Annotated in this window: 61 protein-coding genes, 1 tRNA gene and 1 pseudogene (1 of these 63 running past the window's edge); 56 read left to right on the forward strand and 7 right to left on the reverse strand. The window is 47.8% G+C overall.

Annotation, left to right across the window (positions count from 1 at the left end; all coding sequences use genetic code 11):
* From KU855_RS03545 to KU855_RS03590, 10 genes and pseudogenes are all read left to right on the forward strand, one after another.
* Positions 1-401 (forward strand): annotated as a pseudogene (locus KU855_RS03545) (transposase); the annotation flags it as partial.
* Between the two features lie 570 nt (positions 402-971).
* On the forward strand, positions 972-2,258 hold the full coding sequence (locus KU855_RS03550) for a site-specific integrase (protein WP_218528981.1): 1,287 nt from the start codon (positions 972-974) through the stop codon (positions 2,256-2,258).
* A 1-nt stretch (position 2,259) separates the two neighbouring features.
* The gene (locus KU855_RS03555; protein WP_218528982.1) at positions 2,260-2,874 is read left to right on the forward strand and encodes a hypothetical protein; all 615 of its coding nucleotides are present in this window, start codon (positions 2,260-2,262) and stop codon (positions 2,872-2,874) included.
* Positions 2,875-2,967: 93 nt separating this feature from the next.
* Positions 2,968-3,162: a helix-turn-helix domain-containing protein gene (locus tag KU855_RS03560; protein WP_218528983.1), complete on the forward strand. Its 195-nt coding sequence runs from the start codon at positions 2,968-2,970 to the stop codon at positions 3,160-3,162.
* Positions 3,163-3,452: 290 nt separating this feature from the next.
* Positions 3,453-3,857 (forward strand): hypothetical protein, encoded by a 405-nt coding sequence (locus KU855_RS03565; RefSeq protein ID WP_218528984.1) that lies wholly within the window; start codon positions 3,453-3,455, stop codon positions 3,855-3,857.
* A gap of 86 nt (positions 3,858-3,943) precedes the next feature.
* On the forward strand, positions 3,944-4,783 hold the full coding sequence (locus KU855_RS03570) for a helix-turn-helix domain-containing protein (protein WP_218528985.1): 840 nt from the start codon (positions 3,944-3,946) through the stop codon (positions 4,781-4,783).
* 529 nt (positions 4,784-5,312) lie between these two features.
* The gene (locus KU855_RS03575; RefSeq protein WP_218528986.1) at positions 5,313-5,984 is read left to right on the forward strand and encodes a hypothetical protein; all 672 of its coding nucleotides are present in this window, start codon (positions 5,313-5,315) and stop codon (positions 5,982-5,984) included.
* Between the two features lie 23 nt (positions 5,985-6,007).
* Positions 6,008-6,298 carry a hypothetical protein gene (locus KU855_RS03580; RefSeq protein ID WP_218528987.1) on the forward strand — a complete coding sequence of 97 codons (291 nt, stop codon included), beginning with the start codon at positions 6,008-6,010 and terminating at the stop codon, positions 6,296-6,298.
* A complete protein-coding gene (locus KU855_RS03585; RefSeq protein WP_218528988.1) occupies positions 6,285-6,539 on the forward strand; it encodes a hypothetical protein in 255 nt (84 codons plus the stop codon). The genes KU855_RS03580 and KU855_RS03585 overlap by 14 nt, the downstream gene beginning before the upstream one ends.
* A gap of 194 nt (positions 6,540-6,733) precedes the next feature.
* The gene (locus KU855_RS03590) at positions 6,734-6,991 is read left to right on the forward strand and encodes a hypothetical protein (RefSeq protein WP_218528989.1); all 258 of its coding nucleotides are present in this window, start codon (positions 6,734-6,736) and stop codon (positions 6,989-6,991) included.
* A 168-nt stretch (positions 6,992-7,159) separates the two neighbouring features.
* On the opposite strand, the gene KU855_RS03595 is transcribed toward KU855_RS03590, so the two are convergent.
* The 4 genes from KU855_RS03595 to KU855_RS03610 form a co-directional block, all read right to left on the reverse strand.
* Positions 7,160-7,235: transfer RNA gene (locus KU855_RS03595), tRNA-Arg, on the reverse strand.
* Positions 7,236-7,317: 82 nt separating this feature from the next.
* A complete protein-coding gene (locus KU855_RS03600; RefSeq protein ID WP_218528990.1) occupies positions 7,318-7,608 on the reverse strand; it encodes a hypothetical protein in 291 nt (96 codons plus the stop codon).
* The gene (locus tag KU855_RS03605; RefSeq protein WP_218528991.1) at positions 7,598-8,977 is read right to left on the reverse strand and encodes a 6-hydroxymethylpterin diphosphokinase MptE-like protein; all 1,380 of its coding nucleotides are present in this window, start codon (positions 8,975-8,977) and stop codon (positions 7,598-7,600) included. Before KU855_RS03605 ends, KU855_RS03600 begins: the two co-directional genes overlap by 11 nt.
* A gap of 78 nt (positions 8,978-9,055) precedes the next feature.
* Complete coding sequence (locus tag KU855_RS03610; protein WP_218528992.1) at positions 9,056-10,225, reverse strand: flagellar assembly protein T N-terminal domain-containing protein; 1,170 nt, start codon at positions 10,223-10,225, stop codon at positions 9,056-9,058.
* Between the two features lie 489 nt (positions 10,226-10,714).
* On the opposite strand from KU855_RS03610, the gene KU855_RS03615 reads away from it, so the two are divergent.
* A complete protein-coding gene (locus KU855_RS03615; RefSeq protein ID WP_218528993.1) occupies positions 10,715-11,365 on the forward strand; it encodes a FlgO family outer membrane protein in 651 nt (216 codons plus the stop codon).
* Entirely contained in the window at positions 11,362-11,835 is a 474-nt protein-coding gene (locus KU855_RS03620) for an LPP20 family lipoprotein (protein WP_218528994.1), read from the forward strand. Before KU855_RS03615 ends, KU855_RS03620 begins: the two co-directional genes overlap by 4 nt.
* Before the next feature lie 565 nt (positions 11,836-12,400).
* Here KU855_RS03620 and KU855_RS03625 read toward each other — a convergent pair.
* From KU855_RS03625 to flgA, 3 genes are all read right to left on the reverse strand, one after another.
* Positions 12,401-12,838 carry a flagella synthesis protein FlgN gene (locus KU855_RS03625; protein ID WP_218528995.1) on the reverse strand — a complete coding sequence of 146 codons (438 nt, stop codon included), beginning with the start codon at positions 12,836-12,838 and terminating at the stop codon, positions 12,401-12,403.
* Positions 12,828-13,157 (reverse strand): flagellar biosynthesis anti-sigma factor FlgM, encoded by a 330-nt coding sequence (flgM, locus tag KU855_RS03630; protein ID WP_218528996.1) that lies wholly within the window; start codon positions 13,155-13,157, stop codon positions 12,828-12,830. The genes KU855_RS03625 and flgM overlap by 11 nt, the downstream gene beginning before the upstream one ends.
* 107 nt (positions 13,158-13,264) lie before the next feature.
* The gene (gene flgA / locus KU855_RS03635) at positions 13,265-13,990 is read right to left on the reverse strand and encodes a flagellar basal body P-ring formation chaperone FlgA (RefSeq protein WP_218528997.1); all 726 of its coding nucleotides are present in this window, start codon (positions 13,988-13,990) and stop codon (positions 13,265-13,267) included.
* 197 nt (positions 13,991-14,187) lie between these two features.
* Here flgA and KU855_RS03640 point away from each other — a divergent pair, with 197 nt between their 5' ends.
* From KU855_RS03640 to KU855_RS03855, 44 genes are all read left to right on the forward strand, one after another.
* Positions 14,188-15,123: a chemotaxis protein CheV gene (locus KU855_RS03640; protein ID WP_218528998.1), complete on the forward strand. Its 936-nt coding sequence runs from the start codon at positions 14,188-14,190 to the stop codon at positions 15,121-15,123.
* 54 nt (positions 15,124-15,177) lie between these two features.
* On the forward strand, positions 15,178-16,008 hold the full coding sequence (locus KU855_RS03645; protein WP_218528999.1) for a protein-glutamate O-methyltransferase CheR: 831 nt from the start codon (positions 15,178-15,180) through the stop codon (positions 16,006-16,008).
* A gap of 148 nt (positions 16,009-16,156) precedes the next feature.
* Positions 16,157-16,555, forward strand: a complete 399-nt coding sequence (flgB, locus tag KU855_RS03650) for a flagellar basal body rod protein FlgB (RefSeq protein WP_218529000.1) — start codon at positions 16,157-16,159, stop codon at positions 16,553-16,555.
* A 2-nt stretch (positions 16,556-16,557) separates the two neighbouring features.
* The gene (flgC, locus tag KU855_RS03655; protein WP_218529001.1) at positions 16,558-16,974 is read left to right on the forward strand and encodes a flagellar basal body rod protein FlgC; all 417 of its coding nucleotides are present in this window, start codon (positions 16,558-16,560) and stop codon (positions 16,972-16,974) included.
* A 13-nt stretch (positions 16,975-16,987) separates the two neighbouring features.
* On the forward strand, positions 16,988-17,755 hold the full coding sequence (gene flgD, locus KU855_RS03660) for a flagellar hook assembly protein FlgD (protein ID WP_371316318.1): 768 nt from the start codon (positions 16,988-16,990) through the stop codon (positions 17,753-17,755).
* A gap of 54 nt (positions 17,756-17,809) precedes the next feature.
* Entirely contained in the window at positions 17,810-19,171 is a 1,362-nt protein-coding gene (gene flgE / locus KU855_RS03665) for a flagellar hook protein FlgE (RefSeq protein WP_218529002.1), read from the forward strand.
* A gap of 191 nt (positions 19,172-19,362) precedes the next feature.
* Positions 19,363-20,106 carry a flagellar basal-body rod protein FlgF gene (gene flgF / locus KU855_RS03670; RefSeq protein WP_218529003.1) on the forward strand — a complete coding sequence of 248 codons (744 nt, stop codon included), beginning with the start codon at positions 19,363-19,365 and terminating at the stop codon, positions 20,104-20,106.
* An 11-nt stretch (positions 20,107-20,117) separates the two neighbouring features.
* Entirely contained in the window at positions 20,118-20,906 is a 789-nt protein-coding gene (gene flgG, locus KU855_RS03675; RefSeq protein ID WP_218529004.1) for a flagellar basal-body rod protein FlgG, read from the forward strand.
* A gap of 9 nt (positions 20,907-20,915) precedes the next feature.
* Positions 20,916-21,590 carry a flagellar basal body L-ring protein FlgH gene (gene flgH / locus KU855_RS03680; RefSeq protein ID WP_218529005.1) on the forward strand — a complete coding sequence of 225 codons (675 nt, stop codon included), beginning with the start codon at positions 20,916-20,918 and terminating at the stop codon, positions 21,588-21,590.
* Between the two features lie 10 nt (positions 21,591-21,600).
* The gene (locus KU855_RS03685; protein ID WP_218529006.1) at positions 21,601-22,692 is read left to right on the forward strand and encodes a flagellar basal body P-ring protein FlgI; all 1,092 of its coding nucleotides are present in this window, start codon (positions 21,601-21,603) and stop codon (positions 22,690-22,692) included.
* Positions 22,693-22,710: 18 nt separating this feature from the next.
* Positions 22,711-23,655 (forward strand): flagellar assembly peptidoglycan hydrolase FlgJ, encoded by a 945-nt coding sequence (gene flgJ, locus KU855_RS03690; protein WP_218529007.1) that lies wholly within the window; start codon positions 22,711-22,713, stop codon positions 23,653-23,655.
* Between the two features lie 29 nt (positions 23,656-23,684).
* Positions 23,685-25,598, forward strand: a complete 1,914-nt coding sequence (gene flgK / locus KU855_RS03695) for a flagellar hook-associated protein FlgK (RefSeq protein ID WP_218529008.1) — start codon at positions 23,685-23,687, stop codon at positions 25,596-25,598.
* A gap of 9 nt (positions 25,599-25,607) precedes the next feature.
* A complete protein-coding gene (gene flgL, locus KU855_RS03700; protein ID WP_218529009.1) occupies positions 25,608-26,807 on the forward strand; it encodes a flagellar hook-associated protein FlgL in 1,200 nt (399 codons plus the stop codon).
* Between the two features lie 92 nt (positions 26,808-26,899).
* Positions 26,900-27,721 (forward strand): flagellin, encoded by an 822-nt coding sequence (locus KU855_RS03705; protein WP_218529010.1) that lies wholly within the window; start codon positions 26,900-26,902, stop codon positions 27,719-27,721.
* 207 nt (positions 27,722-27,928) lie between these two features.
* The gene (locus KU855_RS03710) at positions 27,929-28,747 is read left to right on the forward strand and encodes a flagellin (protein ID WP_218529011.1); all 819 of its coding nucleotides are present in this window, start codon (positions 27,929-27,931) and stop codon (positions 28,745-28,747) included.
* A gap of 115 nt (positions 28,748-28,862) precedes the next feature.
* Positions 28,863-29,267, forward strand: coding sequence for a flagellar protein FlaG (locus KU855_RS03715; protein ID WP_218529012.1), 405 nt, complete (start codon positions 28,863-28,865; stop codon positions 29,265-29,267).
* A 35-nt stretch (positions 29,268-29,302) separates the two neighbouring features.
* Entirely contained in the window at positions 29,303-30,673 is a 1,371-nt protein-coding gene (gene fliD, locus KU855_RS03720) for a flagellar filament capping protein FliD (protein ID WP_218529013.1), read from the forward strand.
* Positions 30,674-30,752: 79 nt separating this feature from the next.
* Positions 30,753-31,079 (forward strand): flagella biosynthesis chaperone for FliD, FliT, encoded by a 327-nt coding sequence (locus KU855_RS03725; RefSeq protein ID WP_256260864.1) that lies wholly within the window; start codon positions 30,753-30,755, stop codon positions 31,077-31,079.
* A gap of 6 nt (positions 31,080-31,085) precedes the next feature.
* Positions 31,086-31,496 (forward strand): flagellar export chaperone FliS, encoded by a 411-nt coding sequence (gene fliS, locus KU855_RS03730; protein WP_218529014.1) that lies wholly within the window; start codon positions 31,086-31,088, stop codon positions 31,494-31,496.
* A gap of 263 nt (positions 31,497-31,759) precedes the next feature.
* Positions 31,760-33,199 carry a sigma-54-dependent Fis family transcriptional regulator gene (locus KU855_RS03735; RefSeq protein ID WP_305729015.1) on the forward strand — a complete coding sequence of 480 codons (1,440 nt, stop codon included), beginning with the start codon at positions 31,760-31,762 and terminating at the stop codon, positions 33,197-33,199.
* Positions 33,200-33,324: 125 nt separating this feature from the next.
* The gene (locus KU855_RS03740) at positions 33,325-34,401 is read left to right on the forward strand and encodes a PAS domain-containing sensor histidine kinase (RefSeq protein WP_218529015.1); all 1,077 of its coding nucleotides are present in this window, start codon (positions 33,325-33,327) and stop codon (positions 34,399-34,401) included.
* Positions 34,402-34,409: 8 nt separating this feature from the next.
* Complete coding sequence (locus KU855_RS03745; RefSeq protein WP_218529016.1) at positions 34,410-35,741, forward strand: sigma-54 dependent transcriptional regulator; 1,332 nt, start codon at positions 34,410-34,412, stop codon at positions 35,739-35,741.
* A 190-nt stretch (positions 35,742-35,931) separates the two neighbouring features.
* Positions 35,932-36,267: a flagellar hook-basal body complex protein FliE gene (fliE, locus tag KU855_RS03750; protein WP_218529017.1), complete on the forward strand. Its 336-nt coding sequence runs from the start codon at positions 35,932-35,934 to the stop codon at positions 36,265-36,267.
* A gap of 54 nt (positions 36,268-36,321) precedes the next feature.
* Positions 36,322-38,028, forward strand: a complete 1,707-nt coding sequence (gene fliF / locus KU855_RS03755; RefSeq protein ID WP_371316319.1) for a flagellar basal-body MS-ring/collar protein FliF — start codon at positions 36,322-36,324, stop codon at positions 38,026-38,028.
* Positions 38,015-39,055 carry a flagellar motor switch protein FliG gene (fliG, locus tag KU855_RS03760; RefSeq protein ID WP_218529018.1) on the forward strand — a complete coding sequence of 347 codons (1,041 nt, stop codon included), beginning with the start codon at positions 38,015-38,017 and terminating at the stop codon, positions 39,053-39,055. The genes fliF and fliG overlap by 14 nt, the downstream gene beginning before the upstream one ends.
* Complete coding sequence (fliH, locus tag KU855_RS03765; RefSeq protein WP_218529019.1) at positions 39,055-40,017, forward strand: flagellar assembly protein FliH; 963 nt, start codon at positions 39,055-39,057, stop codon at positions 40,015-40,017. The genes fliG and fliH overlap by 1 nt, the downstream gene beginning before the upstream one ends.
* Positions 39,998-41,341: a flagellar protein export ATPase FliI gene (gene fliI, locus KU855_RS03770; protein WP_218529020.1), complete on the forward strand. Its 1,344-nt coding sequence runs from the start codon at positions 39,998-40,000 to the stop codon at positions 41,339-41,341. The genes fliH and fliI overlap by 20 nt, the downstream gene beginning before the upstream one ends.
* An 8-nt stretch (positions 41,342-41,349) precedes the next feature.
* Positions 41,350-41,796 (forward strand): flagellar export protein FliJ, encoded by a 447-nt coding sequence (gene fliJ / locus KU855_RS03775; protein ID WP_218529021.1) that lies wholly within the window; start codon positions 41,350-41,352, stop codon positions 41,794-41,796.
* A 190-nt stretch (positions 41,797-41,986) separates the two neighbouring features.
* Positions 41,987-43,663, forward strand: coding sequence for a flagellar hook-length control protein FliK (locus KU855_RS03780; protein ID WP_218529022.1), 1,677 nt, complete (start codon positions 41,987-41,989; stop codon positions 43,661-43,663).
* A gap of 88 nt (positions 43,664-43,751) precedes the next feature.
* Positions 43,752-44,273 carry a flagellar basal body-associated protein FliL gene (gene fliL / locus KU855_RS03785; RefSeq protein WP_218529023.1) on the forward strand — a complete coding sequence of 174 codons (522 nt, stop codon included), beginning with the start codon at positions 43,752-43,754 and terminating at the stop codon, positions 44,271-44,273.
* An 18-nt stretch (positions 44,274-44,291) separates the two neighbouring features.
* Positions 44,292-45,332, forward strand: coding sequence for a flagellar motor switch protein FliM (gene fliM / locus KU855_RS03790; protein ID WP_218529024.1), 1,041 nt, complete (start codon positions 44,292-44,294; stop codon positions 45,330-45,332).
* Complete coding sequence (gene fliN / locus KU855_RS03795) at positions 45,329-45,706, forward strand: flagellar motor switch protein FliN (protein WP_218529025.1); 378 nt, start codon at positions 45,329-45,331, stop codon at positions 45,704-45,706. The genes fliM and fliN overlap by 4 nt, the downstream gene beginning before the upstream one ends.
* Before the next feature lie 8 nt (positions 45,707-45,714).
* Positions 45,715-46,128 (forward strand): flagellar biosynthetic protein FliO, encoded by a 414-nt coding sequence (fliO, locus tag KU855_RS03800; RefSeq protein WP_218529026.1) that lies wholly within the window; start codon positions 45,715-45,717, stop codon positions 46,126-46,128.
* Complete coding sequence (gene fliP / locus KU855_RS03805) at positions 46,125-46,874, forward strand: flagellar type III secretion system pore protein FliP (RefSeq protein ID WP_218529027.1); 750 nt, start codon at positions 46,125-46,127, stop codon at positions 46,872-46,874. Before fliO ends, fliP begins: the two co-directional genes overlap by 4 nt.
* 37 nt (positions 46,875-46,911) lie before the next feature.
* The gene (fliQ, locus tag KU855_RS03810) at positions 46,912-47,181 is read left to right on the forward strand and encodes a flagellar biosynthesis protein FliQ (RefSeq protein WP_218529028.1); all 270 of its coding nucleotides are present in this window, start codon (positions 46,912-46,914) and stop codon (positions 47,179-47,181) included.
* A 2-nt stretch (positions 47,182-47,183) separates the two neighbouring features.
* Positions 47,184-47,981 (forward strand): flagellar biosynthetic protein FliR, encoded by a 798-nt coding sequence (fliR, locus tag KU855_RS03815; RefSeq protein WP_218529029.1) that lies wholly within the window; start codon positions 47,184-47,186, stop codon positions 47,979-47,981.
* A gap of 114 nt (positions 47,982-48,095) precedes the next feature.
* Positions 48,096-49,226 (forward strand): flagellar biosynthesis protein FlhB, encoded by a 1,131-nt coding sequence (gene flhB, locus KU855_RS03820; protein ID WP_218529030.1) that lies wholly within the window; start codon positions 48,096-48,098, stop codon positions 49,224-49,226.
* Positions 49,227-49,367: 141 nt separating this feature from the next.
* Positions 49,368-51,467: a flagellar biosynthesis protein FlhA gene (flhA, locus tag KU855_RS03825; protein WP_218529031.1), complete on the forward strand. Its 2,100-nt coding sequence runs from the start codon at positions 49,368-49,370 to the stop codon at positions 51,465-51,467.
* 11 nt (positions 51,468-51,478) lie between these two features.
* Positions 51,479-52,936, forward strand: a complete 1,458-nt coding sequence (gene flhF / locus KU855_RS03830) for a flagellar biosynthesis protein FlhF (RefSeq protein ID WP_218529032.1) — start codon at positions 51,479-51,481, stop codon at positions 52,934-52,936.
* Between the two features lie 4 nt (positions 52,937-52,940).
* Positions 52,941-53,822: a MinD/ParA family protein gene (locus KU855_RS03835; protein ID WP_218529033.1), complete on the forward strand. Its 882-nt coding sequence runs from the start codon at positions 52,941-52,943 to the stop codon at positions 53,820-53,822.
* A complete protein-coding gene (locus KU855_RS03840) occupies positions 53,815-54,534 on the forward strand; it encodes an RNA polymerase sigma factor FliA (RefSeq protein WP_218529034.1) in 720 nt (239 codons plus the stop codon). Before KU855_RS03835 ends, KU855_RS03840 begins: the two co-directional genes overlap by 8 nt.
* A 35-nt stretch (positions 54,535-54,569) precedes the next feature.
* A complete protein-coding gene (cheY, locus tag KU855_RS03845; protein ID WP_218529035.1) occupies positions 54,570-54,953 on the forward strand; it encodes a chemotaxis response regulator CheY in 384 nt (127 codons plus the stop codon).
* Between the two features lie 13 nt (positions 54,954-54,966).
* Positions 54,967-55,704, forward strand: coding sequence for a protein phosphatase CheZ (locus tag KU855_RS03850; protein ID WP_218529036.1), 738 nt, complete (start codon positions 54,967-54,969; stop codon positions 55,702-55,704).
* Positions 55,705-55,719: 15 nt separating this feature from the next.
* Positions 55,720-57,671, forward strand: the 5' portion of a protein-coding gene (locus KU855_RS03855) for a chemotaxis protein CheA (RefSeq protein WP_218529037.1). The gene runs 178 nt beyond the window's last position; 1,952 of the gene's 2,130 nt are visible here — the first part of the coding sequence; it begins with the start codon at positions 55,720-55,722; its stop codon lies off the right edge, out of view.

Raw genomic sequence — 57,671 nt, forward strand, 5'->3', positions numbered from 1 at the left:
AAGCGCCAACCCTTGAGCAATCACATTACACCAGTATTCAATTACGCCTCCAAGCAGCACTAAGCGGCCAACAACCGGCATCGCTCATGCAGTTTACTGGCAATGAGTGTGACAACCAGCCTAATGGTCTTCACTTTGACGTTAAAGATTACCTCGAATTGATAGAAGACACCGGCCGGATAGTCCGCAATGACAAGCGAGGCAGTATAAATAACGGCAGCAGCCGGGTGCTTGAGCGCTTGAATATATCGCCAGAGAATTGGCTTAAACTTGCCACTGAATTTGGCCAGTTATTCCATGGGCCGGCAGGAAATACGCAAGAGCTGGATAAATTTTGTGAGCATTTACAAAAACGACGACGGCACTTTGTCAAGAGTTGTCAGTATTTGAATACCCACTGACAGATAGCCACTGAACTCCCCCTTTTCCCCTAAAAATTAACTCATTGTCCATGAGTCGATTTAGCCTGCCCGAATCACAGTGATGACCTGCAAATAAGCGCCATATCTTTCAACTAAACACAAGGTGAGAGTCTAACAGGGCCGTTGAAACGTTATGACCTCGTTAAGCGTGAGATGATTGCTGACATAGCGCGAGGATGCGGGTTAAATCATTGTTTTATTGTGGGTGGCTTCTTAATTACTTTATTGTGGGTGGCGTCTTAATTACTTCTTAATTAGCTTTAGCAAATGCCGTTTTGCAATGAGACGAATCGTGCAGCGTATTGAGATGAGCAATCTAGATTAGGAATAGTGAGTCTAAGCAGAGGTCGCCGGAGATGGCCCTTGCTTATGGTCTCCCCACAGGGGATAAACCCGCCTAATACACCCACTTTAACCAACCTTAACAACCGCAAATATTGATATATAAAATCAACCACTTATTTTAAAATCACATTAATGGATATATATTAAATTTAATGTATATTTACCTTTAGCGGGAGATTGGTGGGAGATAAGTGGGAGATCAATATGACTAAAAAAGAAAGGTTCAAGTTTACTAAAACGCTAATAAAGCAACTCAGAGAGAGACGCGAAAACACTTATTATGGTGATACTGAAGTCCCACCTCTACATTTAAAAACTAATACTAACGGCAATGGTTATTTTTACTTAATAAAGCGTGTTCAAGGTAAAAAGGTTTTTGTTAGCTACGGTAGTTCTGACGAAATGACTGTGGAACAAGCCCGAAAAGCAGCGCTTGATGATATAGAATTGATGCGCCAAGGGATAAACCCTAATGAGGAAAAAGCCGCGATAAGAGAGCGCAGACTTAACAGCTTTACTTATGCTGATTTGTTTGCAGCCTATAAGGCTGATTTCCAAGTCAGAATAAAAGCTGGTGAGCGTAGACCTAAATCGCTTGAGGATGCTCAATCCCTTTTCAAACTTCACACTAAGCCCTTTTTTAAAAACAAAGACGTTCGAGACCTCACTAATGATGATGCTCGAAAAATTATTTCAGATCTAAAAACGGCAAAGAGCCCTGCAATTAGTAACAAGTGCCTCACTCAAATCAAATCAATCTTTAACTACGCAAAGAAAGAAGGTCTTATTTCTGACAATCATTTTGCCGTAGCTAAAAAATTTGCAGAGCAGCCAAGAGAGCGAGTATTGACTCAAGAGGAAGAAATCAGACTTTTGGCAGCACTGGACGAAGAACCACAAATTTATAAAGACATTGTATTAATCGCTTTGCTGACAGGACAGCGTAAAAGCTGCGTTTTGTCTTTGAGATGGGAAGAAATAGACCCGCAACAAAGAATTTGGACGATACCAGCAAGTAAGGCTAAATCTAAAAAAGGCTTAGTTGTGCCACTTATCCCCGCAGCAATGGAAATCTTAAACCGAAGAAGCCAAGAGGCTGAACAAGGCGAGGTTTTTGTATTCCCTAATAAGCGCAGCAAACTAGGTCATGTTGTTGAAAAAACAGGACAAGGAAGCTTTTGGAGACGCGTAACAAAGCGTGCAGGACTTTATTCAGACGACAAAGCACAAAGATTAACCTTTCACGATTTAAGGCGTTCTACAGCCACCAGAATGGCGAGAGCAGGCATAGAGTTAGCCATCATTCAAAAGGCGTTAGGTCATAGCTCAATAGCGATTACACAGCGCACCTACGCACACCATGATTTAACTCAGGTTAGGGCAGGATTAGAGCATATCAGAAACGAGCCACAAACAGCCGTAGAGCTATTAAAAGAACAGCTAAAGGCACTTACACCAGAACAACGAAAAGAATTGCTAGGGGGGCTTTAGGGTGAACATTGACAATCCTGATGATATAGATGGTTACGGATGGGATTTGTATCATGTTTTTGTAGATGAACTCATTTCAGGTGGGTGTCCTGATCATTCGCTTTTATTGACAAATCTAACCAATCTTCTTTCCATGTGGAAAGCAACTGATGATCCCGGTTATTTGGATATCCTCTTACTAAATGCTGTGCAATATAGGCTTAGTTTGGGGCGCGCTATTACTTGGGAGCTGGCGAAAGCTGCGAATATTCGATTGTCGGGTAAAACAGCAGAGAGATCTGGAATAAAGGCGCAAGCAGCAAAGGTTTACATTATCAGAGTAAATGCCTGTAGTTGGATTTATCGGCTAAGAACATATTGCGGTATGAATGCAGATGACGCCAAACATAAAGCCGCAGCGAGGCTTTATGAGGAAAATAAAAATAGTGATATCAAAGTTGAAATGAAACCAGATACGTTAGGTAAATTGTATAACTTACTGTATCCAGAAGTGCGCATTGAGAAAATGAAAAACAATCCAATTGATCTTGAGTGGGCAAAAAATAATGCTGAAGCATTCGAAAGCGAGTTTACTCATGTTTTACCCGTTCATTTAGAGCCAAATAGCAGGGATTAATTTCGGGAATTTTTTTGCCAGATAAATTCCTTCAGTGTTTATTCCGTATATATAAAAATATCACCTAGTTAATCAAACTAAATGGTGATAAATATGCAAAACAATCAATCTTTACTCAACAATTCTGAAGCAGCAGCTTATTTAGGCGTAACAGAGGGAACTCTAACAGTCTGGAGAAGCTGCGGCAGATACAACCTCCCCTTTGTAAAAGTTGGTCGCTTAGTCCGCTACAGGCTAACCGATTTAAACGCATTCCTAGATAGCAGAACGCAAACCAAAACCGCCTAGGCTTATCCCTTGTAAGGAGAAAACTTACCTCATAAGCGTTTAATTTTATTCAATTAAAAATATTTTAGAAATAAATTCTACCAATTTACTACCGATTTTAAGGAGTTTTATGAAAATTACTATCGAATAAATGAAAGCTGATTATCCACTAGCCTATATGGAATTGATGAAAATGAATGTTGGATTAATGATGCTGCTTAACTGCTTTACCACCAGCATTGTTAGTCGATTAATCCGCTATAAACTCAGCGAGTTAAACACATTCCCAGACTTAACTAGAGAGGTCATAAATGAGTAAACGATCTTATGGAGTTTCAATAGTATTAGGTCGCCTTCTAAATGGAGAGCGCCTAACAGCAGAGCAAATAACTTTTTTAACTAATGGGGAGCAACAAAGCCGGGTAATGGATGAATTAAGAAAATCGTTCATCCCTTGGGACTGTGACGAATCGGCAAAAGATACAGTATGGTTTATCCCGCCTTCTGAAATTCATCGTTATTTCAATTGCAGAGATGAGCAGATAGAAGCCGAAAAATCACATTATTACGCAAAAAAAACCATGAAGCTTGATCGAATATTGAGGGATGCTATCAGGTGGCGCGGTGTGAATTGGCTTATCAACCGAATCAATGAGCAGGCGGCAAATGATTCAATCTATAACGCTGAAAAGCAAGAAGGCTCTGAGAAAAAGTAATCTCAAAGCCCTCCAATAAAAACATGGTTAGCGGTGTTAGTTTGGCGACATAAGCCGCTAACCATATTTGATAGAGTAATACTTCAATGGCTGAAAGTAAAACTGAAAAAGGTTCATGGCTTCCAGAATCAATCGAACAGGCAGTAATCCAAAGCGAGTTAGATTTGCACCATACATGGATTATCTGCAAGGCAATTTCTTTCTATAAAGCAAACCGCGATTTTTACGCGTCTAATGATCACCTAGCTAAGAGCCTAGGTAAAAGCACGAGACAAATACAAAGATACGTTAAAGACCTTGAGCGCTTCGGCTGGCTTTATGTGAACCAATCAAAGTCGGTTAATGGTTCAAGTAGAAAGCTATTACCTACCCCAAACACATTAGCAATTTTGAGGGGTGACATAGATGTCATGCCTAGGGGTGACGTAGATGTCATGGGAGGGGTGACGCCAGTGTCACCCAATAATAAAGACCATAACAAAGTTATTAATAATAAAGTTTTAACTACAACATCATTTGAAAATGATGCCGATGTTTTTTACAAGAATCATCTAAGGGAGTTAATAGCACAAGACTTAGGCATTGAACCTAATGATATGGTTTTCGAGTTTTATGAAGCTGCAAGGCAGTGGGCAGAGCTTGTTACGAATGTGGAGATACCTGAACATCCTAATACCTCAATAATTCAGCTATTGTTAAGCAATGATACATTGGCAGGCTTTGCTAACAGAAATCAGGTTATAGAGTTCCTTGATGGGCGCTACCAAGAAAGAAACGTATTCAAAAGAGACAAACCAGTAAACCTTAGCTGGCTAATGTGTGCAGAGATGGAGGACTTAGCAAGAGATGGGATTCTTAGTAGTGAAGGCTTTGCAGAGCAATGGAGTAACAACGCTGTAAAGCTTTTAGCAGAAACATTAGTTTGAGTAGAATTTAGTTGCACCTAAGTTGTTTTAGTCGAGTTCAGAAGAAAACTGATAACTCAATAGACTGATTTAATGAGATTTAAATTTAAACAATCATATTTTTCTCCCACCAATCTCCCCCCACATAGGGGAATAGGCTATTTTAATTGCACCGATAAGTGCCTTTGAAATGCCCAGAAATGGGCGAACCTAAACAACAGGGAAACCTACCTTTAAACCTAGTCTAAACCTACCCTACAAATCCCTAATAAAACCCCAAGGTCGCACAAAGGTTTTTAATTCCTAAACATTCTTATTAATTAAGACCGGTTTAATAAATTGGCCCTTTTTAGATTGACGACATTTCACCAACCAGCACGAACGCCCGCAAACATTCTCAGATTTCACATAGAAACGCCTAAGTTCCCCATAACGCATTAAGAAAAGCACCATAACGGCAGCTTTAACCATGTTTAACTGATAAAAACGATTAATAAATTCACTTTTAATCGAATAAATCTTTCGGAATAATCCTTGGGTGGTATAATTAATGAACAGGCATCAAGCCATTCAAAACGGGGTTAATTTTATGCAAACAATTTCAGATTTAGTTGGTCAAACAAAGGTAGCAAGTCGCCTACACAATACGTTGATGTTCAAGGGCATCGAACAAGCAGCAGAACGCTATGAGACCGTGATTAACAAGCTTGGGTCGCTTGATATGGGTAAGCTTGCTGCATCGGATAAGCAGGCTATTTACAAGCGCATTGAATCAGCAAATGAAAGTGTTTTACGAGAAATGCAGCAGCTAAGCAACAAGCTGTTGAGCAACCTTGCAGCCGCACAGGATAAGTTTGAGACCAATTCTAGACCAAGCCACACAGACTATCAGTTAGTCGGTTTAATGGCTGACAAACCGCCTCAAGAGTTATTGAGCATTGCTTTCAACTCAAAAGCAGCAGCTAAGTTGTTATATGGAACGGATGCAGGAGTTATTGCAGGCTTGTCACCTGACCAAATCAAAGGGCTTGCTAAATATGCTGCACCAGCCGAACACGCAGAAATCGAAGCGGTAGAGAAATCGCTAAACACTGTTATTAAATTTAAAGATGTTTTGGACAAGGCTCACTTTGCACATACTGCCAACTTTGCAGCGTCAGGAAATGACCAGAAAGTCCTAAGCATTCTTGATGATGAAACAGCCGAGCAAGAAACCGAATAATAAAATAACGGGATTTTTATTGCATGGCTGAATTTGAAACAGGAAATAAAAAAGGGGCGGGACGGCCAAAGGGCGCATTAAATAAGCGTTCTTTGTTGCCTAAATCCCTAAGTAAAGAAGCAATCAAACAGCTTGAAGGGAAGGTATTAGAGGGCGACATGGTAGCTATTAAGTTTGTTCTTGATAGGTTCTATCCTGCCCTTAAGCCGATTACGCCAGAAAACAGCATTGATCACCAGTTGATTGATGTTCGCATCAAAGAGGCGTACGAGTTTGAACAACGTCTAAAGGTTTTGGAAGATGCCCAGAAATAAATCATTGCTTAACCGTATCGAACAGCTAGAAAACCGCGGCAGTGTGATCATTGATTATTTCGATTGGGAAGATCATGAGCCCTCAGACGAAGAACTGTTCAATCAAGAGCATTATCACTTGATAAGCTCGGGGCAAATGAGCTGGGAGCAATATTGGCACTTTCAGCGAGAGCATGGGCTTCACAGTGAATTTGAAACCTATGCCGAGTACCGCAAAGACTTGCTAGAAAATGGATGGTAGCCAATGAAACCAAGCTATTTAAAGCGATTAGAAAGCCTGAAAAGCAATGAAAAGCAATGAAAAGATTGTTTACCCGTACAGATACCAGTTCACTGATGAAGCCGATTACATTCGATGGATGGACGAACACAATCCTGGTACTGACTGGCGGAAGAACTACAGACCATTAGACAGCTTTTACTAAGGGGTTAACCATGCAATTTGATGATAGTCAGGGCTTTGAAATAGACTTTTATTGCCGAGCAATTGCAGAAAGCTACCGTATGCAGCCTTACCGGTGGCTATCCCGATTCGGTGATCTCAGGCATTCAGGAACAATCCCACCACAGCACAAACACTTAAAAAGTGAGTATCGAGAAATCTTGCTTGATATGCGCTCAAAGGTTAAGACCGTTTACGACTCAGGCGTAAAGCCAGAATTTAAATTGAACACAGTGCAGCATTTTTCCTAACAAGTAGGAAATTAGATATAAATCCATCAACACAAAAGAGCCTAGCTTGAACACAAGGCTTTAACTTTTTGCAATATATTTTCTAATGAATCAGGCGGGAGAATAGCGGGAGAACGCCGAACCAATAACAACCCAAGCTATTGTTTTATATGATTTTTTATATTGAAATGGTCTCCCCACAGGGACTCGAACCCCGATCGGCCGCTTAGGAGGCGGCTGCTCTATCCTGTTGAGCTATAAGGAGACCCTGTGATTATACTGTTTTTATGGGCTATGGAAAGCCAAAAATTCTAATTGACTGTTTATTAAGCGCTATTTAGTGGTTTCTATGGCTCGGTTGCATGACTTGATGCTGGCGCATCGGTATTAGTTGGCAGCACTAAAAAACTGAGCAATTCATATTCTAAGGTATCAGCCATGCCGAGCCAGTCTTGGCGCTCTTGGGCTTCAAGTAAATAGCGCATAATGGCCAATAACTCATCCCCAGGCTGGGCTTGATAGTAGGCTTGGATAACATCAAGGCAAGCTAAGTAGTGAACGTTAGCAAATCCTTCGTTACCGCAGCGGTAGTCATTGGCGCATTGACGGATAAGCGCTTGCGCTTCGTTATTCAGCATGAGATCTCCTGAGCTGTGACTGTGCTTGCCATTGGCGTAATAGCGCCTTGGGATCTTGGTAGGCACAACCGCGAATGGCGGCGCCGGCTTGGCTTAAGCGTTGGAATTGGCAATGTGGTTGTTTGGCAATAAATAGCTCCAATGCCCGCAGATACGAAATAAAGTTGAGGTTGGTGCTAATCAGCTTTCCTTCACCGTTTTTAATGCTGTGTTTGGCGAAACTGACTTTGGGTCCAAGCGCTCCATCCTCCCATGCAGCATGGGTTCTGCCATCGACAAAGCCAAAATCGGCCCCAATTAAATAGGTCTGCTTGATCCCTAACTGGCACGCTAGATCAACGGCGGGATGCAATACACTGCCATTGGCAAATAGGCGGCAGTGTTGGGCGCGCTGACATAGCGAGTCAAAGATGGGTTGAGTGCTGTAGGCGGCGTAGCGTTTGCCTGGCCAGCTAGCCAGTAAATCGGGGCGACTCTTAGGAAAGTACACTAAGGCGGGGGGGGATTGATGCTGAGCATGCTGCGCCACCAGTTGCGGCGCTTGGATCATCGCTGGCGTGATGAGCTCATCGATGCTAACCACAATATCACAACCTATTTGCTGGCTCATCAGGCCTTTTAAGGCAGTATCGACAGCAATTATCAGCGGCCGCTGAGATTGCGGCAGGGCATACACTTGCTGCAACCATGCATAGTGACTGGCTAAACTCGGCCCTGAGGCAATCACCAAGGCGGCTTGTTTATCGGCGTATATTTGGCGCAATTGTAAAGCGTCTTCATCATGCTGCCAGAAGGGTTGATTGTCTTCAAAACGCTGTAAATGGAGCGCGCGATTGGCTTCGTGGCGGCGATTAGCAAAACCAACATTTTTCTCATGCAAGATTATATCACGTTGATATTGATAGGGTTCGTCGCAAAATCCAAGGTCGGCGGTACAGGCGAGCCAAAGGCGTCCTAATCCCATGTGGGCCGGAGTAGTTAAGAGCGTTAACTGTGGGTGGCTCAACCATTGGCTTTGGTCGGTATAGGTGAGCAACAGTTTTAGCAGGCTGAGGTTAAGGCAATGCACCCTTAACGATTGCACTTGCTTCTCATGCAATAAATACCAAGGGACATCGCCCATGCCAATACCATAACAATCAATTTCTGTGGCGGCTGTGGGAATGGCTTGGCACAGTAGACTGGCTTCGGCGATGCGATTATGGCGGCTACTGAGTTGAATGCCATTAACACTAATGGTTTGTTCGAGTCCCTGTTCAAGTTGCGCATTGATGCCATCAATATCGATGCGGGTTAGTTGCGCGGCGATGGCGGGCCAACGCGAGGCAATTAGCTTGAGATTGGTGTCGATTAATTGCGGTTGTGACATGCCATTTCCATTGGGTTGGGGTCAAACGACCTTTGCATGAGTGCGAGTCGCACTGGCCAGATCGCGCCGAGGTTACGTTTATTGTTTTATCACCAAATCGTTGACCTGAATTCCGGTAGCTCCAACGGATTGTTGTAACACGCCGCTGGCACTCAGCTCGCTGATGTGGTCGAGTTTAAAGCTTAATTGGCTGGGGGCGGCTAAGGCTCGTAGCCCATTGAGGCGGTCGGGCATATCTTGCTTGAGCACAATCTTGAGCTGGTCGCTTACCTGCAAGCCATGACGACGACCGAGGTTGATCATTAAGCGGTTGCCATCCACGGCCACTATTTGCCCGAGTGTGGGGCGACACAATAGCTGATTATCTAATTCTTTAATGCCATCTTTAAGCAGTTTGTCTATGGCTTGGCCATAACTGGATTGCCAAAATTCGGCACTGTTGGGCATGACTTGTTGATGCCTATCGAAGGTCCAAGGCGCTTGGCTGCTTAAGGTTTGTTGCCATATGCGCTCGCCACTGATGGTGTGGTAGAGCTTGAATTTGGCAATAAATTGCCGCACTGGGTCGTTGTTCATTAAACCAAAGAGGCTACTGGTGGCAGGCAGGAGCGACATATCATCAATATCAATCTGTAATATGTATTGGCTGTCGGTGGTGATACCGAGCCATTCTGGGAAACGATACCCGCGGGTGAGGGCCAAACGGTTATCAATATCGAGGCGGTCTTGGCTGTGTAATTGCGCAAAGGTTTTGAGGCTATGCTGATCCATCTGCCGCGCTAAACGCTTGGATAGCTCGCTTTCAAAATTGACTAACTGGCCATAATTAAGCTGACTACGATCGGCGATTTGCGCTTGCGGAATTAATATCGCCGACGACAAGGCCGCCGCACTACAATTGGCCGCAGCTTGGTTGTCATCGTCAAGCAATAAGGCGATGGTGACCTGAAGTTGATTGCCGACCAGTTGTTCTGAGATCAGTTTCATCGATTGGGTCTGCAGCTGTTGCTGGAGGCTAACCCGATTGTCAGACAGTTGGCCTTGAGATACCGTGGTTTGACTGCTCATGGTAAAGCCATGGCTTAAGCTGGCATAGGTAATCGCTTGTTTGATGGCCTCTTGGCGAGCGCTGTCGATATCCGTTTGGATCTCGGCCTGGCCACTGGCATTAACCCAGCGTTCGGCTGCTGCACTAAATCCCCAACATGCGCAGCAAAGCCCTAGTATCAGTATTGGCGTTATATGCACTCGCAAATCTCCTCGGTTCGGCGTCAAGTGCTTGACAGCCTCGGCCGCTCTCACGGTTATGGTGGGGGTATTTCAGCTTGGTCGCCGCGGTTTTGACGCGCCATTGGCCTTGATGATGACCCCCCATCGAATAGTCATACCCAAGCAAGAAGTGTGCCTGTGTGAATTTATGGGATAAATCTAAGGGGTTAACTTTAGTTTCTGTTGCCCGTGCCGATAACTACAACACAGTCATTGATTGGTGCTTAAGCCCTTGACCGCTCATGATGACCGATGATGTGAGTCAATGCTGATAATGTGGTATTGGCTTTGCATAGCTTAAGCTCGCGAGTGGTTATGATTGCGACTGGCAGCGCTGCACGAGTCTGACAGTTAAGCGTGCGGATTAGCTGAGATTAATCATTGGTAAGTGCAGAGATGTTAAGGGCATATTTTATAGCAAGCTCATGATAGTTAATATGATTTTTGATGCTGGCAAAGGATAAATGAATGAAGATGAATACCTTGCTGAACGTAACACTCTGTTGCGCCAGTGTAACCTTAGCGTCTGGTTGTATGCACTCGCATCAACCCAGTTTGCCGCAGGCGCATCTACAAGACGGCTATGGTTTGCCGCCTACCTCGGCGATGGATCACTTGGCTGGCCGCATTGTGAATGACTTGGTTCGCCATCATAAGGGGTTAAATCTTAACAAGGTGGTGCTCGTGGCGACCCCAGTGTCAGTGGCACAGTTTTCAGATAGCGGCGATATGGCCAAGCAATTACAGCAAAGTTTAATGAGCTCGCTGCAACAGCAACAGTTTAATTTGGTTGACATAAATTTAGCCCAAAGCATGCGCATCACCTCGCAAGGCGACCAAATTTTGAGTCGTGATTGGCAGCAGTTACGCAGCGATGCCTTGGTGGATTATGTGTTAGTGACCAGTTACTCCTTTAATCGCGAAGGCATGCAAGTCAATAGCAAGATTTTAGATCTCGCCGATCAGCAAGTGATATCAGCGTCGGCCGCCTTTGCCTCTGTGGCTGAGTTGCCTGCATATTTGGCGCCATCTGAGCGCTCGGTCTCTGACAATGGCATCTTGTATCGCTACAGCCAGCCGGGTGAAGCAAAGGTTAGAGTATTAGGAGATGGCCGATGAAACGAGTTCAGATAAGCTACGCACTCAAGTTGCTATTACTCAGCGGTGTGATGGTGCTCAGTGGTTGTGCTAACAACGACAGATACGTGCAATGGGAAACCGAAGCGCCGCCGAGTTTTCCGGTGCTGACCGCCACAGGCTATGCGCCCTTGGCACAAACCGGCAGCAAAAATTCGGCGGAGCAAATGTTGATGGCGATGCAAGCGTCTAAAATTGCCGCTTATCGCGAATTAGCCGAGCAAGTCTATGGTCAGCAACTTCAAGCCAATAGTCAGGTGTCCGATTGGATGTTGGCGCAAGATGATGTGAAAGTCTCGGTTGAAGGCATGATTCGCGGTGCTAAAGTAGTGCGCAGTTATCCGGCGGGTGAGCATTATGTGACCGAGGTTGAAATGGATTTTGCCATGGTGTGGCAGCTCTACCAGCAACAAAACCGGCCGCAACGGGTTAAATCAGTGACCTATTTTTAGCGCTTAGCCAGTTTCCCCGTGAGTATTAGCCTTAAGGCCGGTATCGCGGGGAGCCAAGCGCTGCGCTCGCTCTCCCTCAAGCTGTCACCTTCTCAAGTTTTAATCTTCAGGCCGTAGCACTCTCAAGTGGCTAACACATACTGCACGTCACAATGCGTGTCGTGCTTGCCCGTCTTCTCCCTAGGTGCAATAGGGCGTTTGTCACTGATACGCGGGTATCACTCAGCCGCTGCCATTGCGGGCGCAAATTCCTAGGTAAACATATGCGTAAACCTTGAAGGCTAAGTCTTTGGCTCAATAAATGGCTAAGCAAATGCCTAAGTAAATAGCCAGGTTAATGGCCAAGTTAATGGCGAGGCTTTGCCATGGGCTGTCAGTGTTAACACCTGGGTGTTGCAGTGGCCGCTCGCAGCGCATTAGCGTGGGATAGGGCGCATAGGGATTGGGCGAAAGGGGATGGCATCACAAGGCGTGGGGCGTTGAGCATCCATTGCTCGCGCCGCGCGCGTCAAGTGCAGGCAAGGGAGTCACCGCCTAAGCACTTAGCCTAATAGGTTCGTGCGGCTTACACCTTAAGGTTATTACCTAAGGTTGAAATCGTATTGGTTTTGCCTTTGCCATCATAAGTCATGCTATTGGCGTTGCGGCTGGCTTGCAGCGCCTGTGCCAGACGATTTAGGCTGGCGATATTGAGCTCAATTAAGCTGGCATTGCGTTGGTTTAACTCTTGGCAGCGTTGCAGCGCTTCTCGGCAAAGGGCGACTTTGGCCGCAAGGCTTGGCTCTGTGGTTAGCGCAGCTTGCTCTGGGTGCAATGATAGGGCTCTATCCGTTTGCCCTAAGCGGTCGAGCAGGGTATTTTTCTCGGCGGCTAAGGTGAGTAGGGCCTCGGCTTGTTTAGCGGCCAATGCCTCGGATTCTTGCACGATCACTTGCTCTAGTCGCTCAAGGCAATCTTGTTGCGCCGTTAATAACTCAGTGAGCGCTGGGAGTTCAATAGTCATTGAGATCCTGCATTTGTTTTTCAAATTCAACGATGTTAGCCGCTAAACGTTCAGGGTCAATTTTGTAATTGCCTTCGGCAATGGCCAGTTTAATTTGATCAATTTTTTTCTGATCAACATCGGGTAAGGCGTTCATTTTTGCGGCCGCCCCTTGTAGTTGTTGTGCCTGAGGGGTCAGCATGACCGAATCCGTTTTTACGGTGGCCGCTGATTGCGCCGCAACTTGACTGGTGCCTTGTTGAGGCTGAGAACCTTGCTGAGTTTTACTGCGTACTTGCGTATTGGCAGCAGAATTCAGTTTTGAAATATCAATCGCCATAAGTGGCTCCGCGTTAATTCGTTTTCAGTGTATCTTAGTTATCGACCACTTAAGCTAAGACTTAACTTTTTTTTCAATAAAAATGTTAGGCCAATCGTTAACCTGGCTTACATCCTGATTTCAACTGTCCCCACGCCAGTGACCACGGCGGATAACATTTTGTGTGAATTAGCATTTTTTATTCTGATATGCTCACCAGGAATGCCATCACTTTGGGCATAGCCATGGGTACGAATGGTAAAATTCTGGCTCTTGGCAATAATAGTGACACTATCACCCTCACAAACAAAGCATAAGTTATCAATAAATACTGGGCTACCTTGGCCTAAGCGGCGTTTGGAGCGACTGCCGAGCAAAGACTCAATCTCACTGCTTTGCTCACCTCGCAGTTGTGTTTGCTCGATCAGCGCGATATCGAGCATATCGGCGGTCAGTAATTCGCCGACATTGATTGGGCGCTTGGCAATGACCACCGGAAAATTAACCTCGACTTTTACCGCCATAAAAATTTGCCAAGGATAATCAAGCTCGGGGCTATCGCAACTGACTTTGACGGTATTGTTGCGACCGATGGCACGATCAGACGCTACTTCGGCCTGAACTTCGCCGCGGCACAAGGGCACATTAATCCGATCGCTCAAGGGGTGCGGTTCAATATTCACTTGGGAACCTGCCACCGGAATGATTTTTTGTTGCACCGCGCTAATCGCGAGTTGATAAATGTCAGCCAGCGTCGGCCTCACCGTGATGGCGGCAGGCGTTTGCGCATTGGCGATGCCTAATAAGACTAGGTTAAAACCAAACACTAGCCCTATAATAATGATTTTGTGCATTTTCATGACGTTGAAACTGGCTTGTTTATCAAGATTCCACCTATACTTTGTTTCATGTACTAAGTTTGGGTTGTGAATAGTCAGTTTTTTAGTGTCATAATTTCGACGCTAACTCACAAGTCAGTTAAGTAAAGCAAGTTATGTGCCTATACTCATAATGAGTAGGAAGGGAATTAAATAGTAACAAAGGCAATGTTATGGCAAATATTCTTGAGTCAGTGAATCAGCGTACTCAGCTGGTGGGTCAAAATCGGTTAGAGTTGTTGCTATTTAAGCTCAGTGGCAAACAAAGATTTGGCATTAATGTGTTTAAAGTCAAAGAAGTACTGCAGTGCCCGCCGTTAACCAATCTTCCCAAATTAAGCCCTTTGGTGCGTGGTGTCGCGCATATCCGTGGTCAAACGATATCGGTGATCGATTTAAGTGCGGCGACCGGCGGTCCTCGCATCGAAAATGTGGATAATTGCTTCATTATTATTTCGGAATACAACCGCAGTATCCAAGGGTTCTTGGTCAATTCGGTCGAACGGATTATTAATATGAACTGGGGCGATATTATGCCGCCCCCCGATGGCACAGGCCGCTATTCCTATTTAACGGCAGTGACTGAAATCGAAGGTGAGCTGGTTGAAATTTTAGATGTTGAAAAAATCCTCGATCAAATATCACCAGTCAAAACCGAGATCAGCCAAGAAACCGCCGAATTACTTAATATTGACCGCGAGCAAAACTATCACATTATGGTGATCGACGATTCAGCGGTAGCGCGTAAGCAAATTATTCGCTCATTAAATTCACTTGAGTTAGAAATTGATACCGCTAAAGATGGCCGTGAAGCCTTAGAAATGCTCAAAGCGCGTGCGGAGACATGCGAAGATGTGTCACAGCAAATCCCATTGATCATTTCTGATATTGAAATGCCCGAAATGGATGGATATACCTTAACCGCTGAAATTCGTGGTAACCCCAAGTTGAAAAATATTAAAATAGTACTCCATACTTCCTTGAGTGGGGTATTTAATCAGGCCATGGTTGAAAAAGTCGGTGCCGATGACTTTATCGCCAAATTTAACCCTGATGAATTGGCTCAAGCAGTCAATAAACACCTCAGTTTGGAATTAACCACTGAGTAAATTTGGATTTTAGGTGCATTGTTAATTCATGCGACGTATTTATAGGGACATGCCTTGCCAAACAAGACGCTAGCTGATACCGAGTACAATCAGTTTAAACATTTTTTAGAGCAACAAAGTGGCATAGTATTAGGGGATAACAAGCAGTATTTAGTCAGAAGCCGCTTGAGTCCATTAATGGCTAAGTTTAACTGTGACACCATGACACAGTTAGTGAAGCTGGCGATGGGTTCATCGGATAGGCAGCTTCGGGTTGAAGTCATCGATGCTATGACCACCAATGAAACGCTCTGGTTTAGGGATAAATTTCCATTTGAATTAATGGCGAATATCATATTACCTGAATATGCTGCGGTCGGCCGCCCGATCAAAATTTGGTCTGCGGCCTGTTCCTCTGGGCAAGAGCCTTATTCGTTAGCGATGACCCTACTCGAATTTCAACAAAAACGTCCCAACAGTTTGGCGGGCACCAGTATTGTGGCCACGGATCTGTCGCCAACCATGCTGGAGCGTTGTCGTGTGGCGGAATATGATCCTCTCGCCTTAGCTCGCGGCTTAACCGAGGAGCATAAGCGTCAATTTTTTGAGCCGGTTGCTAACCAAAAAAGCATGAAGGTTAAAGATAACGTGAAACGGTTAGTCACCTTTAAACCGCTCAATTTATTAGAGAGTTATGCCAGCCTTGGTAAGTTCGATGTGATTTTTTGCCGCAATGTGCTGATCTATTTTGCGCCGGAGGCAAAGTCGAAAATTTTGCGGCAATTTGCTGCCGCTCTTAATCCTAATGGGGTGCTATTTCTCGGCGCCTCGGAGTCATTGGCTGGGCTGTCTGATGATTTTGATATGATACGCTGCAATCCAGGTATCTACTACCGCAAACGCTAAGCCCAATTGAGTAAAAAACCACAGCCGCGGCTGTGGTTTTTTGTGCCTGGGCATTTTTGTTACTCATTTCAGCACCAATTGTTCGCGTTCTCTACTTTTTGGCACATCAATTGCTTTATTTTTGCTGACACAATCGGGAGGCAAAATTATGGCGATCAGTTTTGATAAAGCATTAGGCGTTCATCAGCACACTTTGGGGGTGCGAGCTCAACGTGCTGAAGTAATCGCAAGCAACATAGCAAACGCTGATACGCCAGGCTATAAGGCGAAAGATGTGGATTTTTCCATGGCCATGCAATCAGCCATGGGTAAACAATCTGGCCTCAGTATGAGCCAAAGCCATGAAAAACACTTTGATCTGCAAGCTAAAATGGCCCCCGAAGTAAAGTTTCGAGTTCCAAATCAAGCCGATACTGGCGATGGTAATACCGTTGATATTCAACAAGAGCAGACGGCATTTATGCAAAACGCCCTCGAGTATCAAATGTCCCTCGGTTTTTTAGACAGTAAGTTTGCTGGCCTAAAGAAAGCATTGAAAGGTAATTAATCATGAGCTTATTTAATATTTTTGATGTTTCTGGCAGTGGCATGTCGGCTCAATCCATTCGTATGAATACCACCGCCAGTAACATTGCCAATGCTGATGCGGTATCCAGTAGCCAAGATAAAACCTATCGCGCTCGATATCCGGTGTTTGAAGCCGAAATGGCCAAGGCCAGCCACCAACAGCAACACGGCCAGAGTGTGTTGGTCAAGGGCATTGTTGAAAGTGATGCCCCGCTGCAAAAAGAATACTCACCATCGCACCCGATGGCGGATAACGATGGCTTTATTTACAAACCTAATGTCAACGTGATGGAGCAAATGGCCGACATGATCTCCTCATCACGTTCTTATCAAATGAATGTCCAAGTGGCTGATGCAGCAAAGTCGATGCTGCAACAGACCTTGCGTATTGGCAAATAAAAGGAGGTAACTTGTGAGCCTCATTAATCCTCTGGGCACCGGCCCATTACCCGCTAACAGCCAAGCTAGTAGTCCGGGTATTAGTAAAAATACTGCGGGCCAGTCTGCCAACCCGTTTCTTGAAGGCATCCGCTTGCCGGAAGAGTCAAACATTCCTGAAGCTAAGGCGCAGGAATTAACCCAAGAAGATTTTTTCTCGCTCTTGAGCCAACAGTTGTCGATGCAAGATCCGTTTAAACCGGTAGAGAATGATCAGATGATTGCCCAAATGGCGTCGTTTTCTACCGTAGATGGTATCGCTAAGCTCAACGAAGAAATTGTCAATCTAAACAGTGTGATGACCTCGAGTCAGGCGTTACAAGCGTCAGGGCTTGTCGGGCAAAAAGTGCTGATCCCATCATCGAGCACCCATGTCAGTGTCGAAGAGCCTGATGTCAAAGCGGTGGTGACCACGCCATCGGCAATTAAAGACATTGTGGTGCGCGTCGAAGATGACAAAGGCCAGTTGGTGACGAGCTTTAATGTCGACGGCAGTGCCGGTGGCAATATTGATTTTGGCTGGGACGGCAAAAACAGTAAAGGCGAATTAGTGGCGGCAGGCAACTATGTGTTTAAAGCCAGCGGCAAGGTTGACGGTAAGTCGCAAGAGTTACCTGTTTCTAGTTATGCCCATGTGACCAGTGTGTCACTTGGCAATGCGACCACAGGCGCCATTCTCAACTTGAAGGGAATTGGTGGCGTGAAACTTGGCGACGTACTTGCGGTTGCTGAAAATAAATAATGGCTAGGGCGGCAACGAATTGCCGTCTTGCCCCCCAGTAAATTGAGGTGAATTATGTCTTTTAATATTGCACTCAGTGGTATCGCTGCCGCCCAGAAAGATCTCAACACCACAGCGAATAACGTGGCTAACGTCAACACCGTCGGCTTTAAAGAGTCCCGGGCGGAGTTTGCCGATGTCTATGCTAATTCGATTTTCTCGAACGGTAAGACCGCCGTCGGTGGTGGGGTGACTACCACGCAGGTGGCCCAGCAATTCCATCAAGGCAGTTTAAAGTTCACCAGCAACGCGCTTGATATGGCCATCAGTGGCGGCGGCTTCTTTGTGACGTCCACCGGTGCGGGTACGCAAGACTTTTCTTATACTCGTGCTGGCGCGTTTAAAATTGATTCGGGCAACTATCTGACCGATGCGGCCGGTAACTTTTTACAAACCTTCCCTGTCGATAAAGACGGCAATTCGACCTCGGTGAGCTTAACCACCACCGCGCCAGTGAAAATTCCTGACACCGCCGGCAGTCCAGTCAAAACGGCCGAAGTGGGTATTCAAATGAATCTCAATGCCGGAGAAGAAGCCAAAGATCCGGCCTTGTTTGATCCCAACGATCCTGAAACCTTCAATAACTCGACCTCAGTGACCTTTTATGATTCGCTCGGTGAGCCGCATATTATGACCACCTATTTTGTGCGGCCAGAAAATGCCGCCTATACCGGCGAAAGCAATTGGGTGGCGTTTTATGCGGTTGACGGCGAGCAAGTCGATTTAGCGGGGCCGGCAGGAACTTATCAAACCGATACTAATGGCGATGGTGCCCCTGATGCTACCGCCACGGCCTCCAATGCCGCGGGCTGGAAAGGCGCCGTGGTTAAATACAATGACACTGGGGTATACACTGGCAGCGATCCGGCGGTGATTGCCACTGAAGAGTTGGGCGTTAACGGCGCGGGCGTTCTAGGCGCGGGTGCCGATGGCACGCAAACCTTAACGGTTAAATTTAATAACCCAACGCAATTTGCCTCACCCTTTGAAGTCACAGAATTGACGCAAGACGGAACTACGGTTGGCCGTTTAACCAACGTCGAAGTCGGCAGTGATGGTTTGGTGACTGCGAGCTATTCTAATGGCTCTACCGTGCCTTTAGCCCGGGTGGCACTGGTCCGTTTTGCTAACGAGCAAGGGTTAACACAGGCGGGTAACACCTCGTGGAAAGCCAGTTTGGATTCGGGCCCTGCCTTAGCGGGTGAAGCTAACTCAGGCACGTTCGGCGATATTCGCTCATCGGCCCTAGAGCAATCTAACGTCGATTTGACCACTGAGCTGGTGGATTTAATCTCGGCCCAGCGTAACTTCCAGGCCAACTCGCGAACCTTGGAAGTGAATAATACCCTGCAGCAAACCGTGTTGCAGATCCGCTAATCATTCCTGCGCGTTAGGCTATCATCAAGGGCGTCTCATGTTGAGGTCGCCCTTGCTTCATTGGCGGCCAGCCTTCACGCTATGACTCCTGCGCTTAATTCTCCTCTGTGCTTGGCATAACACCACTCTGGCACAAAGCTTGCTTTATTCTTGGTTATCAGTACGCCTGTAGAAAGTTTGACGGAGCCAGTATGGACAAGTTTCTTTATATCGCCATGAGCGGTGCCAAGCAGAATATGCATTCGTTGGCGGTAAGAGCGAATAATCTCGCCAATGCTAATACCGATGGTTTTAAAGCCGATATCGAGCAAGCGCGTTCCATGCAAGCGTTTGGTGAAGGTCTGCCGACTCGGGTGTTTGCCATGACCGAAAACCCGTCAGCCGACTTTAGCCCCGGCAGTATCCGCACGACAGGGCGCGATCTTGACGTGGCCATTAAAGATAAAGGTTGGTTTGCGGTGCAAGCCGCCGATGGCGGCGAAGCTTATACCCGCTCAGCCAGCTTAAGTATCGATGAGACGGGCTTGCTTAGAAATGACAGAGGCAATCCCGTCATGGGAGACAGTGGGCCAATAGTGCTGCCGATACCAATTGAAAAAGTACAAATTGCTGTCGATGGCACCATTTCGGTTCGACCACAAGGGGCCACTGCCGATGTGATTGAAGAGGTGGGACGTCTGAAATTAGTGAACCCTGGCGATAATAATTTGATGCGGGGAGAAGACGGCTTGTTTCGTCAAATGTCAGGTCAAAATGCCCCGATGGATGAAACCGTGATGGTCGAAGCTGGTGCGGTTGAAGGCAGTAATGTTAACGCCGTCCATGAAATGGTATCCCTCATCGACTTGCAACGTCAGTTTGAAATGCAAGTGAAGATGATGAAGACCGCCGAAGAAACCAATCGCGCGTCCACCTCATTAATGCGCGTTAGTTAGGAGTAGAGATTATGCATCCTGCATTATGGATTAGTAAGACAGGGCTTGATGCTCAGCAAACCGATATTGCCACTATTTCTAACAATGTCGCTAATGCGAGCACCGTCGGCTATAAGAAGAGTCGAGCGGTATTTGAAGACCTATTATATCAAACAGTTAACCAAGCCGGTGGCATCAGTGCCGCCAATACTAAATTGCCTAATGGCTTAAATATTGGCGCGGGTACTAAGGTGGTCGCCACCCAAAAAGAATTTACCCAAGGCAATATGCTGACCACAGATAACTCCTTAGACATGATGATTGAGGGGCCGGGATTTTTTGAAGTGGAATTACCCGATGGCACCACCGCCTATACCCGTAATGGTCAATTTAACTTGGATGAAAATGGTCAAATCGTCACGCCAGGCTCGGGTTATATCTTGCAACCAGCAATCACCATTCCCGACGATGCCATTTCCATCACAGTATCGGCCGAAGGGGAAGTGTCAGTAAAGACCCCAGGAGCTGCAGAAAACCAAGTGGTGGGGCAGTTTAATATTTCTGATTTTATTAATCCCTCGGGTCTCGATCCTATCGGTCAAAACATGTACTTGGAAACCGGAGCCAGTGGCACGCCAATCCAAGGCACGGCCTCGCTAGATGGCTTGGGGGCCATTCGTCAAGGGGCCTTAGAGACCTCTAACGTCAATGTGACCGAAGAATTAGTTAACTTGATTGAAAGTCAGCGGATTTACGAGATGAACTCCAAGGTGATTTCAGCTGTCGATCAAATGCTCAGTTATGTTAACCAGAATCTGTGAGGTAGGCTGATGCGTAGTTTATTATCCTTGGTGACCATCCTCAGCTTAGTCGGGTGCGCCTCGACCGGCGAAAAACCCATTGCCGACGACCCCTATTATGCGCCGGTATATCCTGAGGCGCCGCCCACAAAAATTGCGGCAACCGGCTCGATTTATCAAGACAGCCAAGCCAACAGTTTGTACTCAGACATTCGCGCCCATAAGGTCGGTGACATTATTACCGTGGTGCTCGAAGAATCGACACAGGCCAAAAAAAGCGCCAATAACGAGTTAAAGAAGGGGTCTGATATGAGTATCGACCCCATTCAAGCCATGGGCGGCAATGTGACGGTAAATGGTAAACCGTTGGATTTAGCCTACAAAGACAGTTTTAACACTAACCGAGAATCGGCAGCGGATCAGAGCAATAGCTTGTCTGGCAATATCTCCGCTAATGTTATGCAAGTGCTTAACAATGGCTACTTGGTTATTCGCGGCGAAAAGTGGATCAGTATTAACAATGGTGACGAGTTTATACGCGTGACCGGCATTGTACGTCCGCAAGATATCCGTCCCGATAACACCATCGAGTCCAATCGTGTTGCCAATGCCAGAATTCAGTACAGTGGTACTGGTACCTTTGCCGAAGTGCAAAAAGTGGGCTGGCTGAGCGGCTTCTTTATGAGCAGCTGGTGGCCTTTCTAAGGAGTTCCCCATGAGAATATTGACCCTATGCCTGTTATGTTTAGGCTTGTTTTCCCCCTTAAGCTACGGCGAAAGGATTAAAGATATTGCCAATATTCAAGGGGTGCGCTCTAACCAATTGATAGGTTATGGCTTGGTGGTGGGTTTGCCTGGCACCGGAGAGAAAACCCGTTACACCGAACAAACCTTTAAGACCATGCTCAAAAATTTTGGCATCAACCTGCCAGATAGCTTTCGCCCAAAGGTGAAAAATGTCGCCGTGGTTGCGGTCAGTGCCGACATGCCGCCTTTTATCAAACCGGGTCAAACCATGGACGTAACCGTGTCGAGCTTAGGTGAAGCCAAGAGTTTGCGCGGTGGCACCTTATTGCAAACCTTCTTAAAAGGGGTCGATGGTAATGTGTATGCCATCGCCCAAGGCAGTTTAGTGGTGAGTGGCTTTAGTGCCGAAGGACTGGATGGCTCTAAAGTCATCCAAAATACGCCGACGGTGGGTCGTATCCCTAATGGCGCGATTATTGAGCGCACAGTGGCGACGCCATTTTCTACTGGCGATTACTTGACCTTTAACTTACGTCGGCCTGATTTTACGACTGCCAAAAGATTGGCGCAAAGTATCAACGACTTACTTGGGCCTGGAATGGCAAGACCCTTAGATGCCGCCTCAGTGCAAGTGACTGCACCGCGGGATGTATCGCAGCGGGTATCGTTTTTATCGACTTTAGAAAACATTGAAGTGGAAAGCGCACCTGAAGTGGCCAAGGTGATTGTTAATTCTCGCACCGGCACCATAGTCGTCGGTCAGAATGTGCGTCTACTGCCTGCGGCGGTGACCCACGGTGGCTTAACCGTGACGATTGCTGAATCGCTCAATGTGTCGCAGCCAAACGCCTTAGCCAATGGTCAAACCGTTGTCACCCCTGAAAGCACCATCGATGTGGCTGAAGAAGATAACCGGATGTTTTTATTCAACCCGGGAACCACCTTGGATGAGTTGGTGCGGGCGGTTAATTTAGTGGGAGCCGCCCCGTCTGATGTGTTAGCGATATTAGAAGCGTTAAAGATGGCAGGCGCTTTGCATGGTGAACTTATCATCATCTGATTATTGTCACTGTGCCTTATGGAAAAGCTCGCTAACTCAAGTCATTATTTGGATCTCGGCAGTCTCGATCAGCTGAGAGCCCGCGCCCAAAAAGACGACAAAGCGGCCTTGAAAGAGGTGGCGGCCCAGTTCGAAGGTATCTTCGTACAAATGCTAATGCAAAGCATGCGTGCCGCCAATGCTGTGTTCGAGTCTGACAGTCCCTTCAACAGTGAATACACCAAATTTTACGAACAGATGCGCGATCAACAGATGTCCGTTGAACTGGGTAATCAAGGCAGTTTAGGCCTTGCCAATTTGATGGTGCAGCAGTTGACCGCCGATGGCAGTGGCCTGACTCCAGCCTCGGCGCTGAAAGGCGCCCAAGGACGGATGATCAGCGATGTCACCTTGCCGTCAGAGGCAAAAGCGTTTGCCGTGGCAACCGCCGATGGCAAGGATTTGCCGTCGCCCTTGCAAGTGGCAGCTAAGCAAACGGTGACCCATAACGATCCTGCACAGTTTGTGCAGCAACTGTACCCCCACGCCAAGGCGGCCGCCGTCAAACTCGGGACAACCCCGGAAGTGCTGTTAGCGCAATCCGCCCTCGAAACGGGCTGGGGCCAAAAATTGATTAAGACTCAGGCCGGCCAGTCGAGTCATAACTATTTCAATATCAAGGCCGACAAGCGTTGGCATGGCGATAAAGCGCAAGTGTTAACCCTAGAGTATGAACAAGGCAAAGGAGTGAAGCAGCAAGCGGATTTTCGGGTGTATGACGGGGTGAAACAGAGTTTTGATGATTTTGTCGATTTTATTCAGAGCAATGACAGATACCAAACAGCACGCGAGCAAGCCGCATCGCCACAGGCGTTTATTCGCTCACTGGCACAAGCTGGTTACGCTACCGATCCGCAGTATGCCCCCAAAGTGTTGCGGGTCATGGATGCGGTTAAAGCCTTAATACCCGCGGTGGGCCAATAAGCCATGACAACGAAAATAAGGGGTGAGTTATGAGCGTTGATTTAATGAATATTGCCCGCACTGGGGTGATGGCGTCTCAGTCGCAACTGGGGGTCACCAGTAATAACATTGCCAACGTTAACACCCAAGGTTATCACCGCCAAGTGGCCGAGCAAGATACCTTAGGCTCGCAGCGAATTGGTGGCAACTTCTATGGTACTGGTACTTATGTTTCTGATGTAAAACGTATTTACAATGACTTTGCCGCCAGAGAATTACGCATAGGTCAAAGTACCTTGAGTGCGGCGCAGACCCAAGATCAAAAGCTGAGCGAGCTTGACCAAATATTTTCGCAACTCGGTCAATCTATCCCTAACAGCTTGACTAATTTGTTTGCCGACATTAACGGCTTGGCCGATTTACCCAGTGATTTAGGCATTCGTGGCTCGGTGCTCAATAACGCCAGCGAAGTGGCTAAGGCTATTAATCAGTTGCAGTCGAGCGTCAATAGCCAGATGCAGCAAACCAATGATCAAATTATTGGGATTACCGAGCGGGTGAATGAAATTGGGGTCGAGCTGGCCAATATTAACCGCGAGTTGATGAAATCCAGTGGCCAAGATATGGCGCTGTTAGATCATCAAGACTCGCTTATCCAAGAGTTAAGCCAATACGCCCAAGTCAATGTGATCCCACTAGAAACTGGGGCAAAGAGCATTATGCTCGGCGGCAGCATGATGCTGGTGTCAAACCAAGTGCCCATGAGTTTAGGTACCGAGCAAGGCGAACCATTTGCCGAAGAAATAGCACTCAATGCAACCTCAGGTGCGCAAACCGTGGCCGTGAAGGGCGAACAACTCGGTGGGCAATTAGGGGCATTATTTAGTTATCGCGATAACAGTTTATTGCCTGCTGGCCGCGAGTTAGGTCAGCTGGCGCTCGGGATTGCCGCCAGTTTGAATGATCAACAAGCCCAAGGGCTCGATGCCAATGGCCAAGTGGGCGAACCCATCTTTAGAGACATTAATGATCCCTTGATGGCCGTAGGCCGCGTTGGCGTGGATAGCGGTAATACCGGCAATGCCGCCTTGAGTTTAGACATTACCGATGTCAATCAATTAGGCGGCACTGAATATCAACTCAAGTTCACCACGGCGGGGGGCTACCAGTTAACCGATACGACCACTGGCGCCACCTCGACCTTGACCTTAACGGCGGGCGTGTTAACTGGCGGTCCTGGATTTGCACTGAATATTAATAGTGGCGCCATGGCCGATGGCGATAGTTTTACCCTTCGGCCCAGCGCCGGCGCTGCGGCGGGCATTGCCACCGTTATGACCGACGCTAAAGGCATTGCGGCTGCCGCGCCAAAAATGACACCGGCCGCCGCCAATTCAGGTAATACCGAACTGACACTGACCGCGGTAACCAATAAAAATGCGGCTAATTTCCCAACCACGGGCAATGAATTAACCCTTGAAATCAATACGGGCGCCAGCACCTATGAAGCCTTTGATGCTAATGGTACCTCTTTAGGCTCGTTTGCCTATACCGCGCCAACCATCTCGGCCTTTGGTTTTACCCTTGAAGTCAGTAGCAGTGGCGCGGCCACCGATAGCTTTACCCTCGATTTTAGTAGTCATGCCGGCGATAACACCAATATCGAAGCCATGGCTCAATTGGCTGACAGTAAATTGATGAATAACGGCAAGAGCACCCTCAGTGATGTGTTTGAGAACACTAAGCTCGATGTCGGCAGTCAGGCTAAGGCGGCCGATATTAAGTTGGGTTCGGCTAGCGCCATCCTTAAGCAAGCGCAAGATAGAGTCGACAGTGAATCTGGGGTTAATTTGGATGAAGAGGCGGCCAATTTAATGCGTTTCCAACAATCCTATCAAGCGGCGGCAAGGATCATGACCACGGCGCAGCAGATTTTTGACACTCTGCTCAGTTCAGTGCGATAAGGGGGCTTTATGCGGATTTCTACCTCACAATTTTACCAACAGAACCTAAACAGTGTGTTGCAAAAGCAAAGTAGCACGGCGGCGCTGCTCGATAAATTAGGCACAGGCAAGAAAGTCAATACCGCTGGGGACGATCCGGTGGCGGCCATTGGCATTGATAACCTCAAGCAACAAAACGCGCTGGTGGATCAGTTTTTGAAAAATATCGATTACGCGACGCAGCGGCTATCGCTTACCGAAACCAAGCTAGGTAATAGTGAAACGGTAGCGATGAATATGCGCGAGCAGATGTTAAGGGCAGTGAATGGCACCTTAACCTTAGGTGAGCGGCAAACCCTTGCCGATGAACTGCGTGCCGGCCTCGATGAATTGATCAGTATCGCCAATAGCAAGGATGAATCTGGAAATCATATTTTTGGCGGTTTTCAAACCGACACCCCGCCCTTTGCGCTCGATAACAATGGCAACGCAGTGTATTCAGGCGATGATGGCGAGCGCCAAACCATCGTCGCTAAAGATAGAAGTCTTTCAGCCAATATCAGTGGCGATAAGGCGTTTATGAATGCAGCCAACCCCTTGGGGGATTATAGTGTCAATTATTCGACGCAGTTGGCCGGTGATCCGCGGATTGATCAGGCCAATATTAGCAACCCCGCCACTTATGTGGCTGATGACTATACCTTTAATTTTATTGCTAATGGCGCCAACGTTAATTTGGAAGTCCGTGACTCAGCCAACGGCTTAGTGACGACGGTCACCAACTTCGATAGCACCAGCCCGGTGAGCTTTAACGGCATTGAGGTCACGCTTTCTGGTACGCCTAAAGCGGGGGATAGCTTGACGATTAGCCCGCAATCACAGGTGAGTTTACTGGACACTTTTAATCAAGCGTTGGGCTTATTAGCCACAGATTCGGTAAATACTCCTGCGGGGCAAGCAGAGTTGGCACAGCTCTTGCGTAATACAGATAGCGGGTTAGCACAGTTAAGTGTTGCACGAGGAGAAGCAGGAAATTCCCTTAAGCAACTCGATAGCTACCGAAGTCAACACCAAGACGAGATATTGGTAAATACCAGTGCACTGTCGGTGTTAGAAGATTTGGATTATGCGTCAGCGTTTAGTGAGTTTACTCAGCAACAAGTCGCGCTAGACGCTGTATCTAATGTATTTGGCAGAGTGGGTTCTGTTTCCTTGTTTGACTTTATTTAGCAACAAGCATGTAGCCTATCTACCAACTTGAAGAAACTGAAAATGGCCAAGCTTATGAGCCTTGGCGGTTAAACTAGGAAGAGGAACTCAACATGGCAATCGTAGTTAATACTAATGTGACTTCCATGAAGGCTCAGAAAAACCTGAATATGTCGAATTCTGGTTTGGCAACCTCCATGGAACGTTTATCGAGTGGTTTAAAAATTAACAGCGCCAAAGACGATGCGGCCGGTCTGGCGATTTCGAATCGACTGAACAGTCAGGTTCGCGGCCTAGATGTCGGTATGCGTAACGCCAACGATGCAATCTCGATTGCTCAGATCTCTGAAGGGGCAATGCAAGAGCAGACCAATATGTTGCAACGTATGCGTGACCTGACCATTCAGGCCAACAACGGTGCTAACAGTTCTGACGATTTACAATCCATTCAGGAAGAAATCGATCAGTTGATTTCGGAAATTACCGCGATTGGTAACACCACGGCGTTCGGTAATACCAAATTAATGACAGGTGACTTCTCCACTGGCAAAACATTCCAAGTGGGTCATCAGAACGATGAAGATGTGACGGTACGAGTCGGCACCAATAATGCGGCGTCATTATCGGTCAATGCGCTTAACGTGAAGACCTCCGCAGGCCAAACATCGTCATTGAGCCGAATTGATAAAGCGATTAACAGTATTGATACCCAGCGCGCTGAGCTCGGTGCGGTACAGAATCGTCTGGCCCATAACATTGCCAACAGTGCGAACACTCAGGCCAACGTCGCCGATGCAAAGAGTCGAATTGTGGACGTGGATTTTGCCAAAGAAACCTCAGCCATGACCAAGAACCAAGTGTTGCAACAAACCGGTTCAGCCATGTTAGCGCAGGCCAATCAGTTACCACAAATTGCGTTATCTTTGTTGGGTTAACACTGACAGACGTCAAAAAAGGTGCGAATATCGCACCTTTTTTTATGTTTAAAAACAGTTGGTTAATTTACTTTTTCGCTTTTTTAATTTTTTCTCTAAAGTTCACCAAATTGCTGCCGTTACAGTAAGTGTAATGAGCAGAGACCCGCCTGGCTTAACACGCAAGACAGGCAAGTTTGGAAGCCAGGTTTAAAGAGGAAATTAATTATGGCTATTACAGTAAATACCAACGTTACTTCGATGAAGGCACAAAAAAACCTGAACATGTCTAATAACAGCCTGGCTACGTCAATGGAACGCTTGTCCAGTGGTTTACGCATTAACAGTGCGAAAGACGATGCTGCAGGTTTGGCGATTTCTAACCGCTTGAACAGTCAGGTTCGTGGTCTGGATGTGGGGATGCGTAACGCCAACGACGCTATCTCGATTGCTCAGATTTCTGAAGGTGCGATGCAAGAGCAAACCAACATGTTGCAACGTATGCGTGACTTGACCATTCAGTCAAACAACGGTGCTAACAGCTCGGCTGACTTAGTGTCAATTCAAGAAGAAATCGATCAGTTAGCGCTTGAAATCACGGCGATTGGTACCACTACCGCTTTCGGTAGCACCAAGCTGTTAGCCGGGGGTTTCTCAACAGGTAAAACCTTCCAAGTGGGTCATCAAAATGATGAAGATATTACCATTAAGGTGAAGAAGACCGATGCCGGTACCCTGTCTGTTGCGAGCATGAACGTCAAAACGTCTGCCGGCCAAACCAGTGCGCTGACAAAAATTGATGCGGCCATTAAGACTATCGATACTCAGCGCGCTGAGCTGGGTGCGGTGCAAAACCGTCTGAGCCATAACATTGCCAACAGTGCTAACACTCAGGCCAACATTGCAGATGCGAAGAGCCGAATTGTGGATGTCGATTTCGCGAAAGAAACGTCAGCCATGACTAAGAGTCAGGTACTGCAACAAACTGGTTCTGCCATGCTAGCTCAGGCCAACCAGTTGCCGCAGATTGCACTATCGTTACTCTAATTTAGCGTCTAGTGTAAGAGATATATGGGGCGCTTCATGATGAAGGCCCCTGTTGTTGATCTCATAGCGCCAACTAAGTAACGATATTTCTTCGTGTATGAGGTGAAAAATGGCTATGGATATAAATATAGCAACTTCATCGGTGTTACCGGCCAAGGATAATGGCCAAAGCACTAGCCGTCAGTCGACGGTATCTACGTCGTCACAAGTACTGCCAAATAATTTGGTACAAAACTTGCTTGATAAAGAACAGCAAGCCGAACAAGTCGCACAATCAAGCGCAGCGTCAGCCGATAACGGTGAAGCGTTGCAAAAAGTGGTCGAAGATATGACCTCGATGATGTCAGTGATGCGTAAAGGGCTTGCGTTTCGGGTAGATGATACATCAGGACGCTCAGTGGTGAGTGTCATGGATGTCGACTCCGGCAATGTCATTAGGCAAATCCCCAGTGAAGAAGCACTGGACTTGGCGCAGAAACTGTCTGACGTCACTGGATTGTTGATGAAAACCGAAGCCTGAGCCTAGCTCGGGCTTTATTTTTTTCAGAGGTAGATATGGCACTAACAGCGACTGGTATAGGCTCTGGCTTAGATATCAATAACATAGTTAAAGTCTTAGTGGATGCGGAGAAGCTTCCTAAGGAAGCGTCTTTTAATAAAACAGAAGATGATATCAAGGCTAAAGTCTCTGCAATAGGTAAACTTAAAAGTGCGTTATCTAGCTTTCAAGATGCGCTTGCGATCTTGCAAGATGGTAAAAATCTTAACCAGCGCCAGGTCTCTACCGGCGACAATCCCTACTTTACTGCGACCGCAGATAAATTTGCCCAGTCCGGGACCTACAGCATCAAAGTCGAGCAGCTGGCCTCGGCCCATAAAGTGGGCGGCGCCTTTACGACCGCGCCAACCTCAACCGTCGGCGAAGGTTCTCTGGATTTTGATGTGGCAGGCAAGCAGTTTAGTGTCGATATTTTGGCGACCGATGATTTAACCGCGATTGCCAGTAAGATTAATAGTGCCAGCGATAATGCCGGCGTAACGGCCTCGGTCGTCAATACCAATGGCGGTTCGCGCTTAGTATTTAGCAGTAACGAAACAGGACTTGCCAATGCCATGACGGTCAGTGGCACCGATGCGGTTGGCGGCGGTACCGGTTTAGCCGATATGTTTAATGGGGCAAACCAAACCGAGTTGCAGCCGGGATTAGATGCCATTGTTTATATTGATAATCAACGCTTAGATTCTGCATCGAATACCATCGATGGTGCCATTACTGGGGTGTCCATTGAGTTGACCGAGGCCGATGTGGATAAAACCTCGACCCTGAGCATCAGCTTAGATAAAACCGCGGTCAAAGATAGCGTGCAAGGGTTTGTTGACTCTTACAATAGCTTGATGACTGAAATCAATAAGCTGTCTGCTTATGACGCCGACAAGAAAACCGCGGCCGCCTTACAAGGTGACTCGATGGTGCGCTCTATTGAATCGCAACTGCGGAGCATGGTCAGTAATCGCGTCGATGTTGAGGGCGAATCCATCGCGTTATACGACATAGGTATCAGCATCGATAGATATGGCAAAATGTCGGTTGATAGCGCCAAGCTCGATGAGAGCATTGCCACTAACATGGGGGGGATCGAGGGCTTATTTGCCACAGAAGATACTGGCTTAGCCAATCAGCTCGATAGCATGGTGGAAAATTATGTCAAAGCCGGCGGGCTGATTGATAGCCGCAAAAACAGTTACACCTCGCAGCAACAACGCCTTGAGGATCAAAAAGAAGCATTTGCTCGTAAAATGGAGCAGTTGCAAGCGCGGTTGACTAAGCAATTTAATGCCATGGATCTGGTGGTGGGGCAATTGAATGCACAGGGTGCGGGCATTTTAGATCGCCTCAACTCACTGCCTGGGGTTATTAAGAGCTAAATGATACGTGATTGCGCCAGCCGCATTGGCCAGCGGTGCTGCTTTTTTGTGCTGAATGCGATTTAAAAGGATATTCTCAATGGAAACTCTATCGGTAGATGGCCTCACATCAGTGAATGCGCAAGTGGCGAGCATCTTACAAACATTAAGAAATATTCCTGCGGAAGAGCAAAATACCGATGACTTGGTATCTAAATTGCAAGAGCTTATTGAGCGGCGTCAAAAAATATTGAATGTCCTGTTAGCCGATGAAACCTTAGTAGAGGCTTCATTTTGGCAAGCACAGTTGCAATTGACCCAAGAGTTTAGTCAGGAAGCACTCTTGGTGCGCGGGCAACGACAATCCTTGCTACATGCAGGCAGTCAACGAAAGCGCCAAATCAATATGTATAATGATAACAGGTAGGTGTTTATGAGAGGTTCATTACAATCATATCGCAAGGTATCGTTAGAGAATGAAATTGCGATGGCTTCGCCCCATCGTATTATCCAATTGATGCTGGCTGGAGCGATGGAACGCCTTGCTCAAGGCCGTTATGCTATTGAAAATAGAGATCTGCAAAATAAAGGGATCTTATTGGGTAAAGCGATAGGTATTATTAATGGCTTAAATAGTAGCCTAAATATGCAAGCCGGCGGTGACATTGCGGGTAATTTAAGCGAACTTTATGAGTTTATGTTGCGACGAATTGCGTTTGCGAATATTAATAATGATCCGGCAGCAATTGATGAGGTTCTAGATATACTGCGGGATATTAAAGAAGGCTGGGATGCTATTCCTGAGAGTGAACATCATATTTCAAGCCATTCAGAAGCCGTTTAATTATTGATTCTATCATGGTAAAGCAAGGACGCTTTCTTTGACAAAGTCAGTAATTTGACTGAAGGTTACTATGTTTGTTGTATTATTCATCTAAAATGATCACAATTGAACATTATTGGTAATTGATACTTGCCATTGCCCCCGTGTTAATACACTATTCTTGACTTCATAAATATGATGAAATAGTTCCAAGGCAAGTATAAAGCAACCGATACTAATAACTAATGCGACTCACTCACCAAAAGAGCTTGACGGCCTACTGAATGATGCAAATAGATCAACGAATCATAATTATCGCCAATTCTTCAGAGCGTGTAATACGATTAACTAACATCCTTGAGTTTCTTGGGGAGATGGTTGATGTCATTGCACCTGATAAATTATCGCAATTGGCTACTGATAACCGCTATCGGGGGCTAGTATTTTGCCAGCGGTCGGTAACGCAACCTGTCATCCAAGCTCATATCGGCTTGGTTCCTTGGCAACCGGTATTACTGCTGGCGGGCACCTCCGACGACAGCCCCGCCGCCAGCAATGTATTAGGTATTATTGAAGAGCCGTTTAATTATCCACAACTGACTGAGCTATTGCACATTTGCCAACTCTTTGTGCAGCATAAGCGCCAAGACGTTCAGACCAGCGCCAACCAAACCAAACTTTTTCGCTCATTAGTGGGCCGTAGTGAAGGCGTGGCTGCGGTGCGTCATTTAATTCATCAAGTGGCACCCTCAGATGCGACCGTGTTGGTCTTAGGCCAATCGGGTACGGGTAAAGAGGTGGTCGCTCGCAATATTCATTATTTATCTGAGCGCCGCGATGGCCCATTTATTCCGGTCAATTGTGGGGCGATACCGCCAGAATTATTAGAAAGTGAGCTCTTTGGCCATGAAAAAGGCTCATTTACTGGCGCGATTAGTGCTCGTAAAGGCCGATTCGAATTGGCCGAAGGCGGCACCTTATTCCTCGATGAAATCGGCGATATGCCGCTGCAAATGCAAGTTAAATTGCTGCGAGTATTGCAAGAACGTATGTTTGAACGGGTCGGTGGCACTAAATCTATTAACGCCAATGTGCGGGTTGTGGCCGCGACTCACCGCAATCTCGACCTCATGATCAGTGAAGATACATTTCGTGAAGACTTATATTACCGCTTAAACGTGTTTCCGATTGAAATGCCATCGTTAGCCGAGCGCAGCGAAGATATTCCGTTGTTACTCCAAGAGCTCGTTAGCCGGGTATTTAATGAAGGCCGCGGTAAAGTACGCTTTACTCAACGCGCGATAGAGTCGTTAAAAGAACATGCTTGGACGGGTAATGTGAGGGAGTTATCTAACCTAGTTGAGCGGTTAACGATCCTCTATCCCGGTGGTTTAGTTGACGTCAATGATTTACCGCTAAAGTATCGCCATATTGATGTGCCTGAATATGAAATTGCCGTCGATGAAGCCTTACTTGAACGTGATGCGTTAGTGGCGATTTTCACCGATGAAGAGCCGATTGAATTACCGGAAAGTCGCTTTCCCAGTGAATTACCTTCAGAAGGGGTGAACTTAAAGGATTTATTGGCTGAACTTGAAATCGATATGATCCGCCAAGCATTAGATCAACAAGAAAATGTGGTGGCTCGAGCCGCCGAAATGCTGGGTATTCGCCGCACCACCTTGGTGGAAAAAATGCGCAAATATGGCTTGTCGAAAGATTAATATCACCGGCGAATTAATAAAATAAAAAAGAGGCGAAAGCCTCTTTTTTATTACTATACAATTACTTATTTTTGGCATGAAGACTGCATCTACCTGATTAACGTTAGTATTTTGACGGGGTTCAAATGTTAAGTCATTCATTAGCCAATGTGGTCACCATCGAGCAATCCGGTAGTCAATGGGTACCGATGCAAGCGGCTGCCAATATGTCGACCCGCATGGATCATATTCTGCAAGCCATGCCCTCTGGTATTGTCATTCTCGATGAGGATGGCGTCGTGACCGAGGCTAATACGGTTGCCAAAACCTTATTAGGCGAACCGCTGGAAGGGATACGCTGGCTGACCATTATCGAGCGGGCATTTGCCCCGCGCAAAGATGATGGTCATGAAATTTCTCTGCGCGATGGGCGCCGGGTTAAATTAGCCATGACGCCATTATCCCCTGAACCCGGTCAATTAATTGTGCTGACGGATCTGACCGAAACGCGGCAATTACAAACCAGTTTGTCACACCTAGAGCGCTTATCGGCGCTTGGCAAAATGGTCGCAAATTTAGCGCATCAAGTGCGCACGCCATTGTCGGCTGCCATTTTGTACGCCTCCAACCTCAAGCAAGCCCGCTTATCGAGTGATGCCCGTGAACGCTTCAGTGACAAGTTACTCGATAGGCTGAGCGATCTTGAGCGTCAAGTGAACGACATGCTGTTAATGGCGCGTGGCCAAGCCAATGGTCAAGAAACCTTGATTAGCGCCGAACAGTTGATGCATCAAGTGATGAGCCAATGTGAGCCGATTGTCAGCAAACAAGGCGGGCGCATCATGGTCGCCGTGCAACAAGACAGTCAAATCAATGTGAATATCAATGCCATGGCATCAGCCATAGGCAATTTAGTGATGAATAGCTTAGAAGCCGGTGGCACAGATATCCGCTTGGTGGTGATGCCGGATGCGCATTGTCCCGACAAACGGGTGCAACTATTGGTGACTGATGATGGCCAAGGAATGGCAAAGGAGGCACAACAGCAAGTGCTCGATCCCTTCTTTACCACTAAGCCTCAAGGCACTGGCTTAGGCTTAGCCGTGGTGCAATCCGTGGCACAGCAACATCAGGGCACATTAACCTTGAGTTGTACCCCAGGTAAAGGCTGCATTGTTGCCATTAGCCTCCCCATTGCCGATTTTCCAACGTTAGTTGAGTGAGTATGCCTATGAACGCCGGAACCATTTTATTAGTCGAAGATGATGCGCATTTACGGGAAGCCTTGGTCGACACCTTGATGCTGGCGCATTATCACTGTGTCGAAGCCTGTTGCGCTGAAGACGCCATCCTTGCGTTAAAACAGCAGTCGATAGATATGGTGATAAGCGACGTGCAGATGCCAGGCATTGGCGGCATGGGTTTGCTCGCGCATTTGCAAAAGCATCATCACAATATGCCCTTGCTGTTGATGACGGCCTTCGCCAGCATCGACAGTGCGGTCGATGCCATCAAACTCGGCGCTGTCGATTATTTGGCAAAGCCTTTTGCACCGGAAGTCTTGCTGAATCAAGTGAGTCGCTATATGCCGCAAGCGCTGCCGGTTTCAGGCCCGGTGGTCGCCGATGAAAAAAGCGAGGCGTTATTGAATCTTGCCAGTCGAGTGGCAGCCTCCGATGCATCGGTGATGATCTTAGGCCCCAGCGGTTCAGGCAAAGAAGTCCTCGCTCGCTATATTCATCAACACAGCCCCCGCAAAGAGGCACCATTTGTGGCCATTAACTGCGCCGCTATCCCTGAAAATATGCTCGAAGCCACCTTGTTTGGTTATGAGAAAGGTGCCTTTACCGGCGCGTATCAAGCTTGTCCGGGTAAATTCGAACAGGCCGAAGGCGGCACCTTGCTGCTCGATGAGATCTCTGAAATGGATTTATCGCTGCAGGCAAAATTACTGCGAGTCTTGCAAGAGCGTGAAGTGGAGCGCTTGGGCGGGCGCAAAACCATTGCCTTAAATGTGCGGGTGTTAGCCACCTCTAACCGAGACTTAAAGGCAGCGGCTGAGCAGGGCGAATTTAGGGAAGACTTGTATTACCGAATTAATGTGTTCCCATTAACTTGGCCAGCGCTGAGGGAACGTCCGAAGGATATCTTACCTTTGGCACGCCACTTATTGGCGCGCCATTGTGAACCGAGCCAGCGGCGGATCCCAAGTTTAGACGACAGCGCTTGTCGGCGTTTGTTAAGTTACCGCTGGCCTGGCAATGTGCGTGAACTCGATAATGTCATTCAACGGGCGTTGATTTTATGCCAAGGCGAGCAAGTGAGTGCCGCTGACATCATTCTCGATACGCATGAAGCGTTGCCAACACCGCTTGAGGTTTGCGACAGTGCCAGCCCAGAAGGACTAGGACAAGAGTTACAAGCCCAAGAGCATGTGATCATTCTTGAAACCTTGAATCAGTGTCAAGGCAGCCGTAAAGCCGTGGCCGAAAAACTGGGCATTAGTGCCAGAACCTTGCGCTACAAAATGGCTAAAATGCGCGAAATGGGCATGGCGATTTAGCCCTCAGCGTATGCTAGCGGCCTTGGCTCAGCAGTGCGCCAAGGCCGCAGTTGTTTGTTCATCTCTCTCTTATCTCATCAAGCCATGCGCTAATTGTTCAGTCCGTCAATAACAAATGTCATGTTGGCAAAGTAATTGCATCTCTGTTGATTAACAACCGAAAGAGTCAAGTTCCCGTCAGGAGGCGAAGATGCAAATTACCACTAATCCATTATTTGCGGAAATGCAGGCCATTAAAGGTGAAATTGCGCCGGCAGCGCCGATATCTCCAGAATCTATCCGACAGGTGAATAATACCCAAGGTGCTGAATTTTCAGAACTGTTAGGTCAAGCCATTGGCACAGTCAACCAATTGCAGTCCAACTCATCGAGCTTAGCGACTCGCTTAGAGATGGGGGACACTCGCGTCACCTTATCCGACACTGTGGTGGCCCGCGAAAAAGCCAGCGTGGCATTTGAAGCGACCATGCAGGTGCGCAACAAATTTGTCGAAGCCTACAAACAAATTATGTCGATGACCGTGTAGTGGTCGCCTTGTGAAAAGGACAGCTAACATGTCGAGCCAATCAGGGATCTTATTGTGAGTACAGAAGTCATTACCGGCGCAGACGCAGCCAATGTTGCCAGCAGCGGCGCAGCCCAAGAAAATAAATCTGGGATGCTTAGCGGCGTCGGCAGCAGCGATTTGTTACGTCAAATCACCATGATCCTCGCCTTGGCCATTTGTTTGGCGGTGGCTGTGTTTGTGATGATTTGGGCGCAAGAGCCTGAATACCGGCCGTTGGGTAAGATGGATACTCAACAAATGGTGGAAGTGCTCGATGTGCTGGATAAGAATCGCGTCGACTACAAGATTGATATTGATGTGATCAATGTGCCAGAAGATCAATATCAAAACGTCAAAATGTTGCTATCGCGCTCAGGCGTGGAGTCCAACGCGGGCGGGGCTGATTTCCTCAGCCAAGAAACCGGGTTTGGCGTAAGCCAACGGATGGAACAAGCGCGCTTAAAGCACAGTCAAGAGCAAAACTTGGCCAAAGCGATTGAAGAGCTGACCAGTATTAGTCGAGCCAAGGTGATTTTGGCGCTACCTAAAGAAAATGTCTTTGCCCGCCATCGCAGCCAACCGAGTGCCACCGTGGTGGTCACGACTCGCCGCGCCGGCTTGGCGCAAGGTGAAGTCGATGCCATTGTCGACATTGTCGCCTCCGCAGTCGAAGGGTTGGAGCCGTCACGAGTGACAGTGACTGATGCCAATGGCCGCTTATTGAATTCCGGCAGTCAAACGGGGGTGTCGGCCACGGCGCGACGTGAACAAGAATTAGTTCAACAAAAAGAAGCCGAATATCGCGCCAAAATTGAATCGATTCTTATCCCTATTCTTGGTCCTGAAAATTTTACTTCCCAGGTCGATGTCAATATGGACTTTACTGCGGTTGAGCAAACGTCGAAGCGCTTTAATCCAGATTTACCCGCGCTGCGCAGTGAAATGACGGTGGAGAACGAATCCAATACCGGGCGCTCAGGTGGTATTCCTGGGGCGCTAACCAATCAACCACCGATGGATGCCAATATTCCGCAAAATGCCGCCAATGGAGGCAACAATGCTAATGGCAATGGTAACTCGCATAAAGAAGCGACTCGCAATTATGAGTTAGATACTGTTATCAGCCATACCCGTCAGCAAATTGGCACGGTTCGCCGAGTCAGTGTGTCGGTGGCGGTGGACTTTAAGCCGGGTGAGACCGCTGAAAACGGCGATATTACCCGAGTGGCTCGCACTGAAACTGAGCTGAGTAATATCCGCCGCCTGCTCGAAGGGGCTGTAGGCTTTAGCACTGAGCGAGGCGACAGCATTGAAGTGGTGACGGTGCCCTTTATGGATCAGCTTATTGAGTCGGGTCCTGATCCTGTGATGTGGGAGCAACCTTGGTTTTGGCGTGCGATTAAATTAGTGCTCGGGGCCTTGGTCATACTGGTACTGATCTTGTTTGTCGTCAGACCTATGCTTAAAAAGTTGATTTATCCTGACGGTCAGCCGATGCCTGAGGAGACAAGTTTAAATAATGAATTAGCGGACATTGAAGATCAATTTGCCAGCGATACGTTAGGCATGCTGAAAGCCAATGATTCTGAGTACTCTTATCGTGAAGATGGCTCGATTCAAATTCCGGCACTGCACAAAGACGATGACATGATAAAGGCGATTCGGGCACTGGTTGCCAACGAACCTGAATTATCAACCCAAGTAATTAAACAATGGTTGGAACAAGATGCCGGAAGATAAGAAAGCCACTGAAAAAGAGAATTTTAAGATTGCTGATTTGTCGGGCATTGATAAAACGGCGATTTTACTCTTAAGCCTAAGTGAGGCGGATGCGGCATCGATCATGAAACACCTAGAGCCTAAGCAAGTGCAGCGGGTGGGGATGATCATGGCTGGCATGAAAGACTTCAATCAAGAAAAAGTGATTGCCGTGCACAAGCAGTTCTTAGATGACATTCAGAATTTCTCATCAATAGGTTTCAATAGCCAAGAATTCGTGCGTAAAGCCTTGATGTCGGCGTTAGGTGAAGAAAAAGCCGGTAACTTGATTGAACAGATAGTCATGGGCGGGGGCTCGAAAGGCCTCGAGTCCTTAAAGTGGATGGATGCGCGCCAGGTTGCCACCATTATTCAGAATGAGCACCCGCAAATTCAAACCATTGTGTTGTCGTATTTAGAGTCTGATCAAGCGGCGGAGATTTTCTCCCAGTTCCCTGAGAACACCCGCTTAGATTTGTTAATGCGTATCGCCAATCTCGAAGAGGTTCAGCCGGCGGCATTGCAAGAACTGAATGACATTATGGAAAAACAGTTTGCCGGACAAGGCGGCGCCCAAGCCGCGAAGATGGGTGGACTAAAAACCGCCGCCGACATCATGAACTTCCTCGATACTGCTGTAGAAAGCCAAATCATGGAAACCATGCGTGAAGCGGATGAAGAAATGGCGCAGCAAATTCAAGACTTGATGTTTGTCTTTGAAAACCTCATTGATGTTGATGACCGCGGTATTCAGGCCATTTTGCGTGAAATCCAGCAAGATGTGTTAATGAAGGCCTTGAAGGGCGCTGACGATGCACTGAAAGATAAAATTCTTGGCAACATGTCTAAACGTGCGGCCGAATTACTGGCCGACGATTTGGAAGCCATGGGCCCCATTCGTTTAAGCGAAGTCGAATTGGCACAAAAAGAAGTGTTGGCTATCGCCAGACGGTTAGCCGATTCGGGTGAAATCATGCTCGGTGGCGGCGGTGGAGATGAGTTCCTCTAATGGCTGAAAAAATATCGCGTAACCTCGTTCGTCCCGATGAACTCGAACAATTCGAAGATTGGCGCGTGCCTGACGTTAGCCATGAAATCGTACGCTCGGCAGAAAATATGTTTGGCCGGGCTTATGCCCAGCGCCAGCCACAATCGGAATCCAACACTAATGTGATGCCACCCACCATGGCGGAGTTGGAACAAATTCGGTTAGAGGCAGAACAAGAAGGCTTTGCCGAGGGCCGTGAGCAAGGGTTACAGCAAGGGCTTGAGGCTGGGCGTTTAGAAGGATTAGAGCAAGGGCATCAGCAAGGTTTTAGCCAAGGTGAGCAACAAGGTTACGAACAAGGCATGGCTGCGGCGGCTGAATTGATCGCGCGCTTTAACGGCTTAATGCAACAATTCACCGCGCCCTTGGCCCTACTGGATGATGAAATTGAATACCAATTGTTAAGCCTAACGCAGGCCCTCAGTCAGGCGGTGATCGGCCATGAGTTGAGCACCCATCCTGAACATATACTCCACACCCTCAAACAGGGCATTGACGCCTTACCTCTGGCCAATCAGCAGATCACCATCTTATTGAACCCAACCGATGTGGCACTGGTGGCCCGCTTATACGGTGAAGAACAACTCCAAAAAAATGACTGGGATGTCCAAGCCGATCCCTGTTTGAAACCCGGCGACTGCCAAATTAAATCAGGGCGTTCCTTGGTGGATTTACGCTTGCAACAACGACTGGCGAGTGTCTTGGCGCACACGACCAGCCAGATGCAAGAACTTGATAGACAAATCGATAGCAAGCAACAGCAACTCGAAAAAGCCGTGACCCGCACAGAACCTGCCGTTGAGCCCTCCGAGGCGGCAGCGACGATTGCCGCAGACGATGCCAAGGCTCAGAGCAGTCCAGAAATAGACGCGCCTAATACCGATGCCGATAACGAGGCTGTTGATGAAAACTCGCCAACATAAACTCAAGCAGTTACTTAAAGATCAATTGCAACAGCAGCCACCGTTTCGCGCTGTGGCGTCGGGGCAATTGGTGCGTGTTGTCGGCTTGACACTGGAGGCCAGCGGTTGTCGTGCGCCGGTTGGCAGTTTATGCGCCATCCAAACCATGGAAGGTGAGTTGATTGCCGAAGTGGTGGGGTTTGACGATGATATTCTCTATTTGATGCCGGTGGAAGAACTGCGCGGAGTCTTACCAGGCGCGCGGGTCACCCCGCTCGGTCAAAAAGCCGGTTTACCTGTGGGCATGGCCTTGCTTGGCAGGGTATTAGATGGCAGTGGTGAACCCCTTGATGGCTTAGGCCCACTCAAAATTGAGCAGCGGGTTAATGGTCATAGCCCGGCCATTAACCCCTTATTACGCCGCGCGATCACAGAACCTTTGGATGTGGGTATCCGGGTAATTAATGCCATGCTGACTGTCGGTGTTGGCCAACGGATGGGACTGTTTGCCGGTTCGGGGGTGGGTAAAAGTGTGTTGCTGGGAATGATGACTCGCGGCACCAATGCCGATGTGATCATTGTTGGCCTCGTGGGTGAACGTGGCCGAGAAGTGAAAGAGTTTATTGAAGAAATTTTGGGAGATGAAGGCCGAGCGCGCTCGGTGGTGATCGCCGCGCCCGCTGACACGTCGCCCTTGATGCGCCTAAGAGCCTGCGAAACCGCCACGAGACTGGCAGAATATTACCGCGAATTAGGCTTTAGCGTGCTTTTGCTGATGGACAGTTTAACCCGCTATGCCCAAGCGCAGCGTGAAATCGCCTTGGCCGTAGGCGAACCGCCCGCAACTAAGGGCTATCCGCCATCAGTGTTTGCCAAATTGCCACGTTTAGTGGAGCGTGCGGGCAATGGTAATGCCAGCGCAGGGGAAGGTGGCATCACTGCTTTTTATACCGTATTAACCGAAGGCGATGATTTACAAGATCCCATCGCCGATGCGGCGCGAGCGATCCTCGACGGTCATATTGTGTTATCGCGCACCCTCGCCGACAGTGGCCATTATCCGGCCATTGACGTCGAAGCCTCCATCAGTCGTGTTGCGCCTATGGTGGTCAGCGAAGCGCATATCGAAGCCATGCGTAAGGTCAAACAAACGTATTCTCTCTATCAGCAGAATCGCGATTTAATCTCGATTGGCGCCTACGCCCAAGGCAGTGATCCTCGGTTAGATAACGCCATTCGTTTATTGCCCGCGATGAATGCCTTCTTGCGACAGAGCATGCGCCAAAGTGTCAACTTTGCCGATAGCCAATTAATGCTGACTCAACTGGCAGCACAATGTAAGTAGGAGGCGGTATGCCAAGCAAAGATCCTTTACAGACGGTGCTTAAGCTGGTGACTGAGGCTGAACAACAAGCGGCGCTGCAACTCAAAAGTGCGCAGCTAGAATGCCAAAAACGGCAACAGCAGTTAAACTCGCTCAATCAATATCGACTCGATTATATGCAGCAATTAAAGGCTCAGCAGGGCCAAGATATTAGTGCGAGTTACTACCATCAATTCCATCGTTTTATTCGCCAAATTGACGAAGCCATTACTACTCAGGTCAAGACAGTCGCTGAGGCTGACAATCTGCGACAACATCGCCAAGCGCATTGGTTACAACGCCAACAAAAACGCAAGTCAGTGGAACAATTGTTAGCCAAGAAAGCGCAGCAAGCCGATGCCAAGGCACAGCGGTTAGAGCAAAAGCAATTGGATGAGTTTGTGGTCAATCAGTTTGCACGGCGAACCGTGCGTTGAACAGCGGATTATGCTGATATCACCCGCCAAAATTACTCATTGGCATTAAAATTGCTTACTTTAAGTGTAAGTTAGTAGACAGTGACCTGCCTCAGTTAAGTGACATCCTGAGGTGCGTTCTTCATCATTTTACTCGAACCTGTGGGCGATGTTGCGCCACATGTCGTGATTTGCTTTGCCGGAGGATTAGATGCAGCAAACTCAATCGCTGTTGTTGGGACAACCACCTAAGGTTAACTCGGTTAGCCCCGCAACCCCCTCCAGCCAAGCCAGTGACAGTGCGGATGGCGGATTTTCTGCCGCGCTGGCAAAGGCGGCAGACAGCCGCGAACAGCAGCTGGCTGAAGCTAAAAAAATCAATAAAAGTAAAAGTTTGAATCAAGAACGCGCCGACAAGGCGGAGACTGAACCACCGCAAAAAACTCCGGAGTCAGCGACTAAAAATGCTGCCATCGATAAGAGCGCGCCAGTAGAGCCTGATGCCCTCAAGCACAGTCGCCCACAGCCTACATCTGACTCCAAAACCCTCGAGTCTAGTGGTAGCCCGATGGCTAACAATGAAGTTCCAAGCGAGACGCAGCCCCTAAGTGCCACTGACGACTTTATGGCGCTTATGTTTGCTCAGTTAGGCATAGAAGATGCAGAATTGACGCAAGATGGCGCCGCTATGTCTACTCAGCTCGATAGTGAGTTGACTGAGGCTGCTAGCGAACTCGACGCCCTCTTACAAGGGAGCATAGCGCCAGAAATACTCAATGAATTGTCAGCCCTGATGCGGCAGTGGCAGCAAGGCGAGGGTGAATCGCCGCTGCCTGATGCGCTGCAAAACTTGTTACAACAAGCTTTAGAGCAATTACAGCAAGGAGCGGATATTCAGCTCGATAAAGATCAGTTGGCCACATTAACCCAGTGGTTGGCATCGGCTGGGGTGGATACTGCCAGCCTTGAACATCTTACGCCGCAAGCGTTAACGTCGATGCTGCAACAAACCATGAGTGCCGCCATCGATAAACCTTGGCATACACTGCCCATCGATATGGATGATAAGCGGCAATGGCATGCCGCCCTGACGGCAACCCGCGTACCGACTGAGTCAAGGTCGGATGATAAGGCCGATGCGCGTCCGGCGTTGCGCAGCTCGATCCTTGGAGAAGCGACGCCAGCGTCTGCTGCAGCGACGCCGGCGAGTGCCGCCGTTGTCAACACAGATCCTAAGTTAACGGCCGAGATCCAGAAGATGGTGGCGGTCGAGTCTGAGGGCAAACTGTCAGATAAACAGGTCGCGGTCATGTTGTCAGATGCCAAGTTATCGGTCAGCGAACCCGACACCAAAGCCCAGGCCCAACCTCAGAACCTAATGCAATCTTTAGCGATGAATGAGACCAGTCGCTCACAAACTGTGCCACAGGTGCAGTTATCCTTGCGTCAACAAATGGATCAACAGCTGCAGCAACATGAAATGATCCAACGTTTTGCGCCCGTCATGCGCTCACAGTTAATGACCATGGTGTCGCAAGGGGTGACTCAGGCTGAAATTCGACTCGATCCGCCGGAGCTTGGCAGCATGATGATCCGAATCCAAGTCGCGGGCGACCAAACGCAGGTGCAGTTCCAAGCGGCCTCCGCGCAAACCCGAGATATGCTCGAGCAAGCCATGCCAAGATTACGTGATTTATTGAATGAGCAAGGCATGCAACTGGCCGATTCACACGTCTCAGAGCAACGCCGAGAGGATCACCGTCAGGGACAAAATGAGGCTGGAGTTGACGACCTTGATGGTGCTCAGGGTGAAAATTCAGCAGAAGAACTAGAAACAAGCTCAAATCAGACAACAAGTTATCGTCAAGGTATAGATTATTACGCGTAAGCAGGTAACCTATACTAATGAAGGTTAATCCCTGATTTACTTATTAGTTGCATTGACTATTACATAGCAATTTTAAAGGACTAAGCACATGGCCGATGGACTTGAACTTGAAGAAAAAGATGGACCGAAGAAAAAAAGTAAACTGCCGCTGATTATCATTATCGTGGTGGTGTTATTGCTTGGTGGTGGCGCCGCCGCATTTTTCTTATTGGGTGGTAGCGATGATGCCGCGACTCAAGAGGTCGCAGGTGATGAGTCTGCGGTGGTCATGGATAACACCCCCGCGACTGGGGAAGCCTTTTATCAACCCATGCCCAAACCCTTCCTATTCAACCTGCCTGCTGCCGACCGTTCGCGCTTGGTGGAAATTAAGGTGCAGTTGATGGGTCGCGGTGACGACGATCATAATTTGATTAAAAAACATATCCCGTTAATTGAAGACGCTTTATTGTCGACCTTCAGTGGTGCGGAGTCCGGCAATTTGAGTACTCAAGCCGGTAAAGATGAACTGCGTAAAGAAGCCTTGCAAAAGGTGCAAACCACGCTGCAAACCCTGACGGGGCGCAAGGTGGTTGAGCAAGTGCTATTTACCGGTTTTGTTATGCAATAATCACTACAAGGCCTTAGCGTGAGCGATTTATTAAGCCAAGACGAAATTGATGCGCTACTTCATGGCGTCGACGATGTAGAAGAAGATTCCCCCGATGATGGTGGGGCCGGTCGGTCTTATGACTTTTCTTCGCAAGATAGGATTGTGCGTGGTCGCATGCCTACGCTGGAGATCGTCAACGAACGCTTTGCCCGTCATTTACGCATTAGCATGTTCAACATGATGCGCCGCTCTGCGGAGGTGTCAATTAATGGGGTGCAAATGCTCAAATTTGGTGAGTATATCCACACCTTATTTGTGCCGACCAGTCTAAACATGGTGCGCTTTAGCCCGTTAAAAGGCACCGGTCTTATCACCATGGAAGCGCGTCTGGTGTTTATTTTGGTGGATAACTTCTTTGGCGGCGATGGCCGTTTTCACGCCAAAATTGAGGGCCGCGAATTTACCCCGACCGAGCGGCGGATTATTCAGCTGTTGCTGAAAATTATTTTTGAAGATTATAAAGATGCCTGGGCACCTGTGATGGACACGGAGTTTGAATACCTCGACTCTGAAGTCAATCCGGCCATGGCCAATATTGTCAGTCCCACGGAAGTGGTGGTGATTAGTTCGTTTCATATTGAACTTGATGGCGGTGGCGGCGATTTCCATATCACGATGCCGTACTCCATGATTGAACCTATCCATGAAATGCTCGATGCTGGGGTGCAGAGTGATAAGCAAGACACGGATATTCGTTGGTCTCAGGCATTGCGTGAAGAGATTATGGATGTGGATGTCGCTATTGAATCCACCGTGGCCGAGAAGGTGGTGAGCCTCAAAGATGTCATGGAAATGAAGGCGGGCGACATAATTCCTATCGACTTGCCTGAATACATGGTGATGGAAGTGGAAAAATTACCAAGCTTCCGCTGCAAACTCGGACAAGCTGGGGATAATTTGGCCTTAAAAGTCTATGAAAAAATTCCGCGGCCAGCGCCGGTTAAAAGTGAATTGCAGTTGATTACTCGCAAGGGTAAGTCTAAAGAAAGTAAAGAACTACAAGGTGATATTGAATGAGTAATGATATGGATGATTGGGCGGCGGCCATGGCCGAACAAGCCGATGAAGAAGCGAGTGCGGTGGAGTTTGATGAACTCAAAGATGACTCAGCGCCGATCACCGCCGATGAAAAAGCCAAACTTGATAGCATCATGGATATCCCCGTTACGATTTCCATGGAAGTGGGCCGCAGCTTTATTTCGATTAGAAATTTACTGCAGCTTAATCAGGGCTCAGTAGTTGAGCTCGATCGCGTGGCCGGCGAACCACTCGATGTGATGGTCAACGGTACCTTGATTGCCCATGGCGAAGTGGTCGTGGTCAATGACAAGTTTGGTATTCGATTAACCGACGTGATTAGCCAAACTGAACGGATTAAAAAACTCAAATAAGGAAAGTCATGTCAGCAGGTTTCTTGGTGTTGGCCACTGTTGCGGCCAGCGACACCAGTGCTACCCTCGCGCCGCTAAGCTCAGCGTCCGAGCCATCCTCTATTGCCACCCTTGCGAGTATGGTCGGTGGTTTAATTGTGGTGCTGGTGGTGATTTTTGTGCTGGCTTGGCTGGTGCGTCGTCTCAACTTGGTTCCGGGCCAGCATGGATTAATGAAAACCATTGCGATCACGCCGTTAGGTCATAAAGAGAAAGTGGTGATCATGGAGCTGGAAGGGCAACAGTATTTATTAGGGGTCACTGCTCAGCAAATTACCTTGTTAGATAAGTTGGCCACGCCGGTGGCCGCCTCTCAGATAAGCTTTGCTGACAGGTTAAAGCAAGTTAAGCAAACGGCTCAACGAGAGGAGCATATCTCATGAAGCTAGGCTTATGGCTACTTATCCCTTTGCTGGCCTTGAGTCCGGCGTTATTGGCGGCGGATGGCATTCTCCCGGCGGTCACCGTGACGCAAGGGCCTGATGGCTCGAGCAGCTATTCGGTGACCATGCAGATCTTGCTGTTGATGACCGCCTTAAGCTTTATTCCGGCGATGTTGATCATGCTGACCTCATTTACGCGGATCATTGTGGTGCTATCGATATTGCGTCAAGCCATTGGTTTGCAGCAAACCCCCTCGAATCAAGTGTTGATTGGCCTCAGTTTGTTTATGACCTTTTTCATCATGAGTCCAGTGTTCGATAAAATTTATTCGGCCGGTGTCGCGCCTTATATTGCAGGTGAACTCAATATTGAACAGGCCTATGAGCAAGGGCGGGAGCCACTCAAAGCCTTTATGTTGGCGCAAACTCGCGATACCGACTTAAAGACTTTTATTGATATTGCCGGTTACGACAATATTACCTCGCCGGAGGCCGCGCCAATGCAAGTGATTGTGCCGGCGTTTATCACCAGTGAATTAAAAACCGCCTTCCAAATAGGGTTTATGTTGTTTATTCCCTTCTTGGTGTTAGATCTGGTGGTTGCCAGTATATTGATGGCCATGGGGATGATGATGTTGTCACCGATGATCGTGTCGTTGCCCTTTAAAATCATGTTGTTTGTCTTAGTTGATGGCTGGACATTGGTGATGGGTACTCTTGCCACTAGCTTTGGACTCGGCACCTAATGCCCGTGTGTTCAATTGCACCTAGCCAGGAGCGCTTATGTCCCCAGAAATGATGGTCGATGTGTTTCGTGAAGCCTTGGGCGTGATAGTTATCATTGTCTCGGTGATTGTGGTTCCAGGCTTATTGGTCGGCTTAGTGGTGGCCGTGTTTCAAGCGGCAACCTCCATTAACGAACAAACCTTGAGTTTCTTACCTCGTTTGTTAACTACCCTGTTTGCCTTGATGTTTTTAGGCCATTGGTTGGTGCAAACCATGATGGATTTTTTCTTTGAAATGGTGCATCGCATTCCGACGGTGGTGGGCTAGTCATGGAGGTGCTGTTTAGCAGCATCAATGGCATACTCGCAGCCTACCTGTGGCCGTTATTTCGAATTTCCAGCATGTTGATGGTAATGGTGGTATTTGGTGCCAATACCACGCCCGTGAATGTGCGGGTGTTATTATCGGTGGCTATTTCCGTGGCGGTCGCCCCGATGTTGCCGCCGATGCCGGAGATCCCACTTTTTTCATTGCCCGCCATCTTTGTGACGTTTCAGCAAATTCTCATCGGGGTCGCCACCGGCCTAGTATCCATTTTGTTGGTGCAAACCTTTGTGCTCACTGGACAAATTATTGGTATGCAAACCTCCTTGGGTTTTGCGTCTATGGTGGACCCAGGTTCCGGTCAACAGACGCCGGTGATCAGTAATTTCTTCTTGCTATTAAGCACCTTAATCTTTTTGATAGTGGATGGTCACTTACTGATGATCCGCATGATCATTACCAGTTTTGAAACGATACCCGTTTCTACCAGTGGCATAGCGATTGAGCGTTATCAGGATTTGGCCATGTGGGTCAGTTATATGTTTGGCGCGGCATTGACCATGTCGATTTCTGCCATTGTCGCCTTATTGCTGATCAATATTTCTTTTGGGGTGATGACTCGAGCCTCGCCGCAATTGAATATTTTCGCCATCGGATTTCCAATCACTATGATCAGTGGCTTGGTGATTATTTGGTTAACCTTGGAACCTATCATGAGCCATTTCGGTGAAGTGTGGCAGGCTGCGCAGGTATTGATTTGTGATCTACTGGCACTGCAATGCCAAGTCCCCGCGATGCCTTAGGTCAATGAAGATGGCAAAAGCTTGTGGCTGAGGCAAGCTTGCAAGTCATGAGTGAGTTATTGCTAGGCGAGTCTGGCGTTAGTTGGCTTAGGCATATAAAAAGGGAGATAGCTTGTGGCTGAGGATAGCGGACAAGAAAAAACCGAAGAGCCCACGTCGAGGCGTCTGCAACAGGCGCGCGAAAAAGGGCAAGTGCCTCGTTCTAAGGAAATGGGCACGGCGGCGGTGCTGTTAGCCTCGGCGCTTGGGTTTATTATGACAGGCCCAGCCATTGCACAAGGGTTAGCCAATGTCATGGCTAAAATGTTTACGCGTAACCGCGCCGAAGTATTTGATAGCAATGCGATGTTTAACGTTTGGAAAGTGATTGCATCCGAGCTGACATGGCCGGTGGCCGGCTTTATCGTCACCCTCACTGTGATTGCCGTGATTGGCAATATTTTGCTCGGTGGTTTTAATTTTTCCACCCAAGCAATGATGCCAAAAGCGAGTAAAATGAGCCCTGTCGCGGGCTTTAAACGTATGTTCGGGGTGCAATCGCTGGTTGAATTGGCCAAAGGGATCGCCAAGTTCGCGGTGGTAGTGGTGATGGTTTACATCCTGCTAAGCTTTTACTTTATCGACATATTGCAACTGTCACGGGGCCATTTACCGGGCAATATGCGTGATGCGATGGAGTTATTAGCTTGGATGTTTTTGCTGTTATGCAGCTCGCTCGTCATCATTGCCATTTTCGACGTGCCCTTTCAAGTTTGGAACCATACCAAGCAGTTACGCATGTCTTTGCAAGATATCAAAGATGAGTACAAGGACACCGAGGGTAAACCGGAAGTCAAAGGACGTATCAGGCAGCTGCAACGGGAAGCCTCGCAGCGGCGTATGATGGCGAAGGTGCCAGAGGCCGATGTGATTATGGTTAACCCTGAACACTATGCGGTGGCATTAAAATACGATGTTAAACAGGCGGCAGTGCCGTTTGTGGTGGCCAAAGGCAGTGACGAGGTTGCATTTAAAATCCGTGAAATCGCCAGAGCCTATGAAATCCCGATTGTGTCGGCTCCGCCGCTGACTCGTGCTATTTACTACAGCACTAAGCTAGATCAGCAGATCCCTAATGGCTTATTTACTGCGGTCGCTCAAGTGTTGGCTTATATTTATCAATTAAAGCAATTCCAGCAAGGGAAAGGTCGCCGACCGACCCCGCTGCCGACGAATCAACCCATTCCCGATGAGTTAAAACGCTAGTCCAGTTGTTGGCTTTTTAGGCCAACAGCGCTTCTTTTTAACCTAACAGGGCCTGTATTTACGCAATTTGACACAGTTGGCGTAACCTTTGCTTGGCATAGCTATCAGCCATTTCCAGTGTCAAAGTTCAGGCAGCTCTCTATGGATATGAAAGCCACGTTAGGCCAAATAAAACAGATAAGACCCGCACATTTTCGCGGTGTAGGTACGCCAGCATTGGTGCTGGCGGCATTAGCAATGATTGTATTGCCGATGCCAGCCTTGCTGTTAGATATCCTGTTCTCGTTTAATATTGCCCTAGCGCTGGTGGTGCTGTTGGTGGCGATTTATACCAATCGGCCGTTAGATTTCGCCGCATTCCCGACGGTACTGCTGGTGGCAACCTTGCTGCGATTAGCACTGAACGTCGCCTCAACCCGCGTGGTGTTGCTCGAAGGTCATAACGGTCCTGATGCGGCGGGACAAGTGATTGAGGCCTTTGGCTCGGTGGTGATTGGCGGTAACTATGCCGTTGGTTTAGTTGTGTTTCTTATTTTGATCATCATTAACTTTGCGGTGGTGACCAAGGGGGCTGGCCGAATCTCAGAGGTGAGTGCTCGCTTTACGTTAGACGCGATGCCCGGTAAGCAAATGGCGATTGATGCGGACCTTAATGCCGGACTGATTAATCAGGAGCAGGCGCGGACTCGCCGCGATGAAGTTACCCGAGAGGCCGACTTCTATGGCGCGATGGACGGGGCGTCAAAGTTTGTTAAAGGGGATGCCATCGCCGGTATTATGATCTTGGTGATTAACATCACCGGCGGTTTCATTATTGGGATGGTGCAGCATGATTTGAGTTTTGGCGATGCCGCTGAAATTTATACCTTACTGACCATTGGTGATGGTTTAGTCGCACAAATTCCGGGATTGCTCTTGTCGATTGCCGCGGCCTTAATGGTGACGCGTCAAAATGAATCTGGCGACATGGGGCAAATGGTGATTGGTCAGATGTTTGACAGTCCTAAAGCGCTAGCCATTGCCTCTGGGGTGTTGTTTGTTATGGGGATTGTCCCGGGCATGCCGCATTTTGCCTTTTTAAGTTTTGCGGCCCTGACCGGATTTGTGGCCTATCGAATTCATCAAAAACACAAGAAAGCTGAGGCGCTGGCTGTCGCCGCCGCGTTAAAAGGCCCCGTAGAGAAAGAGCAGCAAGGCCCGAGAGATCTGAGTTGGGATGATGTGCATCATGTGGATACCATTGGCCTTGAAGTGGGTTATCGCTTAATTCCTTTAGTCGACAAGGGCCAAGGCGGCGAGTTGCTAGGCCGAATTAAAGGGGTCCGTAAAAAGCTGTCACAAGAAATGGGCTTCTTGGTGCCTGCGGTTCATATTCGGGACAATCTCGATTTGGCGCCAAACTCTTATCGAATTGCCTTGATGGGGGTGACAGTGGGCGAAGCTGAAATTCATCATGATTGTGAATTGGCCATCAATCCTGGGCAAGTCTATGGCAGTTTAGAAGGCAAAGCGACCCGCGATCCTGCGTTTGGGCTCGAAGCCGTATGGATTAATCCAGCCCAACGTGAACAGGCACAAACCTTAGGTTATACCGTGGTGGATGCCGCCACGGTAGTGGCCACTCACTTAAGTCAATTACTTCACAATAATGCTGCTAAATTATTGGGTTATGAAGAAGTCCAGCAGTTATTGGATATGTTGGCCAAGGTATCGCCTAAGTTGGTGGATGGTTTAGTCCCTGAGGTGTTGCCGCTTGGTTCTGTGGTTAAAGTGATGCAAAACCTGCTCAATGAAGGGGTGTCTATTCGCGACCTTAAGACCATAGTGCAAACCTTGCTGGAATATGGCAGTAAGAGTAATGACACCGAAGTGCTAACGGCGGCGGTGCGGATTTCGTTAAAGCGGATGATCGTCCAAGAAATTTCAGGGCCTGAGTTAGAAATCCCCGTCATTACCTTGGCGCCAGAGTTGGAACAGATGTTGCATCAGTCTATGCAGGCATCCGGCGGAGAAGGCCCGAATATTGAGCCTGGGTTAGCCGAGCGAATGCAGCAAACATTAGCCGATGCCGCTCAACGACAAGAAATGGTAGGACAACCCGCCGTGTTATTAACCTCGGGAATGTTACGTTCAACCTTGTCACGGTTTACTAAATATACCATTCCAAATCTACGGGTCATTTCATATCAAGAAGTACCCGATGAGAAACAGATTAGAATCGTAGCGGCTGTCGGTCAATAGAGGACATTTAATTGAAAATTAAACGGTTTTTTGCTAAAGATATGCGCAGCGCTCTAGCACAGGTTAAAGATACCTTGGGCTCAGATGCTGTGATCATGTCTAACAAGAAGGTCCCTGGTGGCATTGAGATAGTCGCGGCCGTGGATTACGACGAACCTAAGGTCAACCTGTCTAAGGCGACTGAAACTCCGCCATCATTGGCCAAATCCATGTTCAGCAGTGTCATGCCTCAAGGGCGTGAACTGAGTGATGATACCGTATCACTCGGGGCCAGCCAAAATAGCGTTCGCGCCAGAAATCAGTCAGCCACAGCACCAGCCAATCGCACACCATTACGTCAACCGTTAGATAGTGAGAGTCAATCAAAGGTCGAAGAGATTGATAGCTTACAAGCTTTACTGGCCAAGCAACACGCCAAATTGCAGCAAGTGAGTCAAAGCGAACAGGTTGAATTGCCCGCTTGGGCGCGTGGTTTAGAGCAAGCCCAACAGCCGACTCCCGCTGCGCCGCCCCGCAGTCATAAACGTCACGCTGAGCAACCAGACAGTGCCGACATGAATGCCATGCGTGAAGAGTTGAGTTCATTGCGCAATTTATTGACGCATCAGTTGTCGTCGTTAATGACTGATCAAAAACAGCGTCAAGATCCCGTGGGTGCGATGTTAGAAAAACGCTTATTAGAAGCTGAGTTTTCGCCCAAGATGGCGGCCAAGCTATCGGCGTTGACTCAGCACTATACCACGGCCGAATTAGTACACACCTTACCCCAAAGTTTGGCGAATATGCTCAACAACCAAGGCGATGATATTGTCAATCGTGGTGGGGTAGTGGCTTTTGTGGGGCCAACCGGTGTGGGAAAAACCACCACGCTGGCCAAATTGGCAGCACGTTTTGCGGCAAAACACGGCTGTGACAGTGTTGCGCTTATCACTATGGACCATTATCGCATTGGTGCCTTTGAACAATTGGCAACCTATGGCAAAATCATGGGGTGCCCAGTGAAGCAAGCACACGATCTTAATGAATTAGAACAAATTTTATATCAGTTTAGAAATCGGAAACTAGTATTAATAGATACGGCCGGTATGGGGCAAAGGGACATGAGACTCTATCAACAACTGGATAATTTGGCCGCGAGTAAACGCCTTCCTATTCGGAGTTATCTTGTCTTGTCCGCAACCTCGCAACGCAAAGTGATGGAAGATGCTGTGCGTCATTTTCAACGTATTCCGTTAGCGGGCGCGGTGTTAACAAAAATGGATGAATCTGTATCTTTAGCTGCAGCATTAAGCACGTTAGTCGCAAGTGACTTACCTTTAAGTTATGTGACTGATGGCCAACGTGTTCCAGAAGATATGCAAGTAGCCGACACTCTAGCTTTAGCTAAGCTTGCCTTGGCCGGACTGGATGTGAAATCACAAGAATTACAAGAGACCTGGTCAGATAGTATGGCCTATGCATTTGAGTAAAGTTATGACTCCGGATCAAGCAAGCGGTTTACGCAAAATGAATCAACCAAATAATGAAAAAGTAAAAGTCATCGCGGTCACCGGTGGTAAAGGCGGGGTGGGTAAAACCAGCGTGTCGATTAATACTGCGGTGGCGATGGCTGAAAAAGGCAAACGAGTGTTAGTCCTCGACGCTGACTTAGGTTTGGCAAACGTGGATGTCATGCTTGGGATCCGTGCTGAGCGCAATTTGTCACATGTGCTTTCGGGGGAAGCTGAACTTGACGATATTATTGTCAGAGGCCCAAAAGGGATCGGTATTGTGCCGGCAACCTCAGGAACACAAGGCATGGTCGAGCTCACGCCAGCCCAGCACGCCGGCTTAATTCGTGCATTCAGCGAGATGCGCACCCAGTTTGATGTGTTAGTGGTCGATACGGCTGCCGGTATCTCAGATATGGTGTTGAGTTTCTCGCGCGCCTCGCAAGATGTGTTGGTCGTGGTGTGTGATGAACCGACCTCCATTACCGATGCTTATGCACTGATTAAGATCCTCAGCCGTGAACATGGCGTGTTCCGATTTAAAATAGTTGCCAATATGGTCAGAAGTTTACGTGAAGGAATGGAGTTGTTTGCTAAACTCAGTAGGGTCACGGATCGATTTTTGGATGTCGCCTTGGAATTAGTTGCGACCATACCTTTTGATGAGAATCTACGTAAGTCTGTCCGCAAGCAAAAATTGGTTGTGGAAGCCTATCCTAAATCTCCGGCGGCAATTGCCTATCAGGGCTTGGCGAATAAAGTGATTAGCTGGCCGGTGCCTAGTCAACCTGGTGGTCATCTTGAATTTTTTGTTGAACGCTTAGTTCAGCGACCAAATTATCAAGAGGAAAGGGCGAGTGAATAAAGCTGCCGCGTATTCCGGCGTTCATGATAAGACCAGCATAGTTGAACAGTATGCGCCTTTAGTTAAACGAATTGCCCACCATTTGTTGGCTCGTTTACCTGCGTCGGTTCAATTAGATGACTTATTACAAGCCGGAATGATGGGGTTACTTGAAGCTTCAACAAATTTTGATGGTAGCAAAGGTGCAAAATTTGAGACCTTTGCTGGCATTCGGATCCGAGGGGCCATGTTGGATGAAATCCGCCGTGGTGACTGGGTTCCACGCTCTGTACATCGAAATAATCGGCGGGTGGCGCAAGTCATTGAAGAGTTAGAACAAGTCTTGGGTCGCGATCCTAGCGACACAGAAATTGCAGATAAACTTGATATGACGCTAGATGAGTACCATCATATTCTTAACGATGTTTCTATAGGGAAAATCATAGGGATAGAAGATTTAGGGGGCAGTACCGACTTTTTCATGCCAGATGGCAGTGTCGATGACAGTACCTTTGAGTCTTTAGCGGCTTCACAATTTCAAGGCGCTCTAGTGAATGCGATTAAGCAATTACCCGAAAGAGATGCATTGGTTTTGTCGCTTTATTATGACGAAGAGCTGAATTTAAAAGAAATAGGCACCATACTTGAGGTAAGTGAGTCACGAGTTAGCCAGATACATAGTCAGGCAATGCTTAGGCTAAAAGCCAAACTCAAGCAATGGACGCAATTATAAATACTGACGGAGCAGTAAGCTCACCGGAGGAAACCTTGGACAAGAACATGAAAATTCTCATTGTGGATGACTTTTCAACCATGAGACGGATCATTAAGAACTTGTTACGTGATCTTGGATTCAACAATACGCAGGAAGCGGATGATGGCTCGACCGCATTACCTATGTTGCAGAAAGGGGATTTTGATTTCGTTGTGACCGACTGGAACATGCCAGGTATGCAAGGTATCGATTTATTAAAAGCCATGCGTGCTGACGATAAATTAAAAACAATCCCTGTATTAATGGTGACCGCCGAAGCCAAGCGTGAGCAGATTATTGCTGCCGCCCAGGCCGGTGTAAACGGTTATGTGGTAAAGCCATTTACCGCGGCTACGTTAAAAGAAAAACTGGATAAGATTTTCGAACGTCTCAGTTAAGCAAGGAAATGCTATGCAGGTTGCTACCGCAGGCTTAATTAGCCTGGAACAAGCAAATCATTTAGTGGAATTACTGTCTGGCGGTCAACAAGAGCAGGCTGATAATTTCATCCGCGATTTAGCACAACCTCTGCAAAAGGAATTGTTTGATGAAGTGGGTAAATTAACTCGCCAATTACACAGTGCCCTCGCAGATTTTCAACTCGATAGCCGCTTAACGACCTTGGCCCATTCTGAGATTCCGGATGCCAAAGAACGCTTGAATTATGTCATCGATATGACAGAGCAAGCCGCTAACAAGACCATGGATGCCGTCGAAGAAGCTTTACCTGTTGCGGATGCATTATTGGTAAATCTTGATGATGTAAAACCGGCTTGGGAAAGACTGATGCGCCGCGATATTGATTTGGCTGAGTTTAAAAACTTATGTCATGACGTCCAGCAATTCATGCAGCGCACAGAGCAAGACACTTTACGGTTACGAGAATTATTGAACCAAGTGCTGTTGGCACAGGACTTCCAAGATCTCACCGGTCAGATGATCCGTCGAGTTATCGATCTAGTTCGAGAAGTCGAAAACAACTTAGTGTCGATGTTGACCGTGTTTGGTGATTTACCAGCGCCAGCACAACCAGTATCGCCGCTAACAGGAATTGAAGCAGAAGGCCCAATTTTGAATGCAGAGACGCGTCAGGACGTGGTGGCAGGTCAAGACGAAGTGGATGATCTACTTTCTAGTTTGGGTTTTTGATAAGGAGTCAAGTCAATGGCTTTTGATGTGGATGAAGAGATCCTTCAGGATTTTCTAATTGAAGCGGGTGAAATTCTCGAATTACTACAAGAGCAACTTGTAGAACTAGAAAATAACCCGGACGACACGGATTTGTTGAATGCGATATTTCGCGGATTCCACACGGTAAAGGGTGGTGCAGGGTTTTTGAGTTTAAACCCGATGGTGGAAGTGTGTCACCAAGCCGAAAATACCTTTGACTTGCTGCGTAACGGAAAGCGGAGTGTTACCTCGGAATTGATGGATATCATCCTTCAAGCCGTGGATAGCATTAATCATATGTTCTCGCAGACGCAATCGGGGCAAGAACAAGACTCGGCACCTGCTGAGTTGCTCGATGCCCTCACTCGTTTGGCCAATGGTGAAGTGCTAGCCGGCGAGGGTGGCGCTGATACTGAGGCGGCCGTCGCTGAAGCCCCAGCCCCTGTCGAAGAGCCCGTCGCTGCCACCACTGACAGTGTGAGTGACAGTGGCATTGACGAAATCAATGAAAGTGAATTTGAAGCCATGCTTGATGCCTTGCATGGCGGTAGTAGCGAGGCGCCCGCCAGCGATAATGCCTTTGATGGTGTTGGATTTGACGATGCCCCGGCTGCCAGCGACAGCGATGAAATTACTGATGATGAGTTTGAAGCGCTGTTAGATACCTTACACAATAGCGACAAACCTAAAGAAGCTGAAGCTGTCGTTGAGACAGATGAAATTACTGATGATGAATTTGAACGTCTGCTGGATGAACTCCATGGGAGTGATGGCGTACCCAAGGCGGTTACCCCAGCTGCGCCAGCTACACCCGCACCTGTAGCTGCCAGCAAACCAAGCCCCGCCCCCATTGAAAAGGCCGCGACCCCGGCACCGAAACCGGCGGTAAAAGCTGCCGCACCCGCGCCAGCGGTGGCGAAAGACAAAGCGCCAGCAAAAGCTGCGCCCCAAGCAGAAACTACCGTGCGGGTCGATACCGCCAGACTTGATGAAATCATGAACATGGTTGGCGAGTTGGTATTGGTACGCAATCGATTAGTCAGCCTTGGTATTACCCGTGAAGACGAGGAAATGTCAAAGGCATTGGCCAATCTCGACTTAGTGACCGGTGATTTACAAGGCGCGGTCATGAAAACGCGGATGCAGCCGATCAAAAAAGTCTTTGGTCGTTTCCCCCGCGTGGTGCGTGATTTGGCACGCAGTCTCAATAAAGAAATTGATTTAGTCATGGTCGGTGAGGACACCGATTTAGATAAAAACTTGGTTGAAGCCCTTGCTGATCCCTTGGTTCACTTAGTGAGAAACTCGGTGGATCACGGCATTGAAATGCCAGATGTTAGGGTGGCGAATGGTAAGTCTAAAACCGGGACGATTACCTTGTCGGCCAGCCAAGAAGGTGACCATATTCTGCTGAAAATCGAAGATGATGGCGGCGGGATGGATCCGCAAAAGCTGAAAGAAATTGCGATCAGTCGAGGGGTGATTGATGATGACATGGCTGAGCGCATGTCGGATATTGAAGCCTACAACCTAATTTTTGCGCCTGGGTTCTCAACCAAAACAGAAATTTCTGATATTTCTGGTCGTGGTGTGGGCATGGATGTGGTTAAAACTCGGATCACCCAACTGAATGGCACGGTCAATGTCGACTCCAATAAAGGGGTGGGCACCGTTTTAGAAATTAAGGTTCCGTTGACGTTAGCAATTATGCCGACGCTGATGGTCGAGGTGGCAACTCAGGTATTCGCCTTGCCATTATCGAGCGTTAACGAAATTTTCCACTTGGATTTGACGAAGACCAATGTGGTTGATGGCCAGTTAACCGTGGTGGTGCGCAATCAAGCGGTGCCGCTGTTTTACTTAGAAAGCTGGCTTAGACCTCAAACTCGCTTTAAGCATGGCGACAAGAAACATGGTCATGTGGTGATAGTGCAGTTAGGTAATAT

It is taken from the genome of Shewanella sp. NIFS-20-20, from assembly GCF_019209865.1.
Classification (GTDB): domain Bacteria; phylum Pseudomonadota; class Gammaproteobacteria; order Enterobacterales; family Shewanellaceae; genus Shewanella.

Coding starts and splice junctions, on each gene's coding strand:
- KU855_RS03550 (WP_218528981.1), top strand. CDS start 972: ATGACTAAAAAAGAAAGGTTCAAGTTTACTAAAACGCTAATAAAGCAA.
- KU855_RS03560 (WP_218528983.1), top strand. CDS start 2,968: ATGCAAAACAATCAATCTTTACTCAACAATTCTGAAGCAGCAGCTTAT.
- KU855_RS03565 (WP_218528984.1), top strand. CDS start 3,453: ATGAGTAAACGATCTTATGGAGTTTCAATAGTATTAGGTCGCCTTCTA.
- KU855_RS03570 (WP_218528985.1), top strand. CDS start 3,944: ATGGCTGAAAGTAAAACTGAAAAAGGTTCATGGCTTCCAGAATCAATC.
- KU855_RS03575 (WP_218528986.1), top strand. CDS start 5,313: ATGAACAGGCATCAAGCCATTCAAAACGGGGTTAATTTTATGCAAACA.
- KU855_RS03580 (WP_218528987.1), top strand. CDS start 6,008: ATGGCTGAATTTGAAACAGGAAATAAAAAAGGGGCGGGACGGCCAAAG.
- KU855_RS03585 (WP_218528988.1), top strand. CDS start 6,285: ATGCCCAGAAATAAATCATTGCTTAACCGTATCGAACAGCTAGAAAAC.
- KU855_RS03590 (WP_218528989.1), top strand. CDS start 6,734: ATGCAATTTGATGATAGTCAGGGCTTTGAAATAGACTTTTATTGCCGA.
- KU855_RS03600 (WP_218528990.1), bottom strand. CDS start 7,608: ATGCTGAATAACGAAGCGCAAGCGCTTATCCGTCAATGCGCCAATGAC.
- KU855_RS03605 (WP_218528991.1), bottom strand. CDS start 8,977: ATGTCACAACCGCAATTAATCGACACCAATCTCAAGCTAATTGCCTCG.
- KU855_RS03615 (WP_218528993.1), top strand. CDS start 10,715: ATGAAGATGAATACCTTGCTGAACGTAACACTCTGTTGCGCCAGTGTA.
- KU855_RS03620 (WP_218528994.1), top strand. CDS start 11,362: ATGAAACGAGTTCAGATAAGCTACGCACTCAAGTTGCTATTACTCAGC.
- KU855_RS03625 (WP_218528995.1), bottom strand. CDS start 12,838: ATGACTATTGAACTCCCAGCGCTCACTGAGTTATTAACGGCGCAACAA.
- flgM (WP_218528996.1), bottom strand. CDS start 13,157: ATGGCGATTGATATTTCAAAACTGAATTCTGCTGCCAATACGCAAGTA.
- flgA (WP_218528997.1), bottom strand. CDS start 13,990: ATGCACAAAATCATTATTATAGGGCTAGTGTTTGGTTTTAACCTAGTC.
- KU855_RS03640 (WP_218528998.1), top strand. CDS start 14,188: ATGGCAAATATTCTTGAGTCAGTGAATCAGCGTACTCAGCTGGTGGGT.
- flgB (WP_218529000.1), top strand. CDS start 16,157: ATGGCGATCAGTTTTGATAAAGCATTAGGCGTTCATCAGCACACTTTG.
- flgC (WP_218529001.1), top strand. CDS start 16,558: ATGAGCTTATTTAATATTTTTGATGTTTCTGGCAGTGGCATGTCGGCT.
- flgE (WP_218529002.1), top strand. CDS start 17,810: ATGTCTTTTAATATTGCACTCAGTGGTATCGCTGCCGCCCAGAAAGAT.
- flgF (WP_218529003.1), top strand. CDS start 19,363: ATGGACAAGTTTCTTTATATCGCCATGAGCGGTGCCAAGCAGAATATG.
- flgG (WP_218529004.1), top strand. CDS start 20,118: ATGCATCCTGCATTATGGATTAGTAAGACAGGGCTTGATGCTCAGCAA.
- flgH (WP_218529005.1), top strand. CDS start 20,916: ATGCGTAGTTTATTATCCTTGGTGACCATCCTCAGCTTAGTCGGGTGC.
- KU855_RS03685 (WP_218529006.1), top strand. CDS start 21,601: ATGAGAATATTGACCCTATGCCTGTTATGTTTAGGCTTGTTTTCCCCC.
- flgJ (WP_218529007.1), top strand. CDS start 22,711: ATGGAAAAGCTCGCTAACTCAAGTCATTATTTGGATCTCGGCAGTCTC.
- flgK (WP_218529008.1), top strand. CDS start 23,685: ATGAGCGTTGATTTAATGAATATTGCCCGCACTGGGGTGATGGCGTCT.
- flgL (WP_218529009.1), top strand. CDS start 25,608: ATGCGGATTTCTACCTCACAATTTTACCAACAGAACCTAAACAGTGTG.
- KU855_RS03705 (WP_218529010.1), top strand. CDS start 26,900: ATGGCAATCGTAGTTAATACTAATGTGACTTCCATGAAGGCTCAGAAA.
- KU855_RS03710 (WP_218529011.1), top strand. CDS start 27,929: ATGGCTATTACAGTAAATACCAACGTTACTTCGATGAAGGCACAAAAA.
- KU855_RS03715 (WP_218529012.1), top strand. CDS start 28,863: ATGGATATAAATATAGCAACTTCATCGGTGTTACCGGCCAAGGATAAT.
- fliD (WP_218529013.1), top strand. CDS start 29,303: ATGGCACTAACAGCGACTGGTATAGGCTCTGGCTTAGATATCAATAAC.
- KU855_RS03725 (WP_256260864.1), top strand. CDS start 30,753: ATGGAAACTCTATCGGTAGATGGCCTCACATCAGTGAATGCGCAAGTG.
- fliS (WP_218529014.1), top strand. CDS start 31,086: ATGAGAGGTTCATTACAATCATATCGCAAGGTATCGTTAGAGAATGAA.
- KU855_RS03735 (WP_305729015.1), top strand. CDS start 31,760: ATGATGCAAATAGATCAACGAATCATAATTATCGCCAATTCTTCAGAG.
- KU855_RS03740 (WP_218529015.1), top strand. CDS start 33,325: ATGTTAAGTCATTCATTAGCCAATGTGGTCACCATCGAGCAATCCGGT.
- KU855_RS03745 (WP_218529016.1), top strand. CDS start 34,410: ATGAACGCCGGAACCATTTTATTAGTCGAAGATGATGCGCATTTACGG.
- fliE (WP_218529017.1), top strand. CDS start 35,932: ATGCAAATTACCACTAATCCATTATTTGCGGAAATGCAGGCCATTAAA.
- fliG (WP_218529018.1), top strand. CDS start 38,015: ATGCCGGAAGATAAGAAAGCCACTGAAAAAGAGAATTTTAAGATTGCT.
- fliH (WP_218529019.1), top strand. CDS start 39,055: ATGGCTGAAAAAATATCGCGTAACCTCGTTCGTCCCGATGAACTCGAA.
- fliI (WP_218529020.1), top strand. CDS start 39,998: ATGAAAACTCGCCAACATAAACTCAAGCAGTTACTTAAAGATCAATTG.
- fliJ (WP_218529021.1), top strand. CDS start 41,350: ATGCCAAGCAAAGATCCTTTACAGACGGTGCTTAAGCTGGTGACTGAG.
- KU855_RS03780 (WP_218529022.1), top strand. CDS start 41,987: ATGCAGCAAACTCAATCGCTGTTGTTGGGACAACCACCTAAGGTTAAC.
- fliL (WP_218529023.1), top strand. CDS start 43,752: ATGGCCGATGGACTTGAACTTGAAGAAAAAGATGGACCGAAGAAAAAA.
- fliN (WP_218529025.1), top strand. CDS start 45,329: ATGAGTAATGATATGGATGATTGGGCGGCGGCCATGGCCGAACAAGCC.
- fliO (WP_218529026.1), top strand. CDS start 45,715: ATGTCAGCAGGTTTCTTGGTGTTGGCCACTGTTGCGGCCAGCGACACC.
- fliP (WP_218529027.1), top strand. CDS start 46,125: ATGAAGCTAGGCTTATGGCTACTTATCCCTTTGCTGGCCTTGAGTCCG.
- fliQ (WP_218529028.1), top strand. CDS start 46,912: ATGTCCCCAGAAATGATGGTCGATGTGTTTCGTGAAGCCTTGGGCGTG.
- fliR (WP_218529029.1), top strand. CDS start 47,184: ATGGAGGTGCTGTTTAGCAGCATCAATGGCATACTCGCAGCCTACCTG.
- flhA (WP_218529031.1), top strand. CDS start 49,368: ATGGATATGAAAGCCACGTTAGGCCAAATAAAACAGATAAGACCCGCA.
- KU855_RS03835 (WP_218529033.1), top strand. CDS start 52,941: ATGACTCCGGATCAAGCAAGCGGTTTACGCAAAATGAATCAACCAAAT.
- KU855_RS03850 (WP_218529036.1), top strand. CDS start 54,967: ATGCAGGTTGCTACCGCAGGCTTAATTAGCCTGGAACAAGCAAATCAT.